The organism is Streptosporangium sp. NPDC001559 (assembly GCF_042893955.1).
In the GTDB taxonomy this organism is placed as follows: domain Bacteria; phylum Actinomycetota; class Actinomycetes; order Streptosporangiales; family Streptosporangiaceae; genus Streptosporangium.
Genome location: NZ_JBIAVG010000008.1, coordinates 1 through 56,056 on the forward strand (window position 1 = coordinate 1; position 56,056 = coordinate 56,056).

Consider the following 56,056-nt stretch of genomic DNA (forward strand, 5'->3'; position numbering starts at 1 on the left):
GGGGCACAAACTTCCGTGTTCCCATCCTATCATTTCCGGCCGGTCCGTGTCAACCCGCCGCCTTCGCAGCTACTCGACACCAACCCGCCAGACCCGCTAGGATCTCGCTCACCCCGTCTCCGGAGCAACCCTTCCAACTTACTCTGACATCCAGCTTCTGTCCAATCCCTCAGACAGGCCAGATCTTCAGTGATTTTTTGGAGGGGTGTGTGGGATCTCGTCCCACTTGAAGAACTCTAGCAGTCCATTCGGGCTCTCAGGACCAACTTGCCGGTAACAACTAAGTCTTCCCCGGGTCACCATGTCTCAAACGTGTGCCCGACGCCGGCGCACGAGAGCCCGGGACCGCCAACCGATCCCGGGCTCTGTACGCGATCGAGTGTTCAGCCGACGGGCAGCGCGTCGAGCTGGGCCGTCAGCCTCGCGATGTCCTGATCCGCCTGGGCGGCACGGGCACGCACCTTGGCCACCACGTCATCGGGCGCCTTCGACATGAACTGCTCGTTGCCAAGCTTGGCGGCCACCTGGGCGGCTTCCTTGCGTGCCACCGCGAGATCCTTCTCCAGGCGCTTACGCTCGGCCGCCACATCGATCGTCCCCGCGGTGTCGATCTCCACCTGGATTCCGCCCACGTCGAGACGCGCGGTCGCGGCGAAGGAGTCGGATGGCTGGTCGAGGCGGAGCAGCGACCTGATCGCCTCCTCGTGCGGGGCCAGGGCCGTACCGGTGAGGGAGAGGCGTGCCGCGACTCGCTGGCCTGGCTTGAGACCCTGGTCGGAGCGGAACCTGCGGATCTCGGTGACCAGCCCCTGGAGGGCGACGATCTCCTTCTCCGCGTCACCGTCGCGCAGCGACTCCTGAACCACGGGCCAGGAGGCGACCACGATGGAGGGTGCCGCGGTCACCACTCGCCACAGTTCCTCGGTGACGAACGGCACCAGCGGATGAAGCAGACGGAGCAGCGCGTCGAAGACATGCCCGAGCACCAGCCGGGTGTGCTCCTGCCCCGCGGCCAGTTGGATCTTCGCCAGCTCCAGGTACCAGTCGCAGACCTCGTCCCAGGCGAAGTGGTACAGCACATCGGAGACCCTGGCGAACTCGAACTCCTCGAAGGCCGCGTCGACCGTACCGATGACCTCCTGCAGCCGAGAGAGGATCCAGCGGTCGGCCGCGGTCAGCTCCTCGACAGGAAGCTCGCCGACCGTCGCGCCGTTCATGAGCGCGAAGCGGGTGGCGTTCCAGATCTTGTTGCAGAAGTTGCGGGAGCCGCCTGCCCATTCCTCGCTGATCGCCACGTCGGATCCGGGGTTGGCACCGCGCAGGAGCGTGAAACGGGTGGCGTCCGCGCCGAAGCGCTCGACCCAGTCGAGTGGGTCCACCACGTTGCCGAACGACTTGGACATCTTCTTGCCGTACTGGTCTCGGACCATCCCGTGCAACGCGACGGTGTGGAACGGAGGACGACCCTCCATCGCGTAGATGCCGAACATCATCATCCTGGCCACCCAGAAGAACAGGATGTCGTAACCGGTGACCAGGACGGAGGTCGGGTAGAACCTGGCCAGTTCGGGGGTCTTCTCCGGCCAGCCCAGGGTCGAGAACGGCCACAGCCCCGAGGAGAACCAGGTGTCGAGGACGTCGGAGTCCTGGACGTAACCGGCGGGCGGCTCCTCGTCGGGACCGACGCAGACGACCTCGCCCTCGGGGCCGTACCAGACCGGAATCCGGTGTCCCCACCACAGCTGCCGTGAGATGCACCAGTCGTGCATGTCGTCGACCCAGTCGAAGTAGCGCTTGGCCAGCTCCGGCGGGTGGATCCGGGTACGTCCCTCACGGACCGCGTCGCCGGCGGCCTTCGCCAGGGGCGAGACGTTGACGAACCACTGCAGCGACAGTCTCGGCTCGACCACTGTCTTGCAGCGTGAGCAGTGACCGACCGAGTGGAGGTAGGGCCGCTTCTCCGCGACGATCCGGCCCTGCTCACGCAGGGCGGCCACGACCGCGGGCCTGGCCTCGAAGCGGTCGAGCCCCTCGAACGGACCGTGCGCGGTGATCACTCCGCGTTCGTCCATGACGATGAGAGAAGGCAGCGAGTGACGGCGGCCGATCTCGAAGTCGTTGGGGTCGTGCGCCGGAGTGACCTTGACCGCTCCGGTGCCGAAGGCGGGATCGACGTGCTCGTCGGCCACGACCGGAATGCTGCGGCCGGTCAGCGGGAGCTCGACCTGCCTGCCGACCAGGTGCGCGTAGCGCTCGTCCTCGGGGTGCACGGCGACCGCGGTGTCGCCCAGCATGGTCTCGGCGCGGGTCGTGGCGACGATGATCTCGTCCTCGCCGGAGCCGTACCGGATCGAGACGAGTTCGCCCTCGTCCTCGCTGTGCTCGACCTCGATGTCGGACAACGCCGTCAGGCAGCGCGGGCACCAGTTGATGATGCGCTCGGCGCGGTAGATGAGCCCGTCGTCGAAGAGCTTCTTGAAGATGGTCTGGACCGCACGGGAGAGGCCGGGGTCCATGGTGAAGCGTTCACGAGACCAGTCGACGCCGTCGCCGAGCTTCCGCATCTGCCCGAGAATCCGGCCACCGGATTCCTCCTTCCACTGCCAGACGCGCTCGACGAAGGCCTCCCGGCCAAGGTCGTGGCGAGAGAGGCCCTCCTTGGCGATCTCACGCTCGACGACGTTCTGGGTGGCGATGCCCGCGTGGTCCATGCCCGGAAGCCAGAGCGTCTCCTGCCCGCGCATGCGGGCGCGACGGGTCAGCGCATCCTGGATCGAGTGGTCGAGGGCATGGCCGATGTGCAGGACACCGGTTACGTTCGGCGGGGGCAGGACGATGCTGTACGGCTCGCACTCGCTGCTGGGGTCGGCGGTGAAGTACCCCTCGGACACCCAGCGCTCGTAGCTCCGGGTCTCCACGTCGGCGGGGGTGTACTGGGTAGGCAGCTCTGGCGTCGTCACGGTGTCCAATTCTAGAGACGTCCGGACGGTCGATGTCCCCGACTCGCGGCCGTCGTCAGGTGTCCGCACACCTTCCGCCCTGTCCAGACATGTCTCTCTTCGGATGGCGGCCGGACTCCAGCCGCCGGAAAGACCCCGGAAAGGCCGTGGACACGGCGACGCCCCCGCGTAGAGGAACGCGGGGGCGTCGCCGTGTCGGATCGTCCGGCGCTGAGGTCAGGCGGACTTCTCGCGCGGCGTGCGCTGCTGCTTGTTCAGCTGGTCACGGGGCACGAGAGTCGGGTTGACGTGCTCGAGCACCGACTCTCGGGTGATGACGACGCGGGCCACGTCCTGTCGGGAGGGCACCTCGTACATCACCGAAAGCAGGACCTCCTCCAGGATGGCGCGCAGGCCTCTGGCGCCGGTGCCCCGCAGGATCGCCTGGTCGGCGATGGCCTCCAGAGCGTCGTCGCTGAACTCGAGCTCGACGTTGTCCAGCTCGAACAGGCGGCGGTACTGCTTGACCAGGGCGTTGCGCGGCTCGGTGAGGATCTGGATGAGCGCGTCGCGGTCAAGGTTGTGCACGCTGGTGATGACCGGGAGGCGGCCGACGAACTCGGGGATCATGCCGAACTTCAGCAGGTCCTCGGGCATGACGTCTCCGAAGATGTCGGAGGTGTCGATGTCGTCCTTGGAACGGATGATGGCGTTGAAGCCGATGCCCTTCCTGCCGACCCGGGACTCGATGATCTTCTCAAGGCCCGCGAAGGCTCCACCGCAGATGAACAGCACGTTGGTGGTGTCGATCTGGATGAACTCCTGGTGGGGGTGCTTGCGCCCGCCCTGCGGCGGCACGCTCGCAGTGGTGCCCTCCAGGATCTTCAGCAGGGCCTGCTGCACGCCCTCGCCGGAGACGTCCCTGGTGATCGAGGGGTTCTCGCTCTTGCGAGCGATCTTGTCCACCTCGTCGATGTAGATGATGCCGGTCTCGGCCTTCTTGACGTCGTAGTCAGCGGCCTGGATCAGCTTGAGCAATATGTTCTCGACGTCCTCGCCCACATAGCCCGCCTCTGTCAGGGCGGTGGCGTCGGCGATGGCGAACGGCACGTTCAGCATCTTCGCCAACGTCTGGGCGAGCAGTGTCTTGCCGGAACCGGTCGGGCCCAACAGCAGAATGTTGGACTTGGACAGCTCGATGCCGTCGTCACGCCCGCGCTCGCCGGACTGCACCCGCTTGTAGTGGTTGTAGACCGCCACCGAGAGCGCCTTCTTCGCCTGGTCCTGACCGATGACGTAGGCGTCGAGGAACTCGTAGATCTCCCTCGGCTTGGGCAGACTGTCCCACTTGAGCTCGGAGGACTCGCTGAGCTCCTCTTCGATGATCTCGTTGCAGAGATCGATGCACTCATCGCAGATGTATACGCCGGGTCCGGCGATGAGCTTCTTGACTTGCTTCTGGCTCTTCCCGCAGAAAGAGCACTTCAGCAGGTCTCCCCCGTCGCCGATGCGTGCCACCCCAGATACTCCTTTGCGTGGGACCGCCCTGGCTTCGCGGTCCGTTTCTTCCGACCGGACCGATACCCGGTGCGAAAAGTCATCCCGCTCAGGTTTCGACGTTACCGTCTTCTGAGCCCTCAGTGAGCCCCCTAGCGGCGAGTCGCACCGGAAGGTGCCCAATTGGGCACCGTTCCGGTGCGATAGACCTCATTAGGAGGCTATGGCCTTGGCGAGCTTCTTGCGTGACGGGATGATGTCGTCGATCAGCCCGTACGCCTTGGCTTCCTCGGCATCGAGGATCTTGTCCCGCTCGATGTCCCTGCGGACCTCTTCGGCGCTCCTGCCCGAGTGCCTGGACAGGATCGACTCCATCTGCGTGCGCATCCGCAGGATCTCACGCGCCTGGATCTCGATGTCGCTTCCCTGGCCGCCGCCCTCGGTTGAGGGCTGGTGGATCAGCATGCGGGCGTTGGGCAGGGCGAACCGCTTGCCGGGCGTGCCGCCGGCCAGCAGGATCGCCGCCGCCGAGGCGGCCTGACCGAGACAGACCGTCTGGATCTCCGGCCGGACGAACTGCATCGTGTCGTAGATCGCCATCATGGCGGTGAACGAGCCGCCCGGCGAGTTGATGTAGATGCTGATGTCGCGGTCGGGGTCGATCGACTCCAGCGTCAGCAACTGCGCCATGACGTCGTTGGCCGAGGTGTCGTCAACCTGCACGCCGAGGAAGATGATGCGGTCCTCGAAGAGCTTGTTGTACGGGCTCATCTCCTTGACGCCGTACGACGTGCGCTCGACGAAGGTAGGGATAACGTAACGGCCGTTGATGTCTCCCGGCCGGATCAACTCACTCACCTTTTGCCCCTTCAGGAGACGGCGCCCGTTGAGGGCACCTGCCGGGCGCTGCGCACGACATTGTCGATGAAGCCGTAGTCCTTGGCCTCCTCGGCCGTGAACCAGCGGTCACGGTCGGAGTCGGCCTCGATCTGGTCGAGCGGCTGACCGGTGTGGAAGGCGATGCGCTCGGCAAGGGTCTTCTTGACGTAGAGCATCTGCTCCGCCTGGATGGCGATGTCGGCGGCGGTGCCACCGATGCCTCCGGACGGCTGGTGCATCATGATGCGTGCGTGCGGGAGCGCGTAACGCTTGCCCTTCTCACCGGCGCAGAGCAGGAACTGCCCCATGGAGGCGGCCAGCCCCATCGCGACCGTGCACACATCATTGGGCACGTATTCCATCATGTCGTAAATCGCCATACCGGCGGTCACCGATCCGCCCGGCGAGTTGATGTAGAGCCAGATGTCCCTGTCGGGATCGTCCGCGGCGAGCAGCAGCAGCTCGGCGCAGATTCGGTTGGCGATCTCGTCGTTGACCTGGGTGCCCAGCACGATGATGCGCTCACGCAGCAGCCGCTGATAGAGCTGGTCTTCGAGCCTGAACGAGCCGTTCTGCTGGCTCATCGACTCGGGCCCGGAGCCGGTCGGCTGGTAGAAGGTCGGCGGGCTGGTCACAGCGTCACCTTCCGATGCGTCGTAATCGATTGGCTTTGCTTGTGACCTTAACGCGCGGCGCCTACCGGACATGCCCCCTCCACGTGCTGTTCGCTGACGGCGCATGCTCCCCGCACCGTCCCACACCCCTCCGCCCGGTCCGAGCCTGTACGGCCCCGCCACCGAATCCGCCGTGTACGGCGGCGTCCACGGCGCGGGAAGGCCCCTGGAGGGCATCTGGGGCAGGCCGCCCTTGGGACAAAGGGCGCGCGACACGCCGGGGCACCTGTGCGGCCGCTCAGCCGTGCCTGACCGCCTGGATGGGGGTTTCCCGTGTGTGGGAAAGCGTGACGCCTCCCCGGTGCCGGGCACCGGGGAGGCGTCACGTAGGTCGTGGAACCGCCTTATGGCCTACTCGGCGGCCTTGTCGGCGTCGCCTTCGGCGGCCTCGGCGCCCTCAGCGGGCTCCTCGACCACTTCCTGGCCGTTGATCTCGCTGTAGATGGCCTTGAGGTCGACCGTCTCGCCAGCCTCGTCGACCACCTTGGCCGCGTCGCCGACGACGCTCTTGGCCTTGTCGCGGACGATCTCGACCATGGCCAGCGTGAGCTGGTCGTTGTCGGCCAGGTGCTTGGCGAGGGCGTTGGGGGCGACGTTCATCTGCATGGCGCGACGCACCACGAAGTCGGTCAGCTCCTGCTCGCTGACGCCGAGCTCCTCGTTCTTGACGATCTTGTCGAGCACGAAGCCGGTCTTGATCGCCTTGGCGGAGCTCGTGTCGAACTCGGCGAAACGCTCCTCCTCGGTGGTCTGGTAGAGGCGGAAGTAAGCTTCCTTGCTCAGGCCACTCTCGGCGATCTGGTGCTCAAGGTTGTGCTTGCGGCTGTCGACCTCGGCCTTGAGCGCGCTCTCCGGGATCGGAATGTCGAGCTTGTCGAGGAGGGCGTCGAGGGCGTTCTCGCGCGCCTGGACGACCTGCTCGATCAGCTTGGTGCGGCGCACCTGCTCGCGGACGCTCTCCTTGAGCTCGTCGAGGGTGTCGAACTCGCTGGCCAGCTGGGCGAACTCGTCGTCGAGCTCGGGGAGGACCTTCTCCTTGACGCTCTTGATGGTGATGGTCACCACGGCCTCCTCGCCGGCGTTCTGCCCGCCGACCAGGTTGGTGGTGAACTCCTTGGCGTCACCGGCGGACATGCCGACCAGCGCGTCGTCGAGGCCCTGTAGCACGGAGCCCGCGCCGACCTCGTAGGAGACGTCGCCCGCCTGCTGCTCCTCGATGTTCACACCGTCGATCGCGGCGGCCAGGTCCATCACGACGTAGTCGCCGTTGGCCGCGGCGCGCTCGACGCCGGTCAGCGTGGCGAAGCGCTGGCGGAGGCCGTCCAGCTGGGCCTCGACGTCCTCGTCCGTCACCTGGGCGACCGGGACGGTGACCTCGATGCCCTCGTAGTCGGGGACGTCGAAGTTCGGGCGGACGTCCACCTCGGCGGTGAACTCGACCTGCTCGCCGTCATCGATCTTGGTGACCTCGATGCTCGGCTGACTGACCGGGAAGATGTCGCTCTCGTCGACGGCCTGGCCGTACAGCTTCGGCACCGCGTCGTTGAGGGTCTCCTCCAGAACCACCGCGCGGCCGAAGCGCTGCTCGATGATCCGGGCCGGGACCTTGCCGGGGCGGAAGCCCGGGACGCGCACCTGCTGCGCGACCTTCTTGTACGCCGCCTGCATGCTCTCGCCGAGCTCCTCGAACGGCACCTCGACAGTGAGCTTGACCCGGGTCGGGCTGAGCTCCTCGACAGCGGTCTTCACGGGGTGGTCTCCTTGATCAAGCTTCGAGTGATCGCGGGCGCGTCAAGTCGTACGGCTACCGCGGCAAGCTCGCGCGCCGCGCCCACATGAGCGGCACCGGACACAGCCGTTCAGACATGCGATATTAGGGCATGATCAACTGTGGCGGGTGTCCAACGCCGCTGGCCAGTCTAGGGCAGAGCCGCGCCTGGGAGCGACCGGCGCTCGTTCAGTTCTCCTTGATGATTCTTCGCAGGATGTCGGTCGTCTCCCCCGGAGTGGTGCTGACCGCGCACAGCCGTTCCATGACCTCGCTGTAGCGGTCGACCTCCTCACGCTTGTCCAGGTAGAGGGCGCTGGCGAGCTGTTCGACGTAGACCACGTCGGGAAGCTCGCTGTCCTGGAAGCGCAGCACACTGAAGGCACCGCCCTCGGCGCTGTGGCCGCCGAAGCTGAACGGCATGACCTGAATCGTGATGTTGGGCTGGCGCATGAGGTCGAGCAGGTGCTCCAGCTGCGCGCGGGACACCTCGGCGCCGCCGATGGGGCGACGCAGCGCGGCCTCGTCGATGACGGCCCAGAAGAACGGGCCGTCCGGGCGTTCGAGCACCCGCTGGCGCTGCATCCGCAGGTCGACGCGGCGCGCGATCTCCTCGGGGGAGATGCCCGCGCTGCCCGCGGTGATGACCGCCCGGGCGTACTCCTTGGTCTGGAGCAGGCCCGGCACGAACTGCACCTCGTAGGTGCGGATGCGGGAGGCCGCCTCCTCAAGGCCGACGTAGGTCTGGAACCACGAGGGAAGCAGGTCGTTGAAGCGGTGCCACCAGCCGGGCTCGTTGGCCTTGAGCAGCAGCTCCATGACGGCCGCCCTGGCCTCTTCCTCCTCGACACCGTAGAAGGTGAGCAGGTCGGCGACGTCGCGTTCCCGCAGGCCGACCCTGCCGAGCTCCATCCTGCTGATCTTGGACTCCGACCCCCTGATGAGGTGCCCGGCCTCCTCGCGCGACAGGCCCTTGGCCTCGCGCAGCCGGCGCAACTGGGAGCCCAGGAGGATCCGCAGAGCCGTGGGACCCGAGCCCGGTTGAACCTGCGTCACTTCGCCTCCCTCTTCAGTTGGGCCAGCGCACACAGTGTCACCACTTCCGGGCGCCATGACAAGGTCCCAACTCCGTGTCCGGTCCGACAACCTCTTCTACTGTTCGCCCATGCGCCTGCACGATGCAACTGCACGTGCATTTGGGTCTTGCAGCGGACGTTCCGGTGACCCATGATGGCCTAGTGCATATTGGGCTTATGGTGCACAAGCTCTGAAAACTCACAACCAGCGCGGAGACTCACGATGAGAGCGGGAGATACCGGCAGGATGGTGGAGGAGCCGAAATCGGCTGCCGGCTACCTGCAGGCGACTCGCGAGGTGAGCTTCGACGACCTGCTCACGGCCAGGCACTCCGACGCCACGGCGTGCCCGCTTCCCCACCAGGCGGACTCGGTGAAGACCGCCCGCGAGGTGACGAGGTCGAAGCTGCGGGAGTGGGGCCTGTCGGAGCTGAGCGACGACGCGGCCCTGGTGGTCTCCGAGCTCGTGACGAACGCGGTGCGCTACGCGCTGCGTCCGCCGAGCACGATGGAGGCCAACCCGATCACCCTCGTGCTGCTGCACCTGTCTCCCCACGTGCTGCTGGCCGTCGCCGATCCCAGTGACGAGGTCCCCACCCCCAAGGAGCCGGACTTCATCTCGGAGAACGGCCGCGGCCTCTACATCGTGGAGACCTACAGCAAGTGCTGGGGCTGGGACCACCTCAACCGCGGCGGCAAGGCCGTCTGGGCGCTCTTCAGCGGCACGCACTGACCCGCCCGACAGCGTCGGACGAGCCAGGCGAACCAGATGAAAAGGCCGACCCAGATCGAATCCGATCGGATCGGCCCCCACCAGCGTCGGGGTGACAGGATTTGAACCTGCGGCCCCCTGCTCCCAAAGCAGGTGCGCTACCAAACTGCGCCACACCCCGTACGTCGGTGCGCGCTCGCTCCGGATCTCCGGTACGATTACGCCCTGACGACCGGATGAAGTCTAGACCAGACTGACACCGGCTCGCGCGGACGTAGCTCAATGGTAGAGCCCCAGTCTTCCAAACTGGCTACGCGGGTTCGATTCCCGTCGTCCGCTCAGATGGCGAAGGGCCAGGTCACCTCCATGGTGTCCTGGCCCTTCCGCTATCGGGAACCGTCTGATCCTCTGTGGCCGTTCTCACGCTTCCGATCTTTCGTCCGGCCGTGTCGCGAAGGATGACCATCCGTCCGGCGGGGAACGGTCCGCACTACGGGGGCGACCTCGTACGGCACGGGCGTCGCGCGAGGCCCGGGACCGGCCGCACCGGATTGGGAACTCGACGGCCATCGGGTTTACGCTGCGGAGAAATATCGGGAAATCTGCGCCAAATGCGGATACGGGATATAGATCGTTCTTTACGATTCTCCATGAGCGGCAGTCAAGTCACCGGAGGGAACGTGGCGGGGTTCGAGGGCGTCATGATCGGCCGCGCGGGCGGCCACCCCGGCGGACCGGGTCCGGTGACCCCTCGCTGCGGCGCCCGCGGGGCCGCCGGAGTCCCGGCGCACAGCGGGAAGCGGGGCACGGAGCTGCGGTGGAACGGGTGAACCGCCGTTTCGTCGCCAAGGACCCGGCGTCGTCGACCCCCAGGATGAGCAGTCCGGCGACCATGCACGAGCAGCTCTCCCTGCTCAACGCGGCCAGCAAGCGGATCGGCAGCACGCTGGACATGTTCGAGACCGGCAGGGAGCTGATGAACGTCGCCGTGCCGCGCTTCGCGGACGCGGCGGGCATCCTGGTCCAGGACAGACTGCTGACCGAAGGAGAGTTCGCCCAGCGCAGCATCGACGGCTCGGCGCTCGTACGGCGGATCGCCGTCGGGGTCTCCAGCACGACCCCGGACGAGTACGCCGAGGCCTTCCCGGTTGACGAGGTCACCAGCTACGCGGCGTGGACGCCGTACGCCAGGTGCATGGCCACCGGGAACCCGATCCTCTACCCCCGCCTGGGACGCAGGACCTCGGAGGAGATCGGGCGCTCGTCCAAGCGTGACTCGGTCGCCCGGGTCCTGGAGGAGAGCTCCTTCCTGGCGGTGCCGCTGAAGGCGCGGGGCCGGGTGCTCGGCTTCGTCATCTTCACCCGCAGGCCGGACAGTGAGCCCTTCGACGAGCAGGACGTCAACCTCGCCGAGGAGCTGGCCGCCAGGACCGCGGTCTGCCTCGACAACGCCCGGCTCTACAACCGCGAACGCCGTACCGCCCTGACCCTGCAGAGCAGTCTGCTGCCCGCCGACCTCTACCAGCCGCTCGGTCTGACGATCGCCTCCCGGTACCTGCCCGCCAGCGACCTGGTCGGGGTCGGCGGCGACTGGTACGACGTGATCCCGCTGCCCGGCTGCCGGGTCGCCCTCGTCGTCGGCGACGTGATGGGACACGGCATCAGGGCCGCCGCGACGATGGGCCAGCTGCGCACCGCCGCCCGTACGCTGGCCAGTCTCGACCTGTGCCCCTCCGAGGTGCTCTTCCGGCTCAACCGAATGAGCCAGGACCTGGACACCACCCAGATCGCGACCTGCCTCTACGCCACCTACGACCCGGTCACCCGGGCCTGCGCGATCTCCTGCGCCGGCCACGTCCCACCCGTCCTCGTACGGCCGGGCGGCGAGACCGAGCTGCTCGAACTGCCCGCCGGCCTGCCCCTGGGCATCGGTAACGAGCCCTTCGAGCGGCGTGAGCTGGTGCTGCCGCACGACTCGATCCTCGCCTTCTACACCGACGGCCTGGTCGAGAGCCGTGACCGGGACATCGACGAGGGCATCGGCATGCTGCGCGACCTGCTCACCGGCGGGCGCCACGATCTTGAGGAGCTCTGCGACCTCACGATCGGCGCGCAGCGTCCCGGGCACGAGCGCGACGACATCGCGCTCCTGCTCGCCAGGGTGCGCGAGCTGGACGAGGACGACGTCGTCGACCTCCTGCTGCCCCCCGACCCCCGCTCCGCGGGCCAGGCCCGTGCCTTCGTGCGCGCCACCCTCGCCGAGTGGCGGCTTGAGGCGATCGTGGACAACGTCGAGCTCATGGTCAGCGAGCTGGTCGCCAACGCCGTCGAGCACGGTTCGGGAAGCGTCGGACTGCGCATGCTGCGCGGCCCGACGCTGGTGTGCGAGGTGAGCGACCGTTCCACGGTGCTGCCGTCGATGCGGGACGCGGGCAGTGACGACGACACCGGCCGCGGCCTCCACCTCGTCAACTGGCTCGCCCACCGATGGGGCTCCCGGACGACCCCCAAGGGGAAGGTCGTCTGGGTCGAGCAGCGGCTGCCGTAGGTCAGGACAGGGCTTTTCTCCTGAGGGAGGGCATGCGCCCGGCCAGCCTGAGCGCGCCCCTGAAGGCCGTCCTGGCCAGGCGGTTGTCGTCGACGAACTGCCTGGCGGCCCTGAGCGACCTGCGCACGGCGGCGAAGCCGTACTCGCGCATCTCGGTCTCGTAGCCCGCGATGGCCGTGACGGGGTCCGTTCCTTCGCGCAGGGCGCGGGTGAGCAGGCAGGCGTCACGCAGGGCCGCGTTCGCCCCGATCCCCCGCATCGGGGTCATGCTGTGCACCGCGTCGCCGAGCAGGGTGATGTTCGTCGCGGGCCAGGGATCGACGGGGACCGCGGTGCGGATCGGCAACAGGGAGACGCTCTCGGGGGCCGAGGCGGTGACCAGCCTCCGCAGGTCGGGGTGCCAGGTGGCGACCAGCCCGGCGACGGTGTCCCTGAGCTCCTGACCGGTCATGCCGGACAGCCCGGTGGGGAGGCGTCCCGCCGAGGCGCCGAAGACCCACATGACGTAGTCGCCCGCCCCGTCGCTTCCGGCGTCCCGCTGTCCGAACTCCTGCGGCGCGGTGAACATGCCGCACCCCCTCGGAGGGATGATCATGTTGGGGCCCCGCCACAGCCGGGGGGCGACCCGGGCGCGTGTCTCGTCGGTGAGCGGGAACCTGCCCGCGACCGTGAGGATGCCGGTGTCGATCCGCTGAGCGTGCGGGAGGTACTGCTTTCTGACCCGGGAGTTCCCCCCGTCCGCGGCGACCACGACGTCCGCGTTCTCGGTGGTCCCGTCGGCGAAGTGCAGGGTCACGGTCCCGTCCGGTTCCCGGGTGTAGCGCTCGTAGGTCCTGTCGAACCGCACAACGTCGGACAGGCCGGTCAGCAGCAACTCCCTGAGCGTGACCCGGCTGATGGAGTGGTGGTTGTCCAGCGGGTCCGGCCGGTGTGGGGTCTCCATCACCATCAGGGGGTTCATCCCCTCGGTGAGGAAGCCGAAGTCCCGCCCGCTCCCGGAGGCCGACGCCAGGAACGTCTCCCATAACTCCGGAGGCAGGCACTCGTTGAGCGCGCGGGCCCCCGTCGGGTCGATGTGGATGCGGTAGCCCTGGAGACGGTCGCCGGGAGTGCGGTCACGCTCGTAGACCGTCACCTCCACGCCCGCCCGGTGCAGCCCCTGCGCCAGGCACAGTCCGCCGAGGCCGCCGCCGATGATCGCCACTCGCGAGTTCGTCATACCTCACTATCGGCCATCGTGAGGCTCGTCGAGCGAGTCCGTCACACCCCGGCGTCATGCCCGACAAGCGCGATGACTACTGGCCTCCCAGGAGTTACGGTCGAAATGAGGAGCTGGGAGGGCATGATGATCACCGACGTACGCGAGGCCTACCGCCGCGCGCTGGACGACTTCGGCACTCTCGTTCACAGGATCGCTCCGGAGCAGTGGCACAACCGGACGCCCTGTGTCGACTGGGACGTGCGGGATCTGGTCGAGCATGTGGTGGGCGAGAACCTGTGGGCTCCGGAACTGCTCGGCGGACGGACCGCCGCCGAGGTCGGGGACGACTTCGACGGCGACCTGCTCGGCGACGACCCGTTGAAGGCGTTCGACACCTCCGCCACCGCCGCCGTGCAGGCCGCCTACGAGGAGGGGGCGTTGACCCGCCTGGCCAGGCTCTCCTTCGGGGACGTGCCCGGCGGGGAGTACGTCACCGAGTTGTTCGCCGACGTCCTGATCCACACCTGGGACCTGGCCAGGGCGATCGGCGCCGACGAACGGCTCGATCCCGAGCTGGTCGAGGCCTGCGCGGCCTGGTTCGCGGGCGCCGAGGCCGGTTACCGGCAGGCGGGGGTCATCGGGGAGCAGCAGCCGATCTCCTCCGGCACCGACGCCCAGATCCGGCTGCTCGCCTCCTGGGGACGACGCGGCTAACGCGACGTCGGGCGTCTTCCGTGATTGGCCTTGTTCCGTTTGCGGGCCCGGTTCTTACGCGCTCGTTTGCCCACGCGGCCTCCTTCCGTGAACCCCGCCGGGTGCGGGACCCGCCTCTTACGTTCCTCCCGGGGCACCCGCCGTACAAGAGGGCGGATCTAGGCTGCCTCGCATGAGCGAGAAGCTGATGGAGCGCTGGCGTCTCCTGGTCGGGACCCAGGCCGACCGGCTCGGCGCGGACCTGCTGTCCCGGTACGGCGAGCCACACCGCAAATACCACACGACCGCACATCTGACGGCCGTGCTCGACCACGTCGACGCGCTCGCCGGCAGTGCCGCCGACCCGGACCTGGTACGGCTCGCGGCCTGGTTCCACGACGCCGTCTACGACCCCCGGCGCGGCGACAACGAGGAGCGCAGCGCCAGGCTCGCCGAGCGGGCGCTGCCCGAGCTCGGGATGTCGCCGGAGGCCGTCGGGACGATCGCGCGGCTGGTCAGGCTCACGATCACCCACGCCCCCGACCTGGGGGACGCCGACGGGGCCGTGCTGTGCGACGCCGACCTGGCGATCCTCGCCTCCTCTCCTCAGGAGTACGCCGCCTACGCGGCGGCGGTACGCGAGGAGTACTCCTTCGTCCCCGACGAGCTCTTCAGGCAGGGCAGGGCCGCGGTGCTGCGCTCACTGCTCGACCTTCCCGTGATCTTCCGCATCGCGGACCTCGAGGCGCGAGCGCGGGCGAACATCCATGCCGAGCTTGAGCGACTGTGAGCACTTAACCCCCAAAATCCAACATTCACTCCTGTGAGTCTGTGGTAATTTGCTGGAGTCTGGTGGATTAAGGAGGGGATCGATGCTCGCCCAGCAGCGGCAGCAGGTGATTCTCGAACGGGTGCGCGGCAGCGGCGGGGTCAGGGTCGCCGACCTGGTCCGCGAGTTCGGCGTCTCCGACATGACGATCCGCAGGGACCTTGAGGCGCTGGCGGAGCGCGGCCTCGTGGAGAAGGTCCACGGCGGGGCGACGGCCACGGGACCCGGGTCCACCGAGGAGCCCGGGTTCACCGCCAAGTCCGCGCGTCAGCAGCCGGAGAAGGAGGCGATCGCCAGGCACGCCGCCGGGCTCGTCAGGCCGGGCACGGCGATAGCGCTCTCCGCGGGCACCACCACCTGGACCCTCGCCCACTTCGTGACCGACGTACCCGAGTTGACGGTGATCACCAACTCGATCCGGATCGCCGAGGTCTTCCACCGCGCGCCGCGCGCCGACCGCACCGTGGTACTGACCGGCGGGGTGCGCACCCCCTCGGACGCCCTGGTCGGCCCGGTGGCCGTCGCGGCCATCAGAGGACTGCACGTGGACACCCTGTTCCTCGGCGTGCACGGGATGAGCGCCCGCGCCGGGTTCACCACCCCCAACCTGCTCGAAGCGGAGACCGACCGGGCGCTCGTGGCCTCGGCGCACCGCCTGGTCGTGCCCGCCGACCACACCAAGTGGGGGACGGTCGGGATCAGCACGATCGCCGAGCTGTCCGAGGCCCACGTCCTGATCACGGACACCGGGCTGGGACGGGAGGCCCGCGAGGAACTCGCCGCCAGCGTCGGTGAGCTGGTCGTCGCCGGTGACGGGACCCACGACCGATGAGGCGCACCGCGACCCATCTGGCCGACGGCCGCGAGCTGTTCTACTTCGACCTGCGGGACGACGCGGAGCGCGACGCGGTCGACACACGCGACCTGCCGCCCAGGCCCGCCGCCTCCGAACTGCGCTACGACCCGCTCACCGAGGAGTGGGTCGCGGTCGCCGGGCACCGGCAGAGCCGTACGTTCCTGCCGCCCGCCGACGAGTGCCCGTTGTGCCCCTCGGCGCCCGGCCGTCCGACCGAGATCCCCTCCCCCGCCTACGACGTGGCCGTCTTCGAGAACCGCTTCCCGTCCTTCTCCACGAATCTGGGCGTCTATCCGCAGGTCGGCGGCCTGAGTGAGGTACGGCCCGGCGTCGGCAGGTGCGAGGTCGTCTGCTTCACCTCCGAGCACGACTCCTCCTTCTCCAGGCTTTCTCCCGAGCGGGTCGAGCTGGTGATGGAGGCGTGGATCGACCGCACCGTCGCGCTCTCCGCGATGCCCGGGGTCGAGCAGGTGTTCTGCTTCGAGAACCGCGGTCCGGAGATCGGCATCACCCTGCCCCACCCGCACGGTCAGATCTACGCCTATCCCTACGTGACCCCGCGCACCCGGACCCTGCTCGGCGCGGCGCGGCGGCACAGGGAGCGCACCGGCGGCAACCTCTTCGCCGACGTGCTCGCGGCCGAACGGGAGGCCGCCGAGCGTGTGGTCGCGGCCAACGAGCACTGGACGGCGTTCGTACCCGCCGCGGCCCGCTGGCCGGTCGAGGTCCATCTCTACCCGCACCGCGGGGTTCCCGGCCTCGACGGACTCGGCCCCGCCGAGCGCGCGGCGTTCGGGCCGCTCTACGCCGAGGTGCTGCGCCGCCTGGACGGGCTGTTCGGGGTGCCCATGCCGTACGTCTCGGCGTGGCACCAGGCACCGGTGCGGGTGGACAGGGACCTGGCGTACACGCATCTTGAGCTGTTCAGCATCCGCCGGGCACCGGACAAACTCAAGTATCTCGCCGGGTCAGAGTCGGCCATGGGGGCCTTCGTGAACGACGTTCCGCCCGAGGAGACCGCTCGACGTCTGCGCGCGGTTATCACGGAATGATCACTGATCGGTCTCGACTCGGGGTCGCGCGGTCACCTTTTTACCATTACTATCCTCACGCATCGGACAAACAGCACGATATGCCTAATCTCAGGTGCCTCACCTGAGAGCCGGGGACCCACGCATCTGGGGTGAACCACTTCGGTGGAAGGGCTTCCTCCAGCCCGAACCCGTCAGCTAACCCGGTCGGCGTGAGGAGAGGAGAGCTGTGACGGCTCTGTCCCCCGCTTTCCATCGACGTACGGCCGCCGCCTGCCTGGCCTCGGCCCTCACCTTCACCTTCGTCCTCGGCTGCACGGGAACGGCGGACGCCGCACCGAAGCCCGACGAGTCCCGGCTCCGCGCCGAGCTGACCCAGCTCAACAAGAAAGTCGACCGGCTCATCGAGGCGTACGCCGCCAAACGGGAGTCGCTGAAGAAGGCGCAGGAGGCGGAGAAGACCGCGCAGGCCGACCTGCGCCAGGCGGAAGCGGCCTATGCCGAGGCGGGCAGGGAGGTCGCCTCCATCGTCCAGATCCGTTACCAGAGCGGCCCCCTCGACCTTCCCTCGATCCTGGCGGCTCCCGAAGTGGGCGGCGCGGCCGTCATGGAACAGCTGACCGCCCAGCAGATCGCCCAGCTGCAGGGCTTCGCCCGGAGCCGGGACCTCATGAAACAGGCCGCGGACAGGACGGCCCAGCTCTCCAGGCAGATCGAGCAGGAGGCCAAGGCGGTGCAGGTTCAGCGTGAGGACGCGGAGAAGGTCATCCGCGTGATCGAGGACAAGCTCGAACAGCTCGTTCCCACGGGCTCGGGGCGCCGCACCGACGGCAGCTGGGCACCCCAGCTGCCCGCCGGAACCGACAACATCACCGACCGCACGCGGATCATGCGCGATGCCGTCGGACAGGCCTTCCAGCTGCCCCACGAGGTCGGCTGCTACCGATCGGCGAACGACGGGGGCGAGCACCCCCTCGGCCGTGCCTGTGACTTCATGATGAGCACCGGCGGGTCCATGCCCACCGCGGCCAACGTCAAGCTCGGCGACGAGCTCGCCGCCTGGGCCCTGAAGAACAGGGACAGGCTCGGCATCAAGTACGTCATCTGGCGTCAGCGCATCAACACCGGTTCCGGCTGGCGTGCCATGTCCAACCGGGGCGGCGTGACCGCCAACCACTACGACCACGTGCACATCTCGATGTACTAGCCGATCGCCCTGCTCATCCGGGCTTCGATGAAGGCGCCGGCCTCGTGCCTCCCGCGTGCGGCCGGGTCGCGAGACGGCGGTGGGCGCAAAACCGTTTGCCTCATGTGGCGGGCTCAGGGAACGTGGTGTTCATGGCGCCGTGTTCATGACGTCCTGACGGACAGCGCCACGTCACTCCGAGACGCCACGGCGTCAACGCGCCCCGCGGCGCTGTCAGCCTGCCCCTTTTAAGGGAAGAGAGCCTTTTTGTCGCAACAACGCCCCCCGCTGCCGCCCACGGCCGCAGGTCCGGCCACCGTCGCCGTGTTCGCCTCCCCTGAGAGCTGGATCGAGTCAGACGCCCTCACGCAGTGCCACCAGGTGGCCGCCCTCGACGGCATGACGCACGTCGCCGCCATGCCGGACCTGCACCCTGGCAAGGGCGCCCCCATCGGCGCCGCCATGGCGTCGACCGTGCTGTACCCGTTCCTGGTGGGCTCCGACATCGGCTGTGGCATCGCCGTGTTCCCCATGAAGCTCAAGCGCGCCGTGCCCGAGAAGCTCGCCGCCCGCTTCCCCGACCTCGATCGCGCACTGGATCCCGAGCAGGACGCCGACGATCCGGCCTGGGTCGTCGTGGAGGGCGACATCCCCGCCGGTCACGTCGAGGGCCTCGGGACGGTCGGCCGGGGCAACCATTTCGTCGAGCTGGCCCGGATCGGGACCGTCTTCGACCCGGGCCACGCGAGCCGTCTCGGACTCACCGCCGGCGACCTCGTTCTCGTCGTCCACAGCGGTTCCCGGGGGCTGGGCGAACGGATCCTGCGGGAGCACACCGCGGTCCACGGCGCGGGCCCCGCCCCTGATCCCGGCGCCTACCTGGCGATGCACGACGACGCCGTACGCTGGGGATCGCTCAACCGGCGGTTGCTGGCGGCCCGGGTCGCCCATGCCCTGGGGGCCGAGCCCGCCGAGCCGTTCCTCGACCAGTGCCACAACCTGGTCGAGATCCGTGACGGGGTCTACCTGCACCGCAAGGGGGCGGCACCGGGTGACGGCCGTGACGTGCTCATCGCCGGTACTCGAGGCACTCCCTCCTATCTCGTGGCCGCCCACGCCGGGCCGGACGCCAACCATTCCGTCGCGCACGGCGCGGGCCGCAAGATGTCGCGTTCGGACGCCCTGCGCCGGGGTCGGGCCAAGCACACGGTCGAGGAACTGCGCCGCACGCCGGTGGGCTCGCTGGTGGTGTGCGGGGACCGTCAGCTCCTCTTCGAGGAGGCGCCGACGGCTTACAAGCGCATCGAGCAGGTGATCGCCGATCTCGTCGACCACGGCCTGGCCACGCCCGTGGCAACCACGGTCCCCCTGGTCACCTACAAGACGCCCGACCTCGGGTCCGTGCCCCAGCGGGACCAGCGCCGCAAGCGAGGCAGGCGGTGAGGCCGAGGTGAGCGTCCACCTGCTCCTTTCGGCCGGGCGCGGCCCGCAGGAATGCGCCTGGGCTCTGGCCCGGCTGCTGCGCCGCCTGGAAGCCGATGCCACCCGGCAGAACCTGGAGATCCTCCGGGTCCAGGTCGTTCCCGGCGACCGGCCCGACACCTACCGATCGGTCCTGATCCAGGTGTCGGGAGCCGGTGCCGAGGCGTTCGCCGCCTCATGGACCGGAACCCTGTGCTGGCAGGCCGCCAGCCCGTACCGCACCGGCACGGGCCGGAAGAACTGGTACGTCATCGCTCAGCCGTGCCAGGTCGACACCCCGCGCACAGCCTTCACGGAGGCGGACGTCGACGTCGTCGCCTGCCGCACCGGCGGCCCCGGCGGTCAGCATCGGAACAAGGCAAGCACGGCGGTACGGGCGACCCACCGGCCCTCGGGAATCGTCGTCGTGGCCGACACAGAACGGCAGTTCAGCCTCAACCGCCGCATCGCCATGCGACTGTTGCGGCAGCGCATCGAGAACGGAGACGAGACGGCGGAGCGTGCCGTCACCGCCGCCCGCCGGCACGTCCACGACGAGCTCGTACGCGGCGACCCCGTCCGTGTCGAACGTCCGACGCCGGAGCGGAAACCGGCGCGCCGACGGCCGTGACGGTTCACCCGAGGCGCTCAGCCCACGGCCGTCTCCGCGATGGCCTCCGCGATGAGCCGGTCGAGATGCGTCAGGTCCGGCGGGTGGGCCACGCTCTCCTCGGCGAAACGGGTGAGCAGCCTGGCGAAGACCTCCCGGTCTCCCTCGTCCCAGTCGGCGATCAGGCTGTCCACGTAGGCTCGCCTGGAGGCGACGACCACCTCAAGCACCCGTCGTCCTCGCGGGCTCAGCCGCAGCCTGGCCCGTCTGGCGTCCACCTCGGACTCCTCGCGCTCGACGAATCCAGCGCCGACCGCGTCGTTGACCAGCCTGCTCGCGGTGGAGGGGTCGACGTCGAGCTGTTCGGCGACGGCCCCTACCGTCACCTCGGGAACGTTCAGGTTCAGCTTGTGCACGGCGTGCACGACCATCACGTTCGACATCTGCACCGCCCGGTGCGGATCGGCGGCCCGGCGCGGACGCAACGGCCGCGCCCAGATCCTGCGCAGCCTGAACAGCGCCACGTCGATCGCCGCTCCCGGCGTTACGTCCCTCACGACGCAACCTTACCGGTGCGCATGACCGGTTCCCGGAACGTTCAGCCGGCCAGACGGACCGGGTTGACCAGGTCGGCGTACATCAGCAGACCGGCCATGATGACCATCACGAAGGCGATCGCGTAGGTCAGCGGGAGCGCCTTGGCGATGTCCACGTGCCCGGGCGTGGGACGGCGGGTCACCCGCGCGAAGGCACGCTTGAGGCCCTCCCACAGGCCGCCCGCGATGTGCCCGCCGTCGAGCGGGAGCAACGGGATGAGGTTGAACAGGCCGATCGCCAGGTTGAAGCCCGCCAGCAGGTTGATGAAGGTGGCGACCTTGTTCTCCAGCGGGGCGGAGGAGGCGGCGATCTCACCGCCGATACGGCCCGCCCCGATGATGCCGATCGGGCCGTTCTTGTCGCGCTCCTCACCGGAGAAGGCGGCGTTCCACACCCCGACCATCTTCTCGGGGAAGCGCGCCAGCGAGCCCGCGGTCGCCGCGGTGAGGTTCCACATCTGGGTGGTCACCGAGCCGATGCCCTGCCGTTCGATGACCGTCGTGGGGCTGACACCGAGGTAGCCGACCCCCTTCTCGATCTTCCCCGGCACGTCCAGCGACTCACGGTCCTGGGCGATGAGGGTGGCGTTCAACGTGACCGCCTGCCCGCCCCGCGTGATGCCGATCGCGACCGGTCCCGCGCCGTGCCCCCGGATGGCCCGGGTCGCCTCCTCCCAGGTCGGAGTCGACTTGCCCGCCACGGAGACGATGACGTCGCCGGGCCGCAACCCGGCCGCCGCAGCGGGACTCGCCTGATCGGCGGAGGTGCACTCGGGGTTCTTGGTGTACTCGGCGGTGGTCTTGACGCACTTGGGGACCGAGTCGACCCGGTTCGTCAGGACGCCGACGCCGAAGCCCATCAGCACGACCGCGAACAGCACGAAGGCCAGCACGAAGTTCATCGCGGGACCGCCCGCCATGACGATGACCTTCTGCCACCACGGCTTGCGGTAGAAGACCCGGTTCTCGTCGCCCGGCTTGACCTCTTCGAGCGCCACGTCACGGGCGTTCTCGATCAGGGCGCGCCACGGGCCGGTCGAGACCGCGCGCAGCTTGTTCGGGTCGTCGGCGGGCCTCGGCGGAAGCATGCCGATCATCCGGATGTAGCCGCCGAGAGGGATCCACTTGACGCCGTACTCGGTCTCACCCCTGCGCCGTGACCACATCGTCGGGCCGAAGCCGACCATGTACTGGGTGACCTTGACCCCGAACAACTTGGCCGGGACCAGGTGGCCCACCTCGTGCAGCGCGATCGACGCCATCAGTCCGAAGAAGAAGACAGCGATCCCGAAGAGCCAGCTCACAGGTTCCTACCCCCCGGTCGCGGAGCCGCGGACAACGCCCCCTAAGAGATTAGCCGAATTATCGCGGTTCCAGGCGTCGCGAGCGAACGTCCCCGCGTTCCGCCCCTTGCGCGGGCCTTGCCGAACGGAGAGACTTCGTTGACAGTGAGCGACCGCTCGGTGACCCAGCGAGAGAGCTGTCGAGGGGGCGAACGTGATCGGGATCCTGGTTGCCGAGCACCGGCCGGTGGTCCTCCGGGGCCTGGTGGCCTCGCTGGAGGGCGAGGCGGGCATGAAGGTCGTCGCGGCGGTCGGCACGGGAGACGCCGTTCTGCCCGCGGTCCTCGAGCACCGCCCCGAGACGGCCGTCATCGATCTCGACCTGCCCGGCACCGACGGCTTCGCCGTCACGCTCGATCTGCATGCGCGGGCCCCTGGCTGCGGGGTTCTGCTGGTCTCGCACCGCCCCAAGCCCGGTCAGGTCCGCCGGGCCTTCGCCGTACACGCGCTCGGGCTCATGAGCCTGGGCGTCAGCCCGGAGCAGCTCGCCTCGGGGGTCCGCAGGGTCGCGGCCGGGCAGCGGGTCGTCGATCCCGAACTGGCCGTCGCCGCCCTGGAGATCGCGGAGAACCCGCTGACCCGCAGGGAGATGGACGTACTCAGGCTGGCCGCTCTCGGAGCGCGGTCCAACGAGATCGCCGACCAGCTCTTCCTCTCGGTTGGAACGGTCCGCAACCATCTGTCGAGGATCATGTGCAAGACCCGGGCCCGCAGCAGGCTCGACGCCGTACGCATCGCCAGCGACTCAGGGTGGCTGTGAGCCCCCCGCTCAGGGACGCCAGATGAGGATCAGCGCGCAGTCGTCGTTGTGCCCGGCGGACATGGAGGAGACCAGGCTGCGGGCCCCGCTGCGGAAGCCCGAGGGAAGCAGCCGTTCCGCCTCCCCGAGCAGGCGGTCCAGTCCCGCGTCGATGTCGCGTCCTGGCTGCTCGATCAGCCCGTCCGTGTAGAGCATGAGGGCGTCGCCCTTGCGGAGCATCCCCCGGTCGGGCTCACAGTGCAGGTCGGGGACGATGCCGAGGACCACGCCCTTGGCCGGGGAGACCCGCCAGGCGCCCGCCCCCGAGTCGAACTTGACCACCGGGGGGTGGCCCGCCGAGGTGATGACGTACTCGCCGGTGGCGAGGTTGAGCCGTACGTGCACGGCCGTGACGAAGCCCTCGGCCTCGCGTTGACGGTGCAGGTAGGTGTTGCACGAACCCAGGAAGTCGGAGACGGAGCCGAGCAGGCCGCCGAAGGTCCCGGAGAGCATCAGCGCCCTGGTGCCGGCGTCGACCCCCTTGCCGGAGACGTCCACGAGGGCGAGTTCGACCGTGTCGCCCTCGCGCATGGAGACCAGGAAGTCACCTCCGAAGGAGGAGCCGCCCGCCTGGGTGAGCACGACCCGTGAGTCCCATCCCTTGGGCAGCCTGGGCAGCTCGCTCTGGCGTTTGAGCCGGTCGCGTAGTTCGAGCAGCATCGCGTCGCCGCGCAGCCCCTGCACGCCGAGCTTGCCCCTGGTGCGGGCCATCAGCGTGGCCAGCACGCCGGTGAAGCCGAAGGTGGCCATCAGACCGGGGCCGATGTGCCTGAAGCCGAGCGCGATCCCCACGTAGAGCAGGCAGGCGGCGACCGCGCACAGCAGCTTGACCAGGCTGCGGAGCCTGAGCTGCAGGCCGCCGACGAGGGTGATCGGGATCATGAGCGCGGGTGAGAACCACTCCGCGGAGACCCTGGCCGCCAGTCCTCCGAGCATCAGGGTGAGCACGGTCAGCGTGACGAGCAGGTTACGGTCACGGGCCAGCGGCCCGCGGCGCAGAAGCCGTACGAGAGGGACCAGAAAGGGCACCCTCACCAGGAACGCACGGAGCGCCGGAGGTATCAGCGGCACCGGACGGGAACTCATGATGCGCTCGACTGTATCGGCCCGCACCCCGTTTGGGCAGCCCACTTGACCAATGCCTTGATCATTAAGGACGGATATTGAATGGCCGGGAGGGTTTGTCCGCCATACCGTAGGACAAATGAGCCTTAACCTGCGTCCCCTGACCGAAAACGATTACCCGGCGTGGATCCGGACCGACGAAGAGGCCTTCGGCAACCCCATCCCCCCGCACCGGCGTGAGCTGTTCAAGGAACTGATCGACTTCGACCGGTCACTCGGCGCCTTCGACGGCGAGGAGCTCGTCGGCGCCACGTGCATCTGCGGTTTCACGATGACGGTGCCCGGCGGGCCGGTCCCGGTCGCGGGCATCACCGCTGTCGCCGTACTGCCCTCGCACCGCCGCAGGGGTGTCCTGTCCGGCCTGATGACCCGCCAGCTCGGCGCGCTCCGTGAGCAAGGCGAGGCGGTCGCCGCCCTGTACGCCTCCGAGGCTGCGATCTACGGACGTTTCGGATACGGCAGAGCCTCGGACAACCTCGCCTTCGACGTCCCCACCCACAGTTCGGCCTTCGTCAGGCACGCCCCGGTCGATCCCGCGCTGCGGCTGCGCGTCGTCGACCCCGTGGCGGCCAGGAGCGTCTTCGAGAAGGTCTTCGAGGCCCAGCTCGACAGCCGTCCCGGGCTCTACGCCCGCACACCGGCCCGCTGGAACACTTTCCTGTCGGACCAGGAGAGCGACCAGGGGGGCGCGGGCCCGCTGCGCGCCGTGGTCGTCGAGGACGACGAGGGTCCCCGTGGCTACGCGATCTTCCGGATCAAGCTGGCCTTCACCACCCATGACGTGCCGGACGGCGAGCTGCGGCTCAAGGAACTGGTCGGCCTCGACCCGGCCGCCTACGCCCTGCTCTGGCGGCACGTTCTCGACCGTGACCTGGTCTCCCGGGTCAGGACGGCCCAGCGGCCCCCGGACGACCCGCTGATCCACCTGCTGGCCGAGCCCCGCCACCTCAACGCGGCGTGGATGGACGAGCTGTGGGTCCGTCTCGTGGACGTCGAGCGGGCGCTCCCCCTGCGGCGTTACTCGGCGCCCGTGGACGTGGTGATCGAGGTCGAGGACACGGTCTGCCCGTGGAACGCGCGCCGCTGGCGGCTGTCGGCCGACACTCGGCAGGCCCGGTGCGTTCCCGCTGACGACGCCGAGGCCGACGTGGTCCTGCCGGTCTCCGTGCTGGGCGCGGCCTATCTGGGCGGGCGTCCGCTGGCGGCGGTGCAGGCCGCCGGGGTGGTGCGCGAGCTGCGGGAGGGAGCGGTCAGGCAGCTGTCGACCGCGATGTCGTGGGACCCGGCCCCCTGGTGCGGACTGATCTTCTGAGCCTCCCCCGGCGTCGCGACGCGGGTTAGGGTGAGGCATGGCACTGCAGAGCTTGCAGATCAACGCGACCGTCGCCATGCGGGCCAGGGACGTCTCCCGGCCGACGCGTGAGCAGCAGGAGGCCGCCGAAAGACGGCCCCTGCGGGACGAGACACAGCGCGGACAGTCTTCCGCGCGCCGCCGGGCCTCCACGTCGAGGCCCGGGGAGGAACGTCAGGGCAGCGGCGGAAGCTGACCGATCGTCTCGTAGGACGTCAGCTGGGCGATCCTGCGGTTGTGCCGCTCCTGACCCGAGTAGGCGGTGGTGAGGAACAGCTCGACGAAGCGGACCGCCTCCTCCTGCGTGTGCATCCGGGCGCCGACGCTGATCACGTTGGCGTTGTTGTGCTCACGGGCGAGCTTGGCCGTGTCCTCGCTCCAGGCCAGGGCCGCGCGGATGCCGCGCACCTTGTTCGCCGCGATCTGCTCGCCGTTGCCCGAGCCGCCGATGACGATTCCCAGGCTGCCCGAGTCGTCCGCGACGCCCTGCGCCGCGCGCAGCACGAACACGGGATAGTCGTCCTCGGCGTCGTAGACGAACGGCCCGCAGTCCGTCACGTCATGGCCGTGCTCCTTGAGCCAGGAGACGAGATGGTTCTTGAGGTCATAGCCGGCATGGTCGGCACCGATGTAGACACGCACAGGCCCAGTTTCGCAGGTACGGCTGGCCGCCTCGACCCCCACCCCGGATAAGGTAACGGTCGGCATACCGCTTCAGCCCTTACAAGAGAGAGTCCTCATGCGTGACATCCGAGTGGTCGGCGACCCGGTCCTGCGTACGCCAGCCGAGCCGGTCACCGAGTTCGACCGTGATCTGCGCCGTCTGATCGACGAGATGTTCGACACGATGTACGCCGCGCAGGGCGTCGGGCTCGCCGGTCCGCAGATCGGCGTCTCGAAGCGGATCTTCGTCTACGACTGCAGCAAGCGCAAGGGGCACGTGATCAACCCCGTGCTGACCGTCGACGACGACGCCGAGGTCCTCGAAGAGGAGGGCTGCCTGTCGATCCCCGGCAAGGACAGCGGCACCCCGATCTACGCCGGGACCCCCCGCGCCGCCGGTGTCACGGTGCGCGGCCTCGACCGGCTCGGCCGCCCGGTCCAGATCAAGGCCAGGGGCATGCTCGCGCGTTGCTTCCAGCACGAGACCGACCACCTCGACGGCATGCTGTACGTCGACCGCCTCGCCAAGGACGCCGCCCGCAAGGTCCTTCTCCAGGCTCGCTGAGCGCGCCCGCCCCTCAGGGAGAAGGCTCCGCGGAGGGGCGGCGGCGCAGGCGAAGGAGGGGCCAGGACATCAGGCCGAGCCCCGCGGCCAGCAGCAGGACGACCACGATCCACTCGTTGGAACCGCCTTCGCCGTACACGTGGCCCTGGCGGCCGGTGTCGAACGCCCTGACGGTCTGGCCGGGGGTGAAGGTGTCACGGTCACCGCCGTAGAAGCCGACCTCCGGCCGGACGAGCCGACCGCCCCTGAACTCCCCCGTCCAGGTGCACTGCTCGTGGCCGGGGTGTGAGACACACTCGACCCGCCTGGCGGTGAAGGTGCCCCAGGTGCCCACCCCGCGCAGCGCCGCCAGGGCGGGACCGAGGTTCTGCGCCGCCAGCACCACCAGCAGCAGTCCTCCGGCGACGATCACCAGGTCGAAGGCGGTCAGACGCGTGGTGCCCAGTCTCATGCGGCGCCCTCCGGCAGAGGCGATGCCCTACGTGCAGGTCCTTACGAATCCTTCCGGAGGGTTTTACCCAGGATGTCCTGCGCTGACCGTCCGATACCGGACATCGGCCTACAGTTGGATCGCCTTGGTCTCCAGGAACTCCTCAAGCCCGGACTCGCCCAGTTCCCTGCCGATACCTGACTGCTTGTATCCCCCGAAGGGCGCGAGCGGGTTGAACCTGCCCCCGTTGACCGTCACCTGGCCCGCGCGCAGCCTGCGCGCGACCGAGAGCGCGTGCTTCTCCTCCCCCGCCCACACCGCGCCCGCCAGGCCGTACGGCGTGCCGTTGGCGATGGCGACGGCCTCGTCCTCGCCCCGGCTGTAGGGGACGATCACCAGGACCGGGCCGAAGATCTCCTCCTGCTCGATGACCATCCCGGGCTCGACGCCGGCGAAGACCGTGGGCTCGACGTAGAAACCCCGCTCCCGGGGGTTGTCGGTACCGCCCGTGACCAGCCTGGCGCCCTCCTCCTCGCCCCGGTTGATGTAGCGCACGACCCGCTCGCGCTGCGCGGCCGAGACCAGGGGGCCGAGCCGGGTGCCCTCGTCGAAGGGGTCGCCCACGGTGTGGGCCTTGGCGATCTCGGCCGCCAGCCAGACGGCCTGGTCGTACTGGTCACGGTGGACGATCATGCGGGTCCAGGCCGAGCAGGTCTGGCCGGAGTTGAGGAAGGCGTTGGCCACGGTCGCCTTGACCGCGGTCTCCAGGTCGGCGTCCGGCAGCACGACACTGGCCGACTTGCCGCCGAGTTCGAGGGCCACGCGTTTGACGGTCTCGGCGGCCAGGGCCGCGACCCTTCTGCCCGCCCTGGTCGAGCCGGTGAAGGAGACCATGTCCACGTCGGGATGGGTGACCAGCGCCTCACCGACGATCGGACCCCGGCCGCTGAGCATGTTGAAGACCCCGCGCGGCAGCCCTACCTCGTCGAGGATCTCGGCCAGCGCGAACACGGCCAGCGGCGCGACCTCGCTGGGCTTGAGCACCACCGTGCATCCGGCGGCCAGCGCGGGGGCGACCTTGGCCACGGCCTGGTGCAACGGGTAGTTCCACGGGGTGATGGCCCCGACGACCCCGGCGGGCTCTCTCAGGAGAAGGGAGTTGCCGACCCGGCCGCCCTCGAAGTCGTAGGTCTCGGCCAGCCTGGCGTAGGAGGACAGCACCTCCGCGGGCAGGAGCGTCTGCACCCGCGTCGCGATGCCGTACGGGGTGCCCACGTCGGTGGCGATGAGACTCGCGATCCGGTCGGCGCGGTCGCGGATCAGGCCGGCCGCGGCGCTCAGCAGGCGGGCCCGTTCCGCGGGAGCCGTGGCCGACCACGCGGGCAGGGCCTCACGGGCGGCGGCGACGGCGACCTCGACGTCGGCGGGGGAACCCGCGGGAACGCGGTCGATCGTCTCCTCGGTCGCGGGATTGACGACGTCGAGCCCCTCGCGGGACGCCGACGGCCGCCATGCTCCGTTCAGGTACAGATGACGCATGTCTCTCATCCTCGCGCGAGTGGTGGCGGGACGAGGGCTCCACGGGCCGCGACCGTCCGCCTTCGCGACGAGCGTACGGCCAGGCGCTCCCCCGAGTGGGGAATCCTCGAGATCCATGAGAACTCGTGACATCCGGGCGGCACGCGTCCCGCCGGGCCAGGAGACGGCGGGACGCCGGATAGGCCGGGCTCAGTCGAAGATCGGAGGCCGGGTGCGGGAGCGCTTGAGCTCGAAGAAGCCGTCGATGCCCGCGACGAGCCTGACGCCGTCCCAGAGTTTGGCCGCCTCCTCGCCCTTCGGGGCCGGAGAGATGACCGGACCGAAGAAGGCGACGTCCCCGACGGCGATGACCGGGGTGCCGACCTCCTGACCGACCCGGTTGATGCCGTCGTTGTGGGAGGCGCGCAGGATCTCGTCGAACTCCTCGGAGTCCATCGCGTCCGCGAAGGCCCGCTCAAGCCCGGCGGCCTCAAGGGCCTCCTCGACGGTCTCGCGGAGGCTGTCGAGTTCCTTGAGCCTGCCCTGGTTGTGCAGGCGTGTGCCGAGCTCGGTGTAGAGCCTGCCGACCGTCTCCGAGTCGTACTTGTCCTGCACGGCGGCGACCACGCGAACCGGGCCGATGGCCCTGGCGATCATCTCGCGGTAGGTCTCGGGGACGTCCTTGTCCTCGTTGAGGATGTTGAGACTCATGATGTGCCAGCGCGGCTCGATGGGCCGCACCTTCTCCACCTCCAGCAGCCAGCGGGAGGTCATCCATGCGAAGGGGCAGAAGGGGTCGAACCAGAGGTCGACCGGAGTGCGCTCAGTCATCTCTCAGCTTTCTGATCGTGAGGGCTTCGCACAGCGACAACCCGCATCACCGAGTTTCCTATTCCTACGACGGGTTATCACCTTGACCGGCCCCTTTATCCCCGAACATGATCGACAGTCGACTCCCAGGCCGGCGGGGGCGACGATCCAGGGCCTCACGTGGCAGGATTCAGGCACCCCTTCGCAACGAAGCGGGGGAATTTGTTGACGAGGGAGCGGTAGTGGCAGGCAATCTGACCCGTGACGAGGCGCGGGAGCGCGCACGGCTGATCAGCGTGCAGTCGTATGTCGTGGAGCTCGATCTGACCGAGGGAGACGAACGCTTCGAAAGTATCACCACGGTTCGCTTCACCGGCACCCGTCCCGGCGCGGAGACCTTCATCGACCTGGCGGGGGCCAAGGTCAGAAAGGCCGTGCTGAACGGCGTCGAGCTCGACGTGGACACCTACGACCCGGAGACCGGACGGCTGCCGCTGCCGAACCTGGCCGAGGGCAACGAGTTGCGCATCGACGCCGACTGCTCCTACATGCGCACCGGAGAGGGCCTGCACCGCTTCGTCGACCCGGTCGACGACAGCGTCTACCTGCACAGCCAGTTCGAGACGGCCGACGCCCACCGGATGTACGCCTGCTTCGACCAGCCGGACCTCAAGGCCACCTTCGAGCTGACCGTGCTCGCCCCCTCCTCCTGGGAGGTGATCTCCAACGCGGCGCCCGAGTCGGCCGAGGAGCTCCAGGAGCACAGCGGCCGTCACGGCACGCTCCAGGCCGCCAGGCGCTGGCACTTCCCGCCGACCCCGGCGATCTCCACCTACATCACCGCGCTGTGCGCCGGGCCGTACCACAAGGTGACCTCCGAGCACGACGGCATCCCGCTCGGCCTGTACTGCCGGGCCTCGCTCGCCGAGCACCTCGACGCCGACAACCTCTTCGAGGTCACCAGGCAGGGCTTCGACTTCTTCCACCGGGTCTTCGGCATCCGCTACCCCTTCGGCAAGTACGACCAGCTGTTCGTACCGGAGTTCAACGCGGGCGCGATGGAGAACGCGGGCTGCGTGACCTTCCTTGAGGACTACGTCTTCCGCTCGCGCGTCACCGACGCGATCATCGAGCGCCGCGCGGAGACGATCCTGCACGAGATGGCGCACATGTGGTTCGGCGACCTGGTGACCATGCGCTGGTGGGACGACCTGTGGCTGAACGAGTCGTTCGCCACCTACGCCTCGGTGCTGTGCCAGGCGGAGGCGACCCGCTGGGGCCAGGGCGCCTGGACGACGTTCGCCAACGTGGAGAAGGCCTGGGCCTACCGCCAGGACCAGCTGCCCTCGACGCACCCGATCGCCGCCGACATCGTCGACATGCACGCCGTCGAGGTCAACTTCGACGGCATCACCTACGCCAAGGGCGCCTCGGTGCTCAAGCAGCTCGTCGCCTACGTGGGCCTGGACAACTTCCTGGCCGGTGTCCGCGACTACTTCAACGAGCACGCCTGGGGCAACACGACGCTCGCCGACCTGCTCGGCGCGCTTGAGCGCACCTCGGGGCGCGACCTGTCCTCCTGGTCGAAGGAGTGGCTGGAGACCTCCTGGGTCAACACGCTGCGTCCGTCGTTCACCACCGACGCCGAGGGGCGTTTCCTGGAGTTCGACGTGCTGCAGGAGGCCCCGGCCGACTACCCGACGCTGCGTTCGCACCGCGTCGCCATCGGCCTGTACTCCCTGCGGGAGGGCGCCCTGGTCCGCACCCGGCGGGTCGAGCTCGACGTGGTCGGCGCCCGCACCGCGGTCGCCGAGCTGGTCGGTGAGCTCCAGCCGGACCTGGTCCTGATCAACGACGACGACCTGACCTACGCGAAGGTCAGGCTCGACGGGCGTTCGCTGCAGACCCTGGTCGACGGCGGCATCGCCAGGTTCACCGAGTCGCTGCCGCGCGCCCTGTGCTGGTCGGCGGCGTGGGACATGACCCGTGACGCCGAGATGTCCACCCGCGACTACGTCGCGCTGGTGAACTCGGGCATCGAGTCGGTCAAGGACATCACCGTCGCCCAGACGGTGCTGCGTCAGGCGCGCCTGGCCGTCCAGCAGTACGCCGACCCGTCCTGGCGTGAGGAGGGCCTGGCGTCGCTGGCCGCGCGCCTGCGCTCGCTCGTCGCCGCCGCCGAGCCCGGCTCCGACCACCAGCTCGCCTACGTCAACGCCCTGTCGGCCGTCGCCTCCAACGAGGAGGACCTGGCCTTCCTGAAGGGCCTGCTCGACGGCTCGGCCACGCTCGAAGGACTGACCGTGGACGCCGACCTGCGCTGGACGCTGGTCCAGGCCCTGGTGTCCGCAGGCGTCCTCGGCGAGGAGGACGTCGCGCGGGAGCTGCAGCGTGACGCGACCGCGACCGGTGAGCGCTCCGCGGCGCTGGCCAGGGCCGCGATCCCGACGCCCGAGGGCAAGGCCGCCGCGTGGGCCGCCATCACCGAGGGCGGGCTGAGCGGTGCCCTGCTGCGTTCGACGATCCTGGGCTTCGTGGACCCACGCCACCCGGACCTGCTCGACCCGTACGCGGAGCGCTACTTCGAGGAGATCGGCGGGATCTGGAAGTCCTGGACCTCCGACAGCGCCCAGAACTTCGCCAACGGCTGCTACCCCGTCCTGGCGATCTCACCGGAGACGGTGGCCAGGACCCAGGACCTGATCTCGGAGAGTCAGCCTCCGCAGGCACTGCGACGGCTGCTGCTCGAGGGCGCCGACGGCATCAGCCGTGCCCTGCGCGCCCAGGCGAAGGACGCCTCCGCGGCCTGAGCGACCGGGTTCCGCGTGACACCTGACGCCCCTCATCCTCGTTCGGTGAGGGGCGTCAGGTGTCAGGGCAGGATGTGGCTCCGCGTTTCGAGCAACGCCAGGTGCTCGGTCGTCACCAGGTCGTGCCGCAGCGCGAGGGACACCAGCGCGACGCGTCGCCAGTCGGGCCTTACCGGCCGCTCCGGCATCCTCACCTGAAGCTTCACCCTGGCGAGATAGTCGATGTGGAAGTTGACCGCCGAACGGCCCAGCCCGAGGTGGGCCAGCCGGATGATGATCTCCGGAATGGTCGGGACGACCCCGCAGAGCGGATCGCGCAGCCGTGGTTCGCAGAGGGCGACCAGGATCAGGAAGTAGGTCGCGGTGGCGTCAAGCGGAACGGTCGGCGCCGTCTCCCGCTCCTGCCTGGGGGCGTCGGGGTGGAGAAGGACGTGTTCGGGGGCGAACACCAGGAACGACGCCATACCTCCTGACGGGTCCCCGGACAGCCGTACCCTGCCCAGTTCGAAGGGGATCGGGGCGCGCATCCGACCCGCGGGCACCCTGACGAACTCACCGTTCCCCTCCGGGGTGTCCACCACGTAGGTGGAGCGGCGGCTCAGGTTGGAGATCGTCCAGTAGTCGTCAACCGCGTCGATCCGTCCGGCGAGCCGGGAGACGGAAAGGTCGGGCAGCACCAGGTCGACCGCTCCCCTGCCGAAGGTGACATGCTCGCCGGGAGCGAGCTCCAGCACCTGCTCCCCCCTCTGGACAAGGATTCCTGAAAGCTTACGGATACTCACGGTGACGATCCTCGCGCACCCGGTGACCCTCCGCAGAGGAAAGGGGAGGAAAACGGGACCGCGAACCGCGCCGCGAGATGCGCTGACACACGGTCATCACATGGTAACGATGAGTGCATGGAAGTCCCCCCGACCATCGGCCGCTACCGCGTGGAGCGGTTTCTCGGCCAAGGCGCGTTCGCCACGGTGTGGCTCGCGCATGACGACGACCTGAGCGCCCCCGTCGCGGTGAAGGTGCTGGCCGCCCACTGGGCCGACCACCGGCGGATACGCAGGCGCTTCACCCAGGAGGCCCGGATGATCCGCAGGGCGGACTCCCCTCACGTGGTGCAGGTCCACGACGTCGGCGCGCTGCCCGACGGACGGCCGTTCTTCGTCATGGGCTACGCCGACCGCGGCACCCTGCGCGACCGCCTGGCCGTCGGCCCCGTGCCGTGGGCGGAGGCGGTCGAACAGGTCCTCCAGATCGCCGCGGGGGTGGCCGCGCTGCACGACAACGGCATCGTCCACCGTGACCTCAAGCCCGCCAACATCCTGGTCCGCTCCCTGCCCACCGGCGGGGAGCGGCTGCTCGTCGCCGACCTCGGCATCGCGGGTGAGCTCGCCCAGACCTCCGGGCTCACCGTCGGCGGCGGCACCCCCGGCTACATGGCGCCCGAACAACTGCGGCCCGGCTCCCTCCCCGACGAGCGGGCCGACGTGTACGGCCTTGCCGCGGTGGCCCACCACCTGTTCACCGGCGGGCCGCCCGGCGGGATGGCGGGCTCCTTTCCCGGTCCCGTCGGCGACGTCATCGCCCGGGGGCTCGCCGACGACCGCGCGGAGCGGTGGCCGAACATCCGTTCCTTCGCCGCGGCGCTGGCCCGGGCCGCCCGCGAGGAGGCCTCCTCCCCTGGCGACGAGACCGCGGACGGCACGCGGGTGCGGGAACGCGCACGGCGTGTCCCCTTCAGGACGGGGTGGCGTCCACCGGTCGCGCTCGCCCTGGCCGCGGCCGCCGTGGCCGGAGGTGTGGCACTGGCCCTGACCAGGGACGACCAGGACTACGGACGGTGGCTGCGGCCGGACGCCGACCTCCCGGGGCGTTACCGCGCGGCCATCGTCGAGGCGGGCACCTGGTGCACCGGCGTCCCCGGCCTCAGCCCCGCGCTCGTCGCCGCGATGCTCAAGGCGGAGAGCGGCTTCGACCGTGACCTGACCGACGCCACCGCCGGCGAGTACGGCATCGCCCGCTGGACACCCGACGTCCTGGCCGCCTACCTGCCGCCGAACTACTCGCGGTCGCCCCTGGCCGGGGCGATGGATCCGGAGATCGCCATTCCCGCGATCGGCAGGTTCCTGTGCACGCTCGGCCCCCGGATACGGGACGTGCCCGGCGACCCCGCGCTGAATCTGGCCGGTCTCTACCGCAGCTCGTCCGATGCCGTACGGCAGGCTGGAGGGGTGCCCGCGAAGTGGCGTGAGCACGTCGCCAGGGTCGGCCTCTATCTGAGGGCCTATCTGCCTCCGACGGGTTCCCGGTCACTGCCCCGTGGTCTGGTCGGCCGCCAAACGATGATAAGAATAGGCACTTCTTGGGAGGACGCCGAAAAACCATATTTTGCGCAGTACGACATCGCCGTCGTTCACCGACCGTGAAAGGGTGATCAAGTGGAATCGGCCCGTGATCTGCTCGTGTCCCTGGCCCGGAGGTACGCCTTCGCCGACGTCGGGGCACTCGCGGCGGACGTCGTGGCCGGGGCGGACGAGATCGAGGCGGTGTGCGAGTTCGGGCAGCGGCTCATGTCGCTGGACGCGGAGGACTTCGCCGCCGAGGCGCGGTCCGTGCCCGCGGACCTGAGACGGCGGGCACGGGCGTGCACCATGCCGCAGACGCCGAAGGAGCAGCCGCGCGGAGCGCTCGAGTCACTGCGCCCGGCCTACGCGCTGCTGCTCGAAGTGATCGCGATCCGGTGGCACAGGCGTGAACTGAGCCCGATGGTCGCCGCGCTGCACATCGCCAGCGAGTATCTCCCGCTGCTCGCCTTCGAGCCGGTGCTCGGCAACGCCGGCGACCCGGCTCGCTGGCCGCCCGGGCTGGCCGCGCCGGGCAGCCGTTTCGGGGTCATCGGCGAACGCGAGTGCGACCACACCAAGGCCGAGCAGTCGGCGGCCAACCGGACCCTGCGGGTCGCCGGGGAGCCCGGGGAGGGCTGGCGGGCCTACTTCGACCGCCAGCACAGCCAGGTCGCGGGCGCGCTCGCCACCTGTGTCGCGACCTGCCGCACCCCGTGCTCCGCGATGGAATGGATCGAGCCCTCCCGCCGCGAGGACCTGTCCACGCGGGCGAGGGTCGCGCTGACCTTCGCCGACACCCCCCTCGTACGGCTGCGCCACGCCGCCCCCGTCGGTCACGGGTTCGGCGTTCCCTCCCCCGAGGAGGTGCTCGACGCCTGGGAGCGCAGCCGTACGATCCTGGCAAAGAACGAGATCGGCAACGCCGCGACGGAGGACGACGGCTTCCCGCTCGCGGGCCTGCCCAGCCTGTTCTCCGCGATCGCCACCGCTCCGACGACGCCCTCGACGCTCCTGTCGGACATCAGCACCCACCTGGTACGCCTCCTGCGCTCCTGAGGGCCCCTCTCAGGCGCCCAGGATGGCCTGGCCGACGACGACGGCGAACAGGCAGCAGACCGCGGCCACGAGGAACAGGAGCATCCCCCTGCGGATGTAGCGGTCCTTGGCCTGTGCCACGGCGCCGAGCCTCCTGATCCGCAGCACCAGGTCGTCGGCGCCGGTCTGGGCGTCCTGGCCGCCCAGTCTCGCCCACAGCTCGGCGAGTGCCTCGTCGGAGAAGGCTCCGCGCGACCTGCCGCTCCGCGTCCGGTCTTCGTCCTCCTGCCGGACGGGCGGGCTCCAGGTGTGCAGCCGGCCCGCGTACGAACGGCGGCGCTCGATGGTCCTGCCCGCGAGTCCCGAGCTGAGCGGATGCAACGCGCCGACGAGCATCACCGCGCCCATCGTGCAGAAGAACGCTCCCGTCCACCACAGCCACTCCACCTGGCCGGGCAGGACTCCCGGTTTCAGCATCCCCGCGACGACCGCGGCGAGGACGGCCGCGACCAGCAGCGCGACCGCCTTCCTGTTCTGCCCTCGGTTGTCCGCGCGCACCTCCGCCAGGACCTCGTCAAGGTAGGAGAGCACCTCGTCCCTCTCCTGGGCCACCTCGCCCTCCCGTGGGACGCCTTGGGAATCACGCCCGATCTTCAGCACGCCCGCATTATCCGAGAACTCACCTGCGCCGGGAAGCCAGATCGGCAAGCATCCACATTCCTGTGACAAGTCCGCCGACGAGGTTGCCGCCGCCGAAGGCCGTCGCCATCGAGACCGCGGCGACGCGGCACTCACCGTCGCCCAGTCTCAGCCTGGCGACGGGGCCGGTGACCACTTCGACCGCCCTGGCGTCGGGGTCGACGAACACGAGCACAGCCGTGTCCGCCTCCTCCCCCAGCGCGGCGTGCAGCCGTTCGGAGAAGTGGCGGCGCGGTCCGAGCGCCGGGCCGAGGTAGACGGCGAAGCGCAGGCCGCTGCGGCGCTCCGCCGCGCGCATCGCCTGCCGGATGTCACGGGCCTGCGTCGAGGTGAGGCCACTGACCGTCAGCATGTCCTCACTGTTTCCTCACCATGCCGCCGAAGCCCCTCCAACCTGTCTGCCCGGCTCGGAGACCCGGGCCAGGGCCACCCAGTCGACTTCGGGGGCGAGGTTCGTGGACGGCACGGGGTCGACCAGGACCTGGCCCGAGGAGAGCGCCTCCCGCTCGCTGCGGAACGGACCGCCGAACCACACCGCGGCCGCCGAGGTGCCCCTGACCGCGCTCGCACGCATCCTGCCGGGAAGCAGGACAAAGGCACTGATGATCAGGAACAGGCCGCCGGAGGCACCGAACAGGAGCTCCATGACCTGGATCGTGTCCACGGGTCCACGGTAGATCCACGCCGCCGACCCGTCGAGTCCTGTCTGTGACCTCGCCGCTCACGGCTCTCACATGGCGTCCAGGTGACGACCTGCGGCTTCCGGCGTTCCCCGGGCCCGGGAGCGCCGGAAACGGTAAGATCACGTCGCGGACGACGCCTTCTCGCGGACGACCTGGGTTCTCTAGAGAGAAACAACAGACATACCCGGTTCGGATAAACGTCATGCGAACGGCGAAGGCCACAAAAGTATGAGAAACGCAATACTAGGCACCCACATAGGCGTCAGCTACGGTGAGTCACGTGGATTCCGGTCAGGCACCAGAAGACGGTAACACTACGTCACCCATTTGGGTCGGCGACCGCACGGCCGACGACAGGCCGCCGTCTCGACCCGCCACACCCGCGTCCGAGTACGCGCCCGTCGAGCGCACCTCGCTGCGCGTCCTGCTCGACGACCCCCGGTACGGCCATCTCAGACGACGTGCCCTGGTCGCGGTCGCCTCGGGCGTCGTGGGAGGCATCCTCTTCTCCGACATACGGCTGGGCGTCACCTGCGCGATCATCGGCGCGATCGTCGACACCGTGCTGCGGGCCCGCACCCACTCGACCGTGCCCGCCTGGCGCCGCGGCTCGGTCGCGGAGCGTCAGACCGAGGCGCAGCTCAAGAGAATGGAGCGGGGCGGCTACCGAAGCCTGCACGCCCGCGCGATCCCCGAGAGCGAGGCCCAGATCGACCACCTGGTGGTCGGCCCGACGGGGGTCTACGCCGTCGACTCGGAGAAATGGGACAAACGCCTTCCGGTCCGCGTCCAGTCGCACCGCAAGCTGTTCCACGGCCCCTTCAACCAGAAGCCCCGTCTCGACGAGGCGCGCTGGGAGGCCTCCAGAGCCTCCGAGCTGATCGGTGAAGCGCTCGGCCATGAGGTGACGATCATTCCGTCCCTCGCGATCTACGGCCCGGCGATCCCGTGGAAGGTCCTCACGGTGCGCGATGTGGACGTCTTCGACGGCGGCCGCGTCCGTAAGTGGATCACCAAGCGCGAGCGGTCGCTCACCGACGCCGAGATCGACGAGATCTACGAGGCCGCCGAACGGGTTCTGCCCGCCCGTTATCCCGAGCCCTGACCCCTTCTCACCGTTCCTCCACGCGCCCCGGGACTCCTCCTTGCCGAGGTCCCGGGGTTCGTGTCTCGCGCCGTGGACGCCCGTCTCACGCACCGGGCGATGGCCGTACCATTTGAGGACACGGTTTCGATGATGGGAGAAGCCTCATGCCCGCCCTCAGGTCTCGTACGGTCACGCACGGCAGGAACATGGCCGGTGCCCGGGCCCTGCTCCGGGCGACGGGCGTAGCCGGGGGCGACTTCGGCAAACCCATCATCGCGGTGGCCAACAGCTTCACCCAGTTCGTCCCAGGCCACGTCCACCTGCGCGAGGTCGGCGACGTGGTCGCGGGCGCGATCAGGGAGGCGGGCGCGATCCCGCGCGAGTTCAACACGATCGCGGTCGACGACGGCATCGCGATGGGCCACGGCGGCATGCTCTACTCGCTGCCCAGCCGCGAGCTGATCGCCGACGCCGTCGAGTACATGGTGAACGCGCACTGCGCCGACGCGCTGATCTGCGTCTCCAACTGCGACAAGATCACCCCGGGTATGCTCCTGGCCGCCTTCAGGCTCAACATCCCCACGGTCTTCGTCTCCGGCGGGCCGATGGAGGCCGGCAAGACCCCGGGCCGCAAGCTCGACCTGATCGACCCGATGATCGCCTCCGCCGACGACGCCGTCTCTGACGCCGAGCTGCTGGAGATGGAGGAGAACGCCTGCCCGACCTGTGGTTCGTGCAGCGGGATGTTCACCGCCAACTCGATGAACTGCCTCACCGAGGCCATCGGCCTGGCGCTGCCCGGCAACGGCACGATTCTGGCCACCCACAAGGCGCGCAAGAAGCTCTACCAGGATGCCGGGCGGCAGCTGGTCGAGATCACCCGCCGTTACTACGAGCAGGACGACGAGTCGGTCCTGCCGCGCAGCATCGCCACCAAGGAGGCGTTCGAGAACGCCATGGCCCTCGACGTGGCCATGGGCGGCTCGACCAACACGATCCTGCACATCCTGGCCGCGGCCCGTGAGGCCCGCGTCGACTTCGGCCTCAAGGAGATCAACGAGATCTCACTGCGGGTGCCGTGCCTGTGCAAGGTCGCCCCCGCGACCGCGAAGTACCACGTCGAGGACGTCCACCGCGCGGGCGGTATCCCGGCCATCCTCGGCGAGCTCGACCGGGCGGGCCTGATCCACCGCGAAACGCCCACCGTCAACGGCGGCACCATCGGCGACTACATCGACGCCTGGGACCCCTGCTCGGCGGGCGTGCTGCCCGAGGCGACCGAGCTGTGGCACGCGGCCCCCGGCAACGTCCGCACCGTCAAGCCCTACTCGCAGGAGGCCCGCTGGGACTCCCTCGACCTCGACCGGTCCGAGGGCTGTGTGCGCGACTCCGAGCACGCCTACACCCGTGACGGCGGCCTCGCCGTTCTGTACGGCAACATCGCCACCGAGGGCTGCATCGTCAAGACGGCCGGGGTCGACGAGTCGATCTGGCGGTTCTCCGGGCCCGCCGTGGTGTTCGAGTCCCAGGACGACGCGGTCGAGGGCATCCTGAACAACCGGGTCAAGCCCGGCGACGTCGTGGTCATCCGCTACGAGGGCCCCAAGGGCGGCCCCGGCATGCAGGAGATGCTCTACCCGACCTCCTTCCTCAAGGGCAAGGGCCTGGGCAAGGCCTGCGCGCTGATCACCGACGGCCGTTTCTCCGGCGGCACGAGCGGGCTGTCCATCGGGCACGCCTCCCCCGAGGCCGCGGAGGGCGGCACCATCGCCCTGGTCGAGGACGGCGACATCGTGGAGATCGACATCCCGGGCCGGTCGATCGAGCTGAAGGTCGCCGAGGAGGAGCTGGCGGCCAGGCGTGAGCGGCTGCTGGCCGAGCTGGGCGGCTATCGCCCCCGTGACCGGCAGCGTCCGGTCAGCGCGGCTCTGCAGGCCTACGCCGCGCTGACCACCTCGGCCTCGACCGGCGCCTCAAGGGACCTGTCCCAGCTGTCGCGATGACGACCGCCACCTCGGGGGGTACGGCTGGGCCGTACTTCCCGAGGGAAGGCCGCTGTATCCGACAGGCAGTTCGAAAATTGTCGGTGGCGGAGCATACCATGTGACCATGGCCAACGTCATGAAGCCCGCACGCAGCCCGTTGACGACCGCCGAGATCGCCGCCCTCGCTCTGTCCCTGGCCCATCTGGGCTCCGACCCGCAGGCAACCGCCGCCCGCAGCGGCCTGCGTCACGCGTTCGAGCACATGGAGATCGACGACGAGGTCGTCTCCACCACCCTGGCTACCCTGACCGAGCCGATGCCCGACCCTGTCGCCGACCGGGCCAGGACCATCGCCAACGCCATCACCTCCCACCTGGTCGTCCGGCTGCACTACCGCGACGTCTCCGGGCGGGTGACGGTGCGCGACGTCGATCCCGTGACGTGCATGGTGCACCGCGACTACTGGTATCTCGTGGGCATGTGCCGCATGCGCGGCGCGATCCGCGCCTTCAGGTTCGACCGGATCGTGGCCACCGAGCCGACCTTCATCCCCGCCCGCCCGCACAGGGCCGGTGACTTCCTGCCCTTCCAGGGCAGGCGCGCCGTCCAGCGGGGCCGCGAGGCCGCCTGACCTCACGGCCCCTCGGCGACAACCGGCGTGGTGGGCGGCGAAGCGGCTATCCGCCGCAGCAACCGCCCCCACAGCACCCGCCACCGCCGCCACCGGCCGGGCGGGGCGCCGTGACGCCTGAACCACCCGTCACGGCGACCGTGGACAGCAGCTTGACGGTGTCGTCGTGGCCCTGAGGGCAGAGCGCGGGCTCGCCGGAACGGGCCATCGGGCGGGAGATCTCGAAGGTCGATCCGCAGGCGCGGCAGCGGAAGTCGTAACGCGGCATGGCACCAGGTTACTCAGCCGTGGACCGTACGGGGACGGCCGTACGGGCGTGAAGGAATCCCGGCACGGACACATCCGGGGGTGGGCGTCGCGAGCACGCCTCGCCCGCTCAAGGACGCGGCCGTCGTTCAGCCGAAGACGATGGAGGCGTAGTCGGCCACGGGCCGGTAGCCGATCGTCTGATAGATCGAGTTGGACACAGGGTTGGACAGGTCGGTGAACAGCAGCACCTCCGCCGCCCCCCACTCCCGTGCCCTGGCCGTGACGGCGTGGGACACCGCGGTGCCGTACCCCCTGCCGCGTTCTTCGGGAGGGGTGTAGACCGGGCCGACCCGCGAGACGCCCCCGATCGGCACCGAGGCACCCGCGTAGGCCACCGGCCGCCCTTCCACCTCCCACAGGAGGATCTCCCGCCTGCCGACCCGCCCGGCGAGCACGGCCGCGAGACCGCTGGACGAATGGCCGCCCGCCTCACGCTGGAAGGCCTGTCCCCAGGCGACCAGCGGTTCGAGGTCCTGGGTGCCCGCCGTACGAGGGGCACCCCGGGGGCGGACAGGCGGCGGGGTGAGCGTGTCCAGGCGGTAGAGACGCTCGGAGCGCCGCGTCCTCTCCGGACGCCACCAGGCCGCGGCGAACGTCTCGGCGAGGGCGACGCCGCCCCGGACACCGAGGACGGGACGTTCGGCCTCGATGAGCGCGGTGGCCAGTTCGCGGACGGCCTCGGCCGGCATGTCGGCGAGCATCAGGAGCTGGGGAGGGGCGTGCAGGGCCGCGGCCACGACCTCACCCTCGGGACCCGCCGCCCACCCCATGAGCGGGTCCTCACTCCACAACCCCTCACGGAGCGCGCGCAGCATCGTGAGCTGGATCGTGTTGCGCACCGGCTCACGCAGCAACCACGGCTCCGCCGCCCCGGCGTACACCTCCGGATCGGAGGTGAAGGTCCATCTCATGCACCCGATTGTGCAGACACGGACTCCGCCGGGGCGAACGGGTATAGCACCGTGGACCGTCAGGCGGCGCTTTCCTCCAGGTAGGGCGCCCACTGGGGGTCTCCGACGTTGTGCGCGCCGATCAGACGCCAGTGGACGCCCCGTGGGACCACGGGGGCGACGTCCAGCGTCCAGCCCAGCTCCTCCAGCATGCGATCCGCCTTACGGTGGTTGCACGGCGTGCAGGAGGCGACGCAGTTCTCCCAGGTGTGGGTTCCTCCCCTGGACCGCGGGATCACGTGGTCGATGGTCTCGGCCCGCTGTCCACAGTAGGCGCACCGGTAGTCGTCCCGGCGCATCAACGCGGTCCTGGTCAGCGGGATCCGCGACCGGTAGGGAATGCGCACGTAGCGGCGCAGCCTGATCACCGACGGCACGTCGAGCGTGCGGGTCGCCGAGCGGACGACCGCGCCCCGCCCGTCGCGGTGCACGACATCCGCCTTCTCCCTGAGCACCAGCACGACCGCGCGGTGCAGGGAGAGGGTGGTCAGGGGCTCGTAGGTTGCGTTCAGCAGCAGGACTTGGCGCATCAGCGTGCCTTCCCCGCCGCGCGACGCTTCGTCTGAGTCTGAGGGGGCACGCAGGCACGTGCCCCGATTGGCGGCCCCTCCTGGGGCCCGGATGCTTCCGTCACAGGGACCTCCGCCGGACGGCCCAGCGGATGGTCACCACGGCACCGTCCTCCACCAAGTTTGGCTTCTGCATCGTCATTTCCGCCACCCATAAATGACAGGAGAGACGCCTGGTACGTTTTATGCCCGCATTACCAGTTTTTACTCCTCGATCCGAAGATCGACGACACGGCCTTCTCAAGATCGAATACGCCCCTCGCGCAATGGCTCCGACCAGCCTTCCCAAGGTCGTAGGGTTCCTGCCATGACCCGACAGCCATATCCACCAGCAGGCCGTGACGACCTCGTCGAAGAGCTCCACGGCGTCCCCGTCGCCGACCCCTACCGATGGCTGGAGGACCCGGGCAGTCCGGCGACCGAGGAGTGGCTGGCCGCGCAGGAGAAGCTCTTCTCCGACGAGCTCGGGGCGCTCACCGGCCGCGACCGGCTCAGGGCGCGGGTCGCCGAGTTGCTCAGGTCGGGCTCGATCGGCGCTCCGGCCTGGCGCGGCGAGCGGCGCTTCTTCATGCGGCGCACCCCCGACCAGGAGCACGCCGTCCTCTACACCGTCGACCCCGGCGGAACCGAGCGCGCGCTGCTCGACCCGACGGCGCTCGACCCGAGTGGGCTCACCACGCTCGACTCATGGCAGCCCGACAAAGAGGGCAGGCTGCTCGCCTACCAGGTCTCGGTCGGCGGTGACGAGGAGTCCACCCTCTACCTGCTCGACGTCGCCTCGGGCGAGCGGGTGGAGGGGCCGATCGACCGGTGCCGTTACTCCCCGATCGCCTGGCTGCCCGGCGGCAAGGCGTTCTACTACGTGCGCAGGCTGCCCTCGACCGAGGTGCCCGAGGGGGAGGAGCAGTTCCACCGCCGCGTCTACCTGCACCGGGTCGGCACCTCGACCGAGGAGGACGTGCTGGTCTTCGGCAAGGACATGGAGAAGACCAACTACTACGGTGTCGCGGTCTCCCGCGACGGCCGCTGGTTGCAGATCTCCGCCTCCAGGGGTACGGCGCCGCGCAACGACCTGTGGATCGCCGACCTCACCGCCTCCTCGCCGGACTCGCCCGACCTGGTCGTCGTCCAGGAGGGGCTCGACGCCCAGACCGCGCTGCACTTCGGCCGTGACGGCAGGCTCTACGTCTTCACCGACCTGGACGCCCCCCGGGCGCGCATCTGCGTCGCCGACCCGGCTCTGCCCCAGCCCGAGCACTGGCGTGACCTGATCCCGCAGGACGACGAGGCCGTGCTGTCGGACTTCTCGATCCTCGACGACCTTGACCGCCCGATCATGCTCGCCGGCTGGACCCGCCACGCGATCAGCGAGATCTCCGTGCACGACCTGGTGACGGGTGAGCGCGTCGGCCGGGTGCCGACGCCGGGGCTCGGCACGATCGGCGCCATCTCCGAGCGTCCGGAGGGGGGTCACGAGGCCTGGTTCGTCTACACCGACAACACCACCCCGCCGAGCATCCAGCGCTACGACGCACGCACCGGGGAGACCACCCTGTGGGCCGCCTCCCCCGGTGCCGTCGAGGTGCCCGCCGTCGACACCGAGCAGGTGGTCTACCGCTCAGCGGACGGCTCCGAGGTCCACATGCTGGTGATCACCAAGCCGGGCGTCGAGGGTCCGCGCCCCACCATCCTGTACGGCTACGGCGGTTTCGGCATCTCGATGACCCCGGGCTACTCGGCGTCGATCCTGACCTGGGTCGAGGCGGGCGGCGCCTACGCCATCGCCCAGCTGCGCGGCGGTGGGGAGCAGGGCGAGGAGTGGCACAGGGCCGGCATGCTCGCCAACAAGCAGAACGTCTTCGACGACCTGCACTCGGCGGCCGAGCACCTGATCGACACCGGGATCACCGCCCCGGAGCAGCTAGCCATCTCCGGGGGCTCGAACGGCGGCCTCCTGGTCGGCGCGGCCCTCACCCAGCGCCCCGAGCTGTACGCCGCGGTCGTCTGTTCGGCCCCGCTGCTGGACATGATCCGTTACGAGCTGTTCGGCCTGGGCGCGACGTGGAACGTCGAGTACGGCTCCGCCGCGAAGGCCGAGGAGTTCGCCTGGCTGAACGCCTACTCGCCCTACCACCACGTCCGTGAGGGCGTCTCCTACCCGGCGACGCTGTTCACGGTCTTCCAGTCCGACACCCGGGTCCACCCGCTGCACGCCTGGAAGATGTGCGCCGCCCTGCAGCACTCCCAAGCCTCGGACCGGCCGATTCTGCTGCGCAACGAGGCTGAGACCGGTCACGGGGCGCGTGCGGTCAGCAAGACCGTCGAGCTCGCGGCCGACCAGCTCACCTTCCTCGCCCACCACACGGGCCTGGCCGTCTGACGGCCCGCCGCGCGGGGCCGCCGTCGGGAACGGCCCCGCGCCGGCACGTCAGCGGGGGAAGACGATGGTCTTGTGCCCGTCGAGCAGGACACGCTGCTCGGTGTGCCACCGTACGGCGCGGGCCAGGACCTGGCACTCGACGTCGCGGCCGATGGCGGCCAGGTCCTCCGGCGAGTGGGTGTGGTTGACCCGGGCGACCTCCTGCTCGATGATCGGGCCCTCGTCGAGGTCCGCGGTCACGTAGTGGGCGGTCGCACCGATCAGCTTCACCCCGCGCGAGTGCGCCTGGTGGTACGGCTTGGCACCCTTGAACGACGGCAGGAACGAGTGGTGGATGTTGATCACGTTCCCGGCCAGCTTGACGCACAGATCCTCGGACAGCACCTGCATGTAGCGCGCGAGCACCACCAGGTCGGCCTGGTAGTGCTCGACCAGGGCGAGGATCTCCGCCTCCTGTCTGGCCTTGGTGCCCGGGGCGACCGGCAGGTGGTGATAGTCGACGCCGTACGACTGGGTCAGCGGGCGCAGGTCAGGGTGGTTGGAGACCACGCCGACCATGTCGATGTCGAGCAGACCTGAGCGCGTCCGATAGAGCAGGTCGTTGAGGCAGTGGCCGAACTTGCTGACCAGCACCAGCACCCGCTGCTTGACCGCGGTGTCGCGCAGTTTGAAGTCCATGCCGAAGCCGGGGGCCAGGGCGGCGAAGGCCTCGCGCAGGACCGCGTCGGGCAGCGACGAGGAGAACTGCACCCGCATGAAGAACCGCTGGGAGACGGGGTCACCGAACTGCTGGCTCTCGATGATGTTGCACTCCCGCCCGGCCAGGAGGCCGGAGACGGCGGCCACCACCCCGGGACGGTCCGGGCACGACAGCGTCAGGACGAACTGGGCCTCGGAGCCCCCGTTCAGCCGATGGTGGCCCGCGCCGGGCCCTGTGACTCGCTCGCTCATGACTTCACTCTCGAAGGGGTCGGATCGTACGGTGCCACAACACCGACCTGGGCAGAGTACAGCGCGTCACCCACACCCACCCGCGCACGCCACCCGGTGCCGCCCGGTGCCACCGGCGGGCCGTGCTGGTAGCGTCCGGGATCCATGAACGACCCTGAGGTGAGCGACCGCCCCGCGACCCGGGTGGTCTGCGTGGCGGGTGACGGGCGGGTGCTCCTGCTGCACTGGCACGACCCGGTCGCGGGCAGAACCCTGTGGGAGCCGCCCGGCGGCGGGATCGAGCCGGAGGAGACGCCGCTGGAGGCCGCCCGGCGGGAGCTGGCCGAGGAGACCGGCCTGCCGGGTACGGCGGTGCTCGACCGATGGCTGCCGGTGCCCAGGGAGCTCGACTGGCTCGGTGTCCGCTACGTGCGGACCGAACGGTTCTATCTGGCCAGGTTCGACCACACGCCCCGGGTCGTCCCAGAGGCGTTCACCGCGGAGGAGAACGACACCTATCTGGGCCACGGCTGGTTCTCACTCGAGGAGATGGCCGTGCTTCCCGACGCCCTCGAGCCCCCGTCGCTGCCCGAGATAGTCTCCCGGCTGGTGTGGCCCACGAGCCTTGAACGATGATGAGTGACTTCTTGGAAACCGGAAAACGACGCCGGGCCCTCGTGGGATTTCACGGACGCCCCACTGGAACGGGCTTCAACAAAGCTCCCACGAGGGAGCAAACAGCAATTATCCCGACATTTCACCAAATAATAACCTAAAAGCGGTAAACCGTGTTATTCAGTTGAGGCGGCCATGGAAGAAATCAGTGGGTCCTTCTCCATGTAGACCACGGTGTGTTCACCGCGTCCCTCGCGGCGGATCTCACGCCAGCCGTGTTTTCGATAGAGGTGGATCGCGGCGGGCTGGTTCAGTGTGGTGTCCCCGCGAAGCCGGACGTATCCCAGCCCGGCCGCGCGGCTTTCCAGTTCTGTGACCATCCGGTCGCCGAACCCGCGCCGCTGGAACTCGGGATGGACCCGCAGGCGGCACATCTCCCCCGAGGCGTCATCGACTCTGCGCAGAGCGCCCATCGCCATGACTCGCCCCTCGGGGGCCTCCCCGACCAGGAACTCTCCCCCGTCGATGAGGTAGATCTCCTCGATCCGCGCAAGGTCGTCGTCGTAGTAGACCCCGTCACCGGGGAAGAGCCCGACCTGGGCGAGACAGACCTGGTGCAGCGACCGGACGGAGTCGAGGTCGGACCGGCGATAACGCCGAATCCTCACACCTCCTCCTCGATCGGGTCCGGCAGGGCCGCATCGCGCAACATCTCCAGATAGAGCTTCAGGTCGGGATTGTTGGGATCCTTGCCCTCGACGTCCCTGGCCACCTCGTGGGCCCGCTGCATGAGGATGTCAGGTTTGCACCCCTCCCCCAGGCCGGCGAGCGCGGCCTTGGCGATGTTCAGCGCCTCGCCGACGTCGCCTTCGAGAAGCTTGCACTTGGCCCGGTCGAACTTGATGAAGGTCGGATCGAGCCAGTCGCCGGGGCCGTACTTGGTGAGGGCCTGTTCCAGGATGAGGTCGGCCTCCATGGGCTGCCCCAGTTTGACCAGGGCGTCTCCCTGGTGGAAGTAGAGCTGCCGCTCGGTGTATCCGAAGGCCGCGTCCTCCTGCTCGGCCGCCCCCATCTGGGAGAAGGCCGCCCTGGCCCGTGCCAGTGCCCGCTTGGCCTGGTCGACCACATCCTTCTTGCCCGCGTTCGACATCATCGCCAGCGCGCGGGCCTCGACGACGGGGGCCATGGCCTGGGCCGCGCACGGTGTCTGCCCGGCCAGGTCGCGGCTCTTCCTGGCGAGGTTGAGCGCCTCGCGCGGATCACCGTAGTAGAGCGGCACCAGGGCCTCCCTGGCGATGACCCAGGCCCGCAACGCGCGGTCACCGGTGTCGTCCGCGGCGATCCTGCCCGTCCTGAAGAAGGAACGGGCCATTCTCTGGTCACCGAGGTTGATCATGATCATGCCGCTGAGGCCCGCGAGCTGGGCCGCCATCCGGCACAGCCGTTCCTGTAGGTCGACCGGTTGGCGGTGCTCCATGGCCTTGCGCACGGCGCTGAACTCCAGCAGAACGTCACACAGCAGACGTAACGGCGGGGTGTTCATGTACTGGCGGCCGAAGCCGACGGTGGACTCCTCCCACTGGTCCAGCATCGCGGGTGAGACGGTGCCCGAGACCAGGGTCTCGTCCATCCTCCGCCGGATGTTCTCCACCGCTCCGAGCACCTGCCCGTCGAGTCCGACGACGGTGCCACCCGCCAGAATCCTCAAGAGCGTTCTCCGCAACACGTTCTCGTCCTCCTCGCTCCCGTCCGCGGAGGGGCCGCCGCCGATCTGCCGGATCAGCGACTCACGCGGACCAGGGGAAGTGTCGGGTCTTCCATCCTGGAGATCACTCCGGACGGCACCCGGCATCTTGTGGCCGTGGCCACAGATGCAGGGCCCCTCGTAGCCGAGGGAGGGGGGCTCGACCCGGTATGCGGAACACAGGTAGTGGAGGTATTCGGGCCCGGGACGCTTCAGACCGCTCTCGTACGCGGACAGAAGCGTCTCCCCGATCCCCGGAGCTGCCTTGCCGTCGCGCTCGAACAGCGCCCGTATCTGTTCGATCACGTCGGCCAGAGCGACACCGTGTGCGAGACGATGAGCCTTGATGCGGGTGGTCCCGAACTGCTGACCACACTTGTCGTGGATCTCTTCGGCGATCTGGGCCGGGTTACGCCCCGTTGCGAGGCCCCTGGCGCGGATTCGCCGCGCTAACTCCGTCTCCCTGTGCTGCCTGCCGGACATACCGGCCCCTCTCTCGCGGCCAGCTGGGCTGGTTGGCACGCTTGTCCCGACCGGTCCTCTCCCCGTAGACCCAGTGTGATTCGGGTATCGCACTGCGCCTAGAGAGAATAATGGACCACCATTGCCCCACCCGGAACGCACGAATGAGGCCACCGGCTAAGGATCGTCCTCTGATGGACTGTTTCTTTCAACCTCCTTGGCAGAATGCGCATCCCGATCTTGGTTGGCCCGGCATTGACCCATCGGACTCGGTGAGTCATCTTTGGCCAACCAGCGTCGATTCGCGTAACCGACCAAACACGGTTCGATGACGAATCGGCTGAATCCAAGAGGAGGAACGAGGTGGGGGAAGACGGCTTCGGGCACCTGGAGCGGTTGGTGTCAGAACTTGACGCTCGCGGGTTCCACGCCCGGGTGGTACGGACCCACACGGGCCGCGCCTTCGTCCGCGTGATCAACCCGAACGCGACCAGCCTGGCGGAGAACGTCACCTGCCGCGCGCAGACCGCCCACAGCCACCGCGACTGGTACTACTGGTGGTCCTGGGGGGAGCGGATGCACACGGCTCAGGACCCTGCCGGCGCGGCGACCAAGGTCGCCCGAGTGCTCGCCGCGGTGGGGGAGTGAACTAGGCGGCGAACCGGATGGGATCGCAGCCATCCGGTCCGTCGTACCCGTCGCGGCGCGGCGGAGCCGGTGGGGTGCCCGGTGCGGAGCGTCCTCGGGACGCTGGGTTCCCCACCGGCTTCGAGAACGAAGTCAACCTGTCGTGGGTGCCCCGCAAGGCGGCCGACACGACGACAAGCCGCCGTCCGGATGACTCCGGACGGGGATCGGAGGGATTCCTCCCGGAACGGCACGGGACACGCTTCCGGGTGCGTGCCCCGCGCCGGGCCGTTCGTCACCGGACTGTCCGGACCAGCCTCCAGGGCCTGGATCCGGTGTTCCCGTCCTCCCCGGCGTGATGTGACGACGGCCGGTTCGCTCGGCAATATAGGTAGGTCACGTGACTTGCCCCCATTTGTCAGACGAACCGATCCGGGAGGGATCTTCTCCGTGTTCCTGCTCGCCCCCTCACCCACCCCCACCGTGACACCGTCCCCCACACCGTCACCGTCGAGCCTGCCCGGCCTGGAGGACCTCACGAACATGGGAGCGGCCTTAGTGAACGGTGCGTGCGGACGTGACGGCGGGGTGATCTGCGAACTCGCGCAGACCGTGCTGCCTCCGGCGTGGGCCCCCTTCGTCGCGAGCGTGCTCGCGACACTGATCGCCATCATGCTGATCACCGCCGTCGCGCTGATCCTGCGCAAGGTGGCGGTCCGCCTGATCACCGGAATCGTGCAGCGGGCCTCCTCCGGCAGGCCGACCCTGGCGGGACGGCTGCGGGGCAAGGATCCCGCCCCCCTCGAAGGCCTGGACGCCATCATGGCCGAGCGGCGCAGGCAACGGGCCGAGACCATGGGGTCCGTGCTCAACTCGACCGCCTCGGTCATCATCCTGGGCACCGCCGCCCTGACCATCCTCGAACGGCTCTCCGTCCCCATCGCCCCCGTGCTGACCAGCGTCGGCATTCTGGGCGTCGCGATCGGCTTCGGAGCCCAGGAACTGGTCAAGGACTTCATCGCCGGCATGTTCATGCTGCTTGAGGACCAGTACGGGGTCGGTGACGTGATCGACGCCGGTGCCGCGTCCGGGACCGTCGAGGCCGTCACCCTGCGCATCACCAGGCTTCGCGACGCCGACGGCCGGGTCTGGTACGTCCGCAACGGCACCATCACCCGCGTCGGCAACGAGTCCCAGGGGTGGTCCCGTGCCACGGTCGACGTGCCGGTCGCCTACACCGCCGACATCCCCGTGGTCCGCGACCTGCTCAGGAAGGTCGTCGAGGAGATCTGGAACGACCCCGACTACCGCGACTCGGTCGTCGTCGAGGAGCCGCAGGTCTGGGGGATCGAGCAGATCTCCGGCACGGCGGTTGTCTTCCGGGTCAACGCCAAGACCATCCCCTCACACCAGAGCGAGATCGCTCGGGAGCTGCGTATCCGCATCAAGTCGGCGCTCGACCAGGCTTCCATCCCCATAGCGAACGTCGCTTAGGCTTGGGGCGTGTCCGCCAACCCCGAGGAACCCCAGTCCTTCTACGACGCCGTCGGTGGCGAGGAGACCTTTCGGCTTCTCGTCCACCGTTTCTACGAGGGCGTCGTCAAAGATCCCCTGCTCTGGCCGCTCTACCCCCAGGACGATCTCGCCGGGGCCGAGGAGCGGCTACAGCTCTTCCTGATGCAGTACTGGGGCGGTCCGAACACCTACAGCCAGCAGCGTGGGCACCCGCGCCTACGCATGCGGCACAACCCGTTCGTCATCCGCTCCGCCGAGCGTGACGCGTGGCTGAAGCACATGCACGACGCGGTCATCTCCCTGGAGCTGCCCGAGGAGCTGGAGAAGCGCCTGTGGGACTACCTCGTCTACGCCGCGCACAGCATGGTCAACGCCCCTGACGCATAAACCCCGCCGGGCAGGGGCAGCCCATGCACATGAAAATCCCCTGGTGGCGTGACGCCGTCGTCTACGAGATCTACGTACGCAGCTTCGCCGACGCCTCGGGAGACGGCGTGGGCGACCTGCCCGGTATCAGGGGGCGGCTGCCGTACCTCGCCGATCTCGGTGTCGACGCGATCTGGCTGACCCCCTTCTACCGCTCCCCCATGGCCGACGGGGGCTACGACGTGGCCGACTACCGTGACGTCGATCCGCTCTTCGGCACGCTGGCCGACTTCGACGCCCTCGTCGCCGACGCCCACGCGCACGGCCTGCGGGTGGTCGTGGACATCGTGCCCAACCACAGTTCCAGCGAGCACCCCTGGTTCAGGGCGGCGCTGCGCGGCGAGAACCGCGACCGGTACGTCTTCCGCGACGGCGGGGACCTGCCGCCCAACAACTGGCAGTCGACCTTCGGCGGCCCGGCCTGGACCAGGACTCCCGACGGGCAGTGGTACCTCCACCTGTTCGCCCCCGAGCAGCCGGACTTCAACTGGCGCGACCCACAGGTGCACGCGGAGTTCCTCGACGTGCTGAGGTTCTGGCTGGACCGTGGGGTCGACGGGTTCAGGATCGATGTGGCGATGGGCCTGTACAAGGCGGAGGGGCTCCCCGACGCCCCCGCGACGGATCAGGCGTTCAAGGGCGAGTCGCCCATCTGGGGCAGGCCCGAGGTCCATGAGGTCTATCGGCGCTGGCGTGAGGTGCTCGACTCCTATCCCGGCGAGCGGATGGCCATCGGCGAGGTGTGGACCGACTCCGCCGAGGACCTCGCCCGTTACGTCCGGCCCGACGAACTGCACCAGAGCTTCAACTTCGCCTGGCTTGAGGCTCCCTGGTCCGCGACCGCCTTCCGCAAGGTCATCGACGACACTCTCGCCGACATGACCGCCCCCACCTGGGTGCTGTCCAACCACGACGTGGTCAGGCACGTCACGAGGTACGGCGAGGGCCTGCCCAACTCCACGGCGGGGCTGGCCCGAGCGCGGGCGGCGCTGCTGGCCATGCTCGCCCTGCCCGGCTCGGCCTATCTCTACCAGGGAGAGGAACTCGGTCTTCCCGAGGTCCGGGATCTGCCCGCCGAGGCCCGTCAGGACCCCATCTTCGCCCGTTCCGGTGGAACTCTGCCCGGGCGGGACGGCTGCCGGGTGCCCCTCCCCTGGTCCGGGCAGGCGCAGCCGTACGGCTTCGCGCCCGAGGGCACCGCGCCCTGGCTGCCCCAGCCGGTCGAGTGGACGGCGTTGAGCGCCGAACGTCAGGCGGACGATCCGGGATCGACGCTGAGCTTCTACCGGCAGGCTCTGCGCGCCCGCCGGGAACTGCGCGGCGCGCTGCCCGACGGCCTCACCTGGCTGGAGAGCGAGGAGGACGCGTTGTTCTTCCGCCGGGGTGCGCTGACGTGCGTCGTCAACTGCGGGGTCGAGGCGGTATCGCTGCCGCCGCACGACCACGTCGTGATCGGCAGCGCCCCGGTCGAGGGCCACCTGCTGCCCCCGGACACCGCGGCCTGGCTCCACACTCCCTGACGATCCCCTCCGGTCCCCGCGCCCGTCGTACGGCGGGCGCGCCGGCCGTTTCCGGCGGCGGCTCAGCCGGTTATGAGGAAGCGCTCCAGGTAGTCGAGCTCGTGCTGCTCCAGCCTGCGCGGCCTGGCCTTCTCCACGTCGTAGGCGACGAGCACCGATCTGGCCCGGACGAAGAGCGTCTCATCGTCGACGATCTCGTAGTTGAGGACGAACTTCACCGGTTTGATCTCGGTCACCCAGGACTCGACCCTGACCGGGTCCGCGCGGAAGGTGAGAGGACGCCGGTAGTCGATCTCATGCCTGGCCACCACCAGGCCGCTGAAGATCTCGCCACCCTCGCGGTGCAGGTCGAGGTGGAACATCTCCAGGCGCGCGTCCTCGAGATAGTCGAGGAACCTGACGTTGTTGACGTGGCCCTGGGAGTCGATGTCGGCGAACCTGACCGCCCTGAGGAACACATGCCTGCGGGAATCGCTCACGGTCTCTGCCAAGCTCTGTTCAAGCACAAGCAAGAAGGTAGCGATCCCCCGGCTCCCGGCGCGCGGCGGGGGCGCGCCGGGAGCTCGGACGAGGACATCAGTCCCTGGTGAGCTTGCGGTAGGTGACCCGGTGCGGGCGTGCCGCGTCGATCCCGAGCCGCTCGATCTTGTTCTTCTCGTAGTCGGCGAAGTTGCCCTCGAACCAGAACCAGTTCGAGCCCTCCTCCCACGCGAGGATGTGGGTGGCGATGCGGTCGAGGAACCACCGGTCGTGCGAGGTGATGACCGCGCAGCCGGGGAACTCCAGCAGGGCGTTCTCCAGGCTGGAGAGCGTCTCGGTGTCGAGGTCGTTGGTCGGCTCGTCCAGCAGCAGCACGTTGCCGCCCTGCTTGAGGGTCAGCGCGAGGTTGAGCCGGTTGCGCTCGCCACCGGACAGCACGCCCGCCTTCTTCTGCTGGTCCGGCCCCTTGAACCCGAACGCGGCGATGTAGGCCCGCGAGGGCATCTCGACCTGGCCGACCTTGATGTAGTCGAGCCCGTCGGAGACGACCTCCCAGACGTTCTTGGCCGGGTCGATGCCACCCCGGCTCTGGTCGGCGTAGGAAATCTTGACGGTGTCGCCAACGATGATCTTGCCGGCGTCGGGCGTCTCACCACCGGTGATCATTCGGAACAGCGTGGTCTTGCCGACGCCGTTCGGGCCGATGATGCCCACGATGCCGTTACGCGGCAGGTCGAAGGACAGGTTGTCCATGAGCACCCGGTCCTCGAAACCCTTGGTGAGGTTCTCGGCCCGGATGACCGTCGTGCCCAGGCGGGGACCCGGCGGGATCTGGATCTCCTCGAAGTCCAGCTTGCGGTACTTGTCGGCCTCGGCGGCCATCTCCTCGTAGCGCTGCAGACGCGCGCGGCTCTTGGTCTGGCGGGCCCTGGCGTTGGAGCGGACCCACTCCAGCTCCTCCTCCAGGCGCTTCTTGCGCTTGGCGTCCTTCTGCCCCTCAAGCTTGAGGCGGGCGGCCTTGGCCTCCAGGTAGGTGGAGTAGTTGCCCTCGTAGGGGTGGCAGCGGCCCCGGTCGAGCTCCAGGATCCAGTTGGCCACGTTGTCCAGGAAGTAGCGGTCGTGGGTGACGGCCAGCACGGTCCCGGGATACTTCTCCAGGTGCGCCTCAAGCCACTGGACGCTCTCGGCGTCGAGGTGGTTGGTCGGCTCGTCGAGCAGCAGGAGGTCGGGCTGCTCCAGCAGCAGCTTGCACAGGGCGACCCGGCGTCGCTCACCACCGGACAGCAGGGTCACGTCGGCGTCGGGCGGCGGGCAGCGCAGAGCGTCCATCGCCTGCTCGAGCTGGCTGTCGAGGTCCCACCCGTTGCGGTGGTCGAGGGCGTCCTGAAGCTTGCCCATCTCCTGGAGCAGCTCGTCGCTGTAGTCGGTCGCCATCAGCTCGGCGATCTCGTTGAACCGGTCGAGCATTGCCTTGGTCTCTGCGACGCCCTCTTCGACGTTGCCGAGCACGGTCTTGGAATCGTTGAGGGGGGGCTCCTGCTGGAGCATGCCGACGGTGAAGCCGGGCATGAGCCGGGCGTCGCCGTTAGACGGCTGCTCCAGGCCTGCCATCATCCTCAGCAGCGTCGACTTCCCGGTGCCGTTCGGCCCGAGAACGCCGATCTTCGCACCCGGCAGGAACGACAGCGTCACGTCGTCGAGGACGACCTTGTCACCATGCGCCTTGCGCACGCGCTGCAGTGTGTAGATGTACTCCGGCATGTCCCCTAGCTTAGGGCCTGACGGACTCAGCTAGGGGCGGCCTCCGGCCCTGGCCGCCTGGCCGGGGGAACGGGCGTCGCGGGCAGGCAGATCCGGTCTCGTCCGAGCTCCTTGGCACGGTAGAGGGCCAGGTCCGCCGCGGCGAGCAACTCGATCAGGTCGTCTCCGTGCATGCTCATGATCGCGACGCCCGCGGAGATCGTGACGGTGACCATGTTCTCGTCCGCGGGTACGGCCATGCGGCCGATGCGGGAGCGCAGCCGTTCCGCGACCCGGCGGGCCTCGGTCACGTCGGCCCTGGGCAGCAGGACGACGAACTCCTCGCCCCCGAAACGCCCGACCACGTCGTAGTCACGCAGCTGGCTGCGGATGGTCGCCGCGACCCCGATCAGCACCTGGTCGCCGATCAGGTGCCCGTAGGTGTCGTTGACCCTCTTGAAGTGGTCGATGTCGACGATCAGCAGGGCAAGCGTCTCACCGGTACGGCGCGCCCTGACGATCTCGGTGTCGGCCTCCCGCTGCCAGGCGGCGGCGTTGAGCAGCCCGGTCTTGGGGTCGGTGCGGGCCGCGGCCTGGAGCTGGGCGTGCAGCAGGCTGCGCTGGAGCAGCACGACCGGCGGCAGCGCCAACGCCAGCAGGGCGAGGTTCACCCCGCACGCGATGGCGACGAGGACCCCCAGGCAGAGCTCGACCACGTCGAGCATCAGGCTCTCGCGATCCCACAGCACCTCCCGCCAGCGGGTGTCGGGGACGGCGGTGTGGGCCGCGATGGCGATCAGCGCGGTGTTCAGGACCGTGAACAGGACGGCACAGCCGATGGCGACGAGGATCGGTCCGCCCGTCCCCTGAGTGGGGATGTCCAGCTCACCGACCACGCTGTGGAACAGCACCGAGGCGGCTCCCCCGGCCAGGCTGATGGCGGCGGAGCTGAAGACCCTCCGGTAGACCACCGTCTCGCGCACCCGCTTCTGCAGCAGGATCTGCAGCGGAATGGGCGCCAGAAGGGCGTAGACCGGCGGCAGCAGCAGGGCCGCGGGCAGCCACCAGGCCGACAAGAGGTCGCGGGAGACACCCGCGGGCATGCCGAGCCTTCGGGTCGCCTCGATACAGACGGCACCGCAGGCCATCAACGCGACGAAGGTGAGTAGATCGTGCCAGTGGAAGTCAGCAGATGCGGCGAAAAACCCGATTGCCGTGAAATCCAGCACCACGATGCCGCAAAGATAGACAACCAGTGGACGGCGCTGCCCAAGGATGGGCCACCGATCGGCCAGAGTCGTCACGATGTCGCGTGATTTGACCGAGGTGTGACTGGGAGCCGCCATGTCGTCCCCTTCTC

General features: G+C 69.1%; 54 protein-coding genes, 2 tRNA genes and 1 riboswitch. Of the genes, 27 read left to right on the plus strand and 29 right to left on the minus strand.

Annotated features, from left to right (window positions below):
- Positions 1 to 383: 383 nt before the first annotated feature.
- From ACFYY8_RS18895 to ACFYY8_RS18920, 6 genes are all read right to left on the minus strand, one after another.
- Complete coding sequence (locus ACFYY8_RS18895) at positions 384 to 2,969, minus strand: valine--tRNA ligase (RefSeq protein ID WP_390042443.1); 2,586 nt, start codon at positions 2,967 to 2,969, stop codon at positions 384 to 386.
- Positions 2,970 to 3,176: 207 nt separating this feature from the next.
- Positions 3,177 to 4,457: an ATP-dependent Clp protease ATP-binding subunit ClpX gene (gene clpX / locus ACFYY8_RS18900; RefSeq protein ID WP_184724068.1), complete on the minus strand. Its 1,281-nt coding sequence runs from the start codon at positions 4,455 to 4,457 to the stop codon at positions 3,177 to 3,179.
- 192 nt (positions 4,458 to 4,649) lie between these two features.
- Positions 4,650 to 5,294, minus strand: a complete 645-nt coding sequence (locus tag ACFYY8_RS18905) for an ATP-dependent Clp protease proteolytic subunit (protein WP_390042446.1) — start codon at positions 5,292 to 5,294, stop codon at positions 4,650 to 4,652.
- An 11-nt stretch (positions 5,295 to 5,305) separates the two neighbouring features.
- Positions 5,306 to 5,950 carry a ClpP family protease gene (locus ACFYY8_RS18910; protein WP_386186651.1) on the minus strand — a complete coding sequence of 215 codons (645 nt, stop codon included), beginning with the start codon at positions 5,948 to 5,950 and terminating at the stop codon, positions 5,306 to 5,308.
- A gap of 390 nt (positions 5,951 to 6,340) precedes the next feature.
- Positions 6,341 to 7,738 carry a trigger factor gene (tig, locus tag ACFYY8_RS18915; RefSeq protein ID WP_390042448.1) on the minus strand — a complete coding sequence of 466 codons (1,398 nt, stop codon included), beginning with the start codon at positions 7,736 to 7,738 and terminating at the stop codon, positions 6,341 to 6,343.
- A gap of 208 nt (positions 7,739 to 7,946) precedes the next feature.
- Entirely contained in the window at positions 7,947 to 8,813 is an 867-nt protein-coding gene (locus ACFYY8_RS18920; protein WP_352010721.1) for a helix-turn-helix transcriptional regulator, read from the minus strand.
- A gap of 243 nt (positions 8,814 to 9,056) precedes the next feature.
- Here ACFYY8_RS18920 and ACFYY8_RS18925 point away from each other — a divergent pair, with 243 nt between their 5' ends.
- A complete protein-coding gene (locus ACFYY8_RS18925) occupies positions 9,057 to 9,566 on the plus strand; it encodes an ATP-binding protein (protein WP_390042451.1) in 510 nt (169 codons plus the stop codon).
- Positions 9,567 to 9,652: 86 nt separating this feature from the next.
- Here the strand turns inward: ACFYY8_RS18925 and ACFYY8_RS18930 are convergent.
- Positions 9,653 to 9,726: transfer RNA gene (locus tag ACFYY8_RS18930), tRNA-Pro, on the minus strand.
- Positions 9,727 to 9,813: 87 nt separating this feature from the next.
- Here ACFYY8_RS18930 and ACFYY8_RS18935 point away from each other — a divergent pair.
- The 3 genes from ACFYY8_RS18935 to ACFYY8_RS18945 all read left to right on the plus strand — a co-directional run bounded on the left by ACFYY8_RS18935 (position 9,814) and on the right by ACFYY8_RS18945 (position 12,093).
- Positions 9,814 to 9,884 (plus strand) — tRNA-Gly (locus tag ACFYY8_RS18935).
- A 311-nt stretch (positions 9,885 to 10,195) separates the two neighbouring features.
- Positions 10,196 to 10,375, plus strand: coding sequence for a hypothetical protein (locus ACFYY8_RS18940; protein WP_390042452.1), 180 nt, complete (start codon positions 10,196 to 10,198; stop codon positions 10,373 to 10,375).
- Positions 10,363 to 12,093: a SpoIIE family protein phosphatase gene (locus ACFYY8_RS18945; RefSeq protein WP_390042454.1), complete on the plus strand. Its 1,731-nt coding sequence runs from the start codon at positions 10,363 to 10,365 to the stop codon at positions 12,091 to 12,093. The genes ACFYY8_RS18940 and ACFYY8_RS18945 overlap by 13 nt, the downstream gene beginning before the upstream one ends.
- Before the next feature lies 1 nt (position 12,094).
- Here ACFYY8_RS18945 and ACFYY8_RS18950 read toward each other — a convergent pair whose 3' ends face one another.
- Positions 12,095 to 13,312, minus strand: coding sequence for an FAD-dependent oxidoreductase (locus ACFYY8_RS18950; protein ID WP_390042456.1), 1,218 nt, complete (start codon positions 13,310 to 13,312; stop codon positions 12,095 to 12,097).
- Between the two features lie 123 nt (positions 13,313 to 13,435).
- Here ACFYY8_RS18950 and ACFYY8_RS18955 point away from each other — a divergent pair, with 123 nt between their 5' ends.
- Positions 13,436 to 14,008, plus strand: a complete 573-nt coding sequence (locus ACFYY8_RS18955) for a TIGR03086 family metal-binding protein (RefSeq protein ID WP_390042458.1) — start codon at positions 13,436 to 13,438, stop codon at positions 14,006 to 14,008.
- Here the strand turns inward: ACFYY8_RS18955 and ACFYY8_RS18960 are convergent.
- A complete protein-coding gene (locus tag ACFYY8_RS18960) occupies positions 14,005 to 14,082 on the minus strand; it encodes a 50S ribosomal protein bL37 (RefSeq protein WP_386187638.1) in 78 nt (25 codons plus the stop codon). The two genes, ACFYY8_RS18955 and ACFYY8_RS18960, sit on opposite strands and share 4 nt — an antisense overlap.
- A gap of 98 nt (positions 14,083 to 14,180) precedes the next feature.
- On the opposite strand from ACFYY8_RS18960, the gene ACFYY8_RS18965 reads away from it, so the two are divergent.
- The 6 genes from ACFYY8_RS18965 to prfH all read left to right on the plus strand — a co-directional run bounded on the left by ACFYY8_RS18965 (position 14,181) and on the right by prfH (position 19,981).
- Complete coding sequence (locus tag ACFYY8_RS18965; protein WP_390042460.1) at positions 14,181 to 14,777, plus strand: metal-dependent phosphohydrolase; 597 nt, start codon at positions 14,181 to 14,183, stop codon at positions 14,775 to 14,777.
- A gap of 82 nt (positions 14,778 to 14,859) precedes the next feature.
- Entirely contained in the window at positions 14,860 to 15,648 is a 789-nt protein-coding gene (locus ACFYY8_RS18970) for a DeoR/GlpR family DNA-binding transcription regulator (RefSeq protein ID WP_390042462.1), read from the plus strand.
- Complete coding sequence (gene galT / locus ACFYY8_RS18975) at positions 15,645 to 16,724, plus strand: galactose-1-phosphate uridylyltransferase (protein WP_390042464.1); 1,080 nt, start codon at positions 15,645 to 15,647, stop codon at positions 16,722 to 16,724. Before ACFYY8_RS18970 ends, galT begins: the two co-directional genes overlap by 4 nt.
- Before the next feature lie 71 nt (positions 16,725 to 16,795).
- A riboswitch (cyclic di-AMP (ydaO/yuaA leader) is annotated at positions 16,796 to 16,930 on the plus strand.
- A gap of 2 nt (positions 16,931 to 16,932) precedes the next feature.
- Positions 16,933 to 17,910 (plus strand): coiled-coil domain-containing protein, encoded by a 978-nt coding sequence (locus ACFYY8_RS18980; protein ID WP_390042466.1) that lies wholly within the window; start codon positions 16,933 to 16,935, stop codon positions 17,908 to 17,910.
- Between the two features lie 246 nt (positions 17,911 to 18,156).
- Entirely contained in the window at positions 18,157 to 19,332 is a 1,176-nt protein-coding gene (locus ACFYY8_RS18985) for an RNA ligase RtcB family protein (protein ID WP_390042468.1), read from the plus strand.
- Between the two features lie 7 nt (positions 19,333 to 19,339).
- Positions 19,340 to 19,981 carry a peptide chain release factor H gene (gene prfH, locus ACFYY8_RS18990; RefSeq protein ID WP_390042470.1) on the plus strand — a complete coding sequence of 214 codons (642 nt, stop codon included), beginning with the start codon at positions 19,340 to 19,342 and terminating at the stop codon, positions 19,979 to 19,981.
- 17 nt (positions 19,982 to 19,998) lie between these two features.
- Here prfH and ACFYY8_RS18995 read toward each other — a convergent pair whose 3' ends face one another.
- Positions 19,999 to 20,517 carry a MarR family winged helix-turn-helix transcriptional regulator gene (locus ACFYY8_RS18995; RefSeq protein WP_390042472.1) on the minus strand — a complete coding sequence of 173 codons (519 nt, stop codon included), beginning with the start codon at positions 20,515 to 20,517 and terminating at the stop codon, positions 19,999 to 20,001.
- 41 nt (positions 20,518 to 20,558) lie between these two features.
- The gene (locus ACFYY8_RS19000; RefSeq protein ID WP_390042474.1) at positions 20,559 to 21,860 is read right to left on the minus strand and encodes a M50 family metallopeptidase; all 1,302 of its coding nucleotides are present in this window, start codon (positions 21,858 to 21,860) and stop codon (positions 20,559 to 20,561) included.
- 193 nt (positions 21,861 to 22,053) lie between these two features.
- Between ACFYY8_RS19000 and ACFYY8_RS19005 the strand changes: the two genes are divergently transcribed.
- Positions 22,054 to 22,659, plus strand: coding sequence for a response regulator transcription factor (locus ACFYY8_RS19005; RefSeq protein WP_390042476.1), 606 nt, complete (start codon positions 22,054 to 22,056; stop codon positions 22,657 to 22,659).
- A 9-nt stretch (positions 22,660 to 22,668) separates the two neighbouring features.
- On the opposite strand, the gene ACFYY8_RS19010 is transcribed toward ACFYY8_RS19005, so the two are convergent.
- Complete coding sequence (locus ACFYY8_RS19010) at positions 22,669 to 23,784, minus strand: PP2C family protein-serine/threonine phosphatase (protein WP_390042478.1); 1,116 nt, start codon at positions 23,782 to 23,784, stop codon at positions 22,669 to 22,671.
- 118 nt (positions 23,785 to 23,902) lie between these two features.
- Here ACFYY8_RS19010 and ACFYY8_RS19015 point away from each other — a divergent pair, with 118 nt between their 5' ends.
- Positions 23,903 to 25,135, plus strand: a complete 1,233-nt coding sequence (locus ACFYY8_RS19015; RefSeq protein ID WP_390042480.1) for a GNAT family N-acetyltransferase — start codon at positions 23,903 to 23,905, stop codon at positions 25,133 to 25,135.
- 37 nt (positions 25,136 to 25,172) lie between these two features.
- Positions 25,173 to 25,370, plus strand: a complete 198-nt coding sequence (locus tag ACFYY8_RS19020; RefSeq protein ID WP_390042484.1) for a hypothetical protein — start codon at positions 25,173 to 25,175, stop codon at positions 25,368 to 25,370.
- Here ACFYY8_RS19020 and ACFYY8_RS19025 read toward each other — a convergent pair.
- Complete coding sequence (locus ACFYY8_RS19025; RefSeq protein WP_390042486.1) at positions 25,349 to 25,816, minus strand: ribose-5-phosphate isomerase; 468 nt, start codon at positions 25,814 to 25,816, stop codon at positions 25,349 to 25,351. The genes ACFYY8_RS19020 and ACFYY8_RS19025 overlap by 22 nt on opposite strands.
- 97 nt (positions 25,817 to 25,913) lie before the next feature.
- Here ACFYY8_RS19025 and def point away from each other — a divergent pair, with 97 nt between their 5' ends.
- Positions 25,914 to 26,402, plus strand: a complete 489-nt coding sequence (gene def / locus ACFYY8_RS19030; protein ID WP_352010701.1) for a peptide deformylase — start codon at positions 25,914 to 25,916, stop codon at positions 26,400 to 26,402.
- A gap of 13 nt (positions 26,403 to 26,415) precedes the next feature.
- On the opposite strand, the gene ACFYY8_RS19035 is transcribed toward def, so the two are convergent.
- From ACFYY8_RS19035 to ACFYY8_RS19045, 3 genes are all read right to left on the minus strand, one after another.
- On the minus strand, positions 26,416 to 26,853 hold the full coding sequence (locus ACFYY8_RS19035) for a hypothetical protein (protein ID WP_390042488.1): 438 nt from the start codon (positions 26,851 to 26,853) through the stop codon (positions 26,416 to 26,418).
- 108 nt (positions 26,854 to 26,961) lie between these two features.
- Entirely contained in the window at positions 26,962 to 28,371 is a 1,410-nt protein-coding gene (locus tag ACFYY8_RS19040) for an aldehyde dehydrogenase family protein (RefSeq protein ID WP_390042490.1), read from the minus strand.
- Between the two features lie 189 nt (positions 28,372 to 28,560).
- The gene (locus ACFYY8_RS19045; RefSeq protein ID WP_390042492.1) at positions 28,561 to 29,181 is read right to left on the minus strand and encodes a disulfide bond formation protein DsbA; all 621 of its coding nucleotides are present in this window, start codon (positions 29,179 to 29,181) and stop codon (positions 28,561 to 28,563) included.
- Positions 29,182 to 29,402: 221 nt separating this feature from the next.
- Here ACFYY8_RS19045 and pepN point away from each other — a divergent pair, with 221 nt between their 5' ends.
- Positions 29,403 to 31,970 (plus strand): aminopeptidase N, encoded by a 2,568-nt coding sequence (pepN, locus tag ACFYY8_RS19050; protein WP_390042494.1) that lies wholly within the window; start codon positions 29,403 to 29,405, stop codon positions 31,968 to 31,970.
- A gap of 62 nt (positions 31,971 to 32,032) precedes the next feature.
- Here the strand turns inward: pepN and ACFYY8_RS19055 are convergent, their stop codons facing one another.
- Positions 32,033 to 32,752 (minus strand): winged helix-turn-helix domain-containing protein, encoded by a 720-nt coding sequence (locus ACFYY8_RS19055; RefSeq protein WP_390042496.1) that lies wholly within the window; start codon positions 32,750 to 32,752, stop codon positions 32,033 to 32,035.
- A gap of 117 nt (positions 32,753 to 32,869) precedes the next feature.
- Between ACFYY8_RS19055 and ACFYY8_RS19060 the strand changes: the two genes are divergently transcribed.
- The gene (locus tag ACFYY8_RS19060; protein WP_390042498.1) at positions 32,870 to 34,390 is read left to right on the plus strand and encodes a serine/threonine-protein kinase; all 1,521 of its coding nucleotides are present in this window, start codon (positions 32,870 to 32,872) and stop codon (positions 34,388 to 34,390) included.
- Positions 34,391 to 34,402: 12 nt separating this feature from the next.
- Positions 34,403 to 35,365, plus strand: a complete 963-nt coding sequence (locus tag ACFYY8_RS19065; protein ID WP_390042500.1) for a hypothetical protein — start codon at positions 34,403 to 34,405, stop codon at positions 35,363 to 35,365.
- 9 nt (positions 35,366 to 35,374) lie between these two features.
- On the opposite strand, the gene ACFYY8_RS19070 is transcribed toward ACFYY8_RS19065, so the two are convergent.
- From ACFYY8_RS19070 to ACFYY8_RS19080, 3 genes are read right to left on the minus strand one after another with little or no spacing between them, the layout of a single operon-like run.
- Positions 35,375 to 36,004, minus strand: coding sequence for a hypothetical protein (locus ACFYY8_RS19070; RefSeq protein WP_390042502.1), 630 nt, complete (start codon positions 36,002 to 36,004; stop codon positions 35,375 to 35,377).
- Between the two features lie 19 nt (positions 36,005 to 36,023).
- On the minus strand, positions 36,024 to 36,395 hold the full coding sequence (locus ACFYY8_RS19075; protein WP_390042504.1) for a DUF5130 family protein: 372 nt from the start codon (positions 36,393 to 36,395) through the stop codon (positions 36,024 to 36,026).
- 15 nt (positions 36,396 to 36,410) lie between these two features.
- On the minus strand, positions 36,411 to 36,707 hold the full coding sequence (locus ACFYY8_RS19080; RefSeq protein WP_390042506.1) for a hypothetical protein: 297 nt from the start codon (positions 36,705 to 36,707) through the stop codon (positions 36,411 to 36,413).
- A 299-nt stretch (positions 36,708 to 37,006) separates the two neighbouring features.
- Here ACFYY8_RS19080 and ACFYY8_RS19085 point away from each other — a divergent pair, with 299 nt between their 5' ends.
- From ACFYY8_RS19085 to ACFYY8_RS19095, 3 genes are all read left to right on the plus strand, one after another.
- Positions 37,007 to 37,831 (plus strand): nuclease-related domain-containing protein, encoded by an 825-nt coding sequence (locus ACFYY8_RS19085; RefSeq protein WP_390042508.1) that lies wholly within the window; start codon positions 37,007 to 37,009, stop codon positions 37,829 to 37,831.
- A 146-nt stretch (positions 37,832 to 37,977) separates the two neighbouring features.
- Complete coding sequence (gene ilvD / locus ACFYY8_RS19090; RefSeq protein WP_390042509.1) at positions 37,978 to 39,816, plus strand: dihydroxy-acid dehydratase; 1,839 nt, start codon at positions 37,978 to 37,980, stop codon at positions 39,814 to 39,816.
- Between the two features lie 106 nt (positions 39,817 to 39,922).
- Positions 39,923 to 40,429 carry a WYL domain-containing protein gene (locus tag ACFYY8_RS19095; protein WP_352010688.1) on the plus strand — a complete coding sequence of 169 codons (507 nt, stop codon included), beginning with the start codon at positions 39,923 to 39,925 and terminating at the stop codon, positions 40,427 to 40,429.
- Between the two features lie 46 nt (positions 40,430 to 40,475).
- Here ACFYY8_RS19095 and ACFYY8_RS19100 read toward each other — a convergent pair whose 3' ends face one another.
- The 3 genes from ACFYY8_RS19100 to ACFYY8_RS19110 form a co-directional block, all read right to left on the minus strand.
- Positions 40,476 to 40,697, minus strand: a complete 222-nt coding sequence (locus ACFYY8_RS19100) for a zinc ribbon domain-containing protein (RefSeq protein ID WP_352010687.1) — start codon at positions 40,695 to 40,697, stop codon at positions 40,476 to 40,478.
- Positions 40,698 to 40,824: 127 nt separating this feature from the next.
- Entirely contained in the window at positions 40,825 to 41,649 is an 825-nt protein-coding gene (locus ACFYY8_RS19105) for a GNAT family N-acetyltransferase (RefSeq protein WP_390042512.1), read from the minus strand.
- A 59-nt stretch (positions 41,650 to 41,708) separates the two neighbouring features.
- On the minus strand, positions 41,709 to 42,218 hold the full coding sequence (locus ACFYY8_RS19110) for an HNH endonuclease (RefSeq protein WP_352010685.1): 510 nt from the start codon (positions 42,216 to 42,218) through the stop codon (positions 41,709 to 41,711).
- 346 nt (positions 42,219 to 42,564) lie between these two features.
- Between ACFYY8_RS19110 and ACFYY8_RS19115 the strand changes: the two genes are divergently transcribed.
- Positions 42,565 to 44,637: a prolyl oligopeptidase family protein gene (locus ACFYY8_RS19115; protein WP_390042515.1), complete on the plus strand. Its 2,073-nt coding sequence runs from the start codon at positions 42,565 to 42,567 to the stop codon at positions 44,635 to 44,637.
- Between the two features lie 48 nt (positions 44,638 to 44,685).
- Here the strand turns inward: ACFYY8_RS19115 and purU are convergent, their stop codons facing one another.
- On the minus strand, positions 44,686 to 45,588 hold the full coding sequence (gene purU / locus ACFYY8_RS19120; protein ID WP_390042517.1) for a formyltetrahydrofolate deformylase: 903 nt from the start codon (positions 45,586 to 45,588) through the stop codon (positions 44,686 to 44,688).
- Between the two features lie 144 nt (positions 45,589 to 45,732).
- On the opposite strand from purU, the gene ACFYY8_RS19125 reads away from it, so the two are divergent.
- Positions 45,733 to 46,203, plus strand: a complete 471-nt coding sequence (locus tag ACFYY8_RS19125; RefSeq protein WP_390042519.1) for an NUDIX hydrolase — start codon at positions 45,733 to 45,735, stop codon at positions 46,201 to 46,203.
- Between the two features lie 155 nt (positions 46,204 to 46,358).
- Here the strand turns inward: ACFYY8_RS19125 and ACFYY8_RS19130 are convergent, their stop codons facing one another.
- Together ACFYY8_RS19130 and ACFYY8_RS19135 are read right to left on the minus strand one after the other, a co-directional pair.
- A complete protein-coding gene (locus ACFYY8_RS19130; protein WP_390042521.1) occupies positions 46,359 to 46,850 on the minus strand; it encodes a GNAT family N-acetyltransferase in 492 nt (163 codons plus the stop codon).
- Positions 46,847 to 48,409, minus strand: a complete 1,563-nt coding sequence (locus ACFYY8_RS19135) for an XRE family transcriptional regulator (protein ID WP_390042523.1) — start codon at positions 48,407 to 48,409, stop codon at positions 46,847 to 46,849. The genes ACFYY8_RS19130 and ACFYY8_RS19135 overlap by 4 nt, the downstream gene beginning before the upstream one ends.
- A 378-nt stretch (positions 48,410 to 48,787) precedes the next feature.
- Here ACFYY8_RS19135 and ACFYY8_RS19140 point away from each other — a divergent pair, with 378 nt between their 5' ends.
- The 4 genes from ACFYY8_RS19140 (at position 48,788) to ACFYY8_RS19155 (ending at position 52,476) form a co-directional block, all read left to right on the plus strand.
- A complete protein-coding gene (locus tag ACFYY8_RS19140) occupies positions 48,788 to 49,036 on the plus strand; it encodes a hypothetical protein (protein ID WP_390042525.1) in 249 nt (82 codons plus the stop codon).
- Between the two features lie 429 nt (positions 49,037 to 49,465).
- A complete protein-coding gene (locus ACFYY8_RS19145) occupies positions 49,466 to 50,509 on the plus strand; it encodes a mechanosensitive ion channel family protein (protein ID WP_390042527.1) in 1,044 nt (347 codons plus the stop codon).
- A gap of 9 nt (positions 50,510 to 50,518) precedes the next feature.
- Complete coding sequence (locus ACFYY8_RS19150) at positions 50,519 to 50,917, plus strand: globin (protein ID WP_390042529.1); 399 nt, start codon at positions 50,519 to 50,521, stop codon at positions 50,915 to 50,917.
- A gap of 29 nt (positions 50,918 to 50,946) precedes the next feature.
- Positions 50,947 to 52,476, plus strand: a complete 1,530-nt coding sequence (locus tag ACFYY8_RS19155) for a glycoside hydrolase family 13 protein (protein WP_390043086.1) — start codon at positions 50,947 to 50,949, stop codon at positions 52,474 to 52,476.
- Positions 52,477 to 52,538: 62 nt separating this feature from the next.
- Here ACFYY8_RS19155 and ACFYY8_RS19160 read toward each other — a convergent pair whose 3' ends face one another.
- The 3 genes from ACFYY8_RS19160 to ACFYY8_RS19170 all read right to left on the minus strand — a co-directional run bounded on the left by ACFYY8_RS19160 (position 52,539) and on the right by ACFYY8_RS19170 (position 56,042).
- A complete protein-coding gene (locus ACFYY8_RS19160) occupies positions 52,539 to 52,982 on the minus strand; it encodes an acyl-CoA thioesterase (protein ID WP_390042531.1) in 444 nt (147 codons plus the stop codon).
- A gap of 70 nt (positions 52,983 to 53,052) precedes the next feature.
- Positions 53,053 to 54,717, minus strand: a complete 1,665-nt coding sequence (gene ettA / locus ACFYY8_RS19165; protein WP_390042533.1) for an energy-dependent translational throttle protein EttA — start codon at positions 54,715 to 54,717, stop codon at positions 53,053 to 53,055.
- 26 nt (positions 54,718 to 54,743) lie between these two features.
- Positions 54,744 to 56,042 (minus strand): GGDEF domain-containing protein, encoded by a 1,299-nt coding sequence (locus tag ACFYY8_RS19170; protein WP_390042535.1) that lies wholly within the window; start codon positions 56,040 to 56,042, stop codon positions 54,744 to 54,746.
- Between the last annotated feature and the right edge of the window lie 14 nt (positions 56,043 to 56,056).

Excerpts from the sequence above, each read along its gene's own strand:
- ACFYY8_RS18925 (WP_390042451.1), top strand. The coding sequence starts at position 9,057 with ATGAGAGCGGGAGATACCGGCAGGATGGTGGAGGAGCCGAAATCGGCT.
- ACFYY8_RS18940 (WP_390042452.1), top strand. The coding sequence starts at position 10,196 with ATGAGCGGCAGTCAAGTCACCGGAGGGAACGTGGCGGGGTTCGAGGGC.
- ACFYY8_RS18950 (WP_390042456.1), bottom strand. The coding sequence starts at position 13,312 with ATGACGAACTCGCGAGTGGCGATCATCGGCGGCGGCCTCGGCGGACTG.
- ACFYY8_RS18955 (WP_390042458.1), top strand. The coding sequence starts at position 13,436 with ATGATGATCACCGACGTACGCGAGGCCTACCGCCGCGCGCTGGACGAC.
- ACFYY8_RS18965 (WP_390042460.1), top strand. The coding sequence starts at position 14,181 with ATGAGCGAGAAGCTGATGGAGCGCTGGCGTCTCCTGGTCGGGACCCAG.
- ACFYY8_RS18970 (WP_390042462.1), top strand. The coding sequence starts at position 14,860 with ATGCTCGCCCAGCAGCGGCAGCAGGTGATTCTCGAACGGGTGCGCGGC.
- galT (WP_390042464.1), top strand. The coding sequence starts at position 15,645 with ATGAGGCGCACCGCGACCCATCTGGCCGACGGCCGCGAGCTGTTCTAC.
- ACFYY8_RS19010 (WP_390042478.1), bottom strand. The coding sequence starts at position 23,784 with ATGAGTTCCCGTCCGGTGCCGCTGATACCTCCGGCGCTCCGTGCGTTC.
- ACFYY8_RS19015 (WP_390042480.1), top strand. The coding sequence starts at position 23,903 with ATGAGCCTTAACCTGCGTCCCCTGACCGAAAACGATTACCCGGCGTGG.
- ACFYY8_RS19020 (WP_390042484.1), top strand. The coding sequence starts at position 25,173 with ATGGCACTGCAGAGCTTGCAGATCAACGCGACCGTCGCCATGCGGGCC.
- def (WP_352010701.1), top strand. The coding sequence starts at position 25,914 with ATGCGTGACATCCGAGTGGTCGGCGACCCGGTCCTGCGTACGCCAGCC.
- ACFYY8_RS19035 (WP_390042488.1), bottom strand. The coding sequence starts at position 26,853 with ATGAGACTGGGCACCACGCGTCTGACCGCCTTCGACCTGGTGATCGTC.
- ACFYY8_RS19040 (WP_390042490.1), bottom strand. The coding sequence starts at position 28,371 with ATGCGTCATCTGTACCTGAACGGAGCATGGCGGCCGTCGGCGTCCCGC.
- ACFYY8_RS19045 (WP_390042492.1), bottom strand. The coding sequence starts at position 29,181 with ATGACTGAGCGCACTCCGGTCGACCTCTGGTTCGACCCCTTCTGCCCC.
- ACFYY8_RS19060 (WP_390042498.1), top strand. The coding sequence starts at position 32,870 with ATGGAAGTCCCCCCGACCATCGGCCGCTACCGCGTGGAGCGGTTTCTC.
- ACFYY8_RS19075 (WP_390042504.1), bottom strand. The coding sequence starts at position 36,395 with ATGCTGACGGTCAGTGGCCTCACCTCGACGCAGGCCCGTGACATCCGG.
- ilvD (WP_390042509.1), top strand. The coding sequence starts at position 37,978 with ATGCCCGCCCTCAGGTCTCGTACGGTCACGCACGGCAGGAACATGGCC.
- ACFYY8_RS19095 (WP_352010688.1), top strand. The coding sequence starts at position 39,923 with ATGGCCAACGTCATGAAGCCCGCACGCAGCCCGTTGACGACCGCCGAG.
- ACFYY8_RS19100 (WP_352010687.1), bottom strand. The coding sequence starts at position 40,697 with ATGCCGCGTTACGACTTCCGCTGCCGCGCCTGCGGATCGACCTTCGAG.
- ACFYY8_RS19105 (WP_390042512.1), bottom strand. The coding sequence starts at position 41,649 with ATGAGATGGACCTTCACCTCCGATCCGGAGGTGTACGCCGGGGCGGCG.
- ACFYY8_RS19110 (WP_352010685.1), bottom strand. The coding sequence starts at position 42,218 with ATGCGCCAAGTCCTGCTGCTGAACGCAACCTACGAGCCCCTGACCACC.
- ACFYY8_RS19115 (WP_390042515.1), top strand. The coding sequence starts at position 42,565 with ATGACCCGACAGCCATATCCACCAGCAGGCCGTGACGACCTCGTCGAA.
- purU (WP_390042517.1), bottom strand. The coding sequence starts at position 45,588 with ATGAGCGAGCGAGTCACAGGGCCCGGCGCGGGCCACCATCGGCTGAAC.
- ACFYY8_RS19125 (WP_390042519.1), top strand. The coding sequence starts at position 45,733 with ATGAACGACCCTGAGGTGAGCGACCGCCCCGCGACCCGGGTGGTCTGC.
- ACFYY8_RS19135 (WP_390042523.1), bottom strand. The coding sequence starts at position 48,409 with ATGTCCGGCAGGCAGCACAGGGAGACGGAGTTAGCGCGGCGAATCCGC.
- ACFYY8_RS19155 (WP_390043086.1), top strand. The coding sequence starts at position 50,947 with ATGAAAATCCCCTGGTGGCGTGACGCCGTCGTCTACGAGATCTACGTA.
- ettA (WP_390042533.1), bottom strand. The coding sequence starts at position 54,717 with ATGCCGGAGTACATCTACACACTGCAGCGCGTGCGCAAGGCGCATGGT.
- ACFYY8_RS19170 (WP_390042535.1), bottom strand. The coding sequence starts at position 56,042 with ATGGCGGCTCCCAGTCACACCTCGGTCAAATCACGCGACATCGTGACG.